At 68.4% G+C, this 56,035-nt stretch carries 51 protein-coding genes and 1 pseudogene (2 of these 52 only partly in view); 24 read left to right on the top strand and 28 right to left on the bottom strand.

All coding sequences use genetic code 11. The annotated features are described in order from the left end of the window. From vgrG1a to tssA, 10 genes are all read right to left on the bottom strand, one after another. Positions 1 to 833 carry the start of a type VI secretion system spike protein VgrG1a gene (vgrG1a, locus tag LT948_RS27045; protein WP_073646568.1) on the bottom strand. It extends 1,099 nt beyond the left edge of the window, so the window shows 833 of its 1,932 coding nt (coding positions 1-833); the start codon lies at positions 831 to 833; the stop codon falls past the left edge of the window. Between the two features lie 46 nt (positions 834 to 879). Continuing rightward, positions 880 to 3,588 (bottom strand): type VI secretion system ATPase TssH, encoded by a 2,709-nt coding sequence (gene tssH / locus LT948_RS27040; protein WP_003136970.1) that lies wholly within the window; start codon positions 3,586 to 3,588, stop codon positions 880 to 882. Further along, positions 3,581 to 4,627 (bottom strand): type VI secretion system baseplate subunit TssG, encoded by a 1,047-nt coding sequence (gene tssG, locus LT948_RS27035; protein WP_023098300.1) that lies wholly within the window; start codon positions 4,625 to 4,627, stop codon positions 3,581 to 3,583. Before tssG ends, tssH begins: the two co-directional genes overlap by 8 nt. After that, entirely contained in the window at positions 4,591 to 6,450 is a 1,860-nt protein-coding gene (gene tssF / locus LT948_RS27030) for a type VI secretion system baseplate subunit TssF (protein ID WP_003083676.1), read from the bottom strand. The genes tssG and tssF overlap by 37 nt, the downstream gene beginning before the upstream one ends. Further along, complete coding sequence (gene tssE / locus LT948_RS27025) at positions 6,447 to 6,956, bottom strand: type VI secretion system baseplate subunit TssE (RefSeq protein ID WP_003111625.1); 510 nt, start codon at positions 6,954 to 6,956, stop codon at positions 6,447 to 6,449. Before tssE ends, tssF begins: the two co-directional genes overlap by 4 nt. Position 6,957: 1 nt before the next feature. After that, entirely contained in the window at positions 6,958 to 7,803 is an 846-nt protein-coding gene (gene tagJ / locus LT948_RS27020; RefSeq protein ID WP_003119488.1) for a type VI secretion system accessory protein TagJ, read from the bottom strand. 167 nt (positions 7,804 to 7,970) lie between these two features. Further along, positions 7,971 to 8,459: a type VI secretion system receptor/chaperone Hcp gene (hcp, locus tag LT948_RS27015; protein WP_003083670.1), complete on the bottom strand. Its 489-nt coding sequence runs from the start codon at positions 8,457 to 8,459 to the stop codon at positions 7,971 to 7,973. A 75-nt stretch (positions 8,460 to 8,534) separates the two neighbouring features. Then, on the bottom strand, positions 8,535 to 10,031 hold the full coding sequence (tssC, locus tag LT948_RS27010; RefSeq protein WP_003111626.1) for a type VI secretion system contractile sheath large subunit: 1,497 nt from the start codon (positions 10,029 to 10,031) through the stop codon (positions 8,535 to 8,537). A gap of 12 nt (positions 10,032 to 10,043) precedes the next feature. Next, positions 10,044 to 10,562 (bottom strand): type VI secretion system contractile sheath small subunit, encoded by a 519-nt coding sequence (gene tssB / locus LT948_RS27005; protein ID WP_003083666.1) that lies wholly within the window; start codon positions 10,560 to 10,562, stop codon positions 10,044 to 10,046. Positions 10,563 to 10,650: 88 nt separating this feature from the next. Beyond that, the gene (gene tssA, locus LT948_RS27000; protein WP_023095024.1) at positions 10,651 to 11,685 is read right to left on the bottom strand and encodes a type VI secretion system protein TssA; all 1,035 of its coding nucleotides are present in this window, start codon (positions 11,683 to 11,685) and stop codon (positions 10,651 to 10,653) included. 367 nt (positions 11,686 to 12,052) lie between these two features. On the opposite strand from tssA, the gene tagH reads away from it, so the two are divergent. From tagH to tagQ, 12 genes are all read left to right on the top strand, one after another. After that, positions 12,053 to 14,326: a type VI secretion system-associated FHA domain protein TagH gene (tagH, locus tag LT948_RS26995; protein ID WP_232197127.1), complete on the top strand. Its 2,274-nt coding sequence runs from the start codon at positions 12,053 to 12,055 to the stop codon at positions 14,324 to 14,326. A 44-nt stretch (positions 14,327 to 14,370) separates the two neighbouring features. Continuing rightward, entirely contained in the window at positions 14,371 to 14,835 is a 465-nt protein-coding gene (gene tssJ, locus LT948_RS26990; protein WP_003128248.1) for a type VI secretion system lipoprotein TssJ, read from the top strand. 15 nt (positions 14,836 to 14,850) lie between these two features. Then, on the top strand, positions 14,851 to 16,185 hold the full coding sequence (gene tssK / locus LT948_RS26985) for a type VI secretion system baseplate subunit TssK (RefSeq protein WP_003115052.1): 1,335 nt from the start codon (positions 14,851 to 14,853) through the stop codon (positions 16,183 to 16,185). Between the two features lie 6 nt (positions 16,186 to 16,191). Then, positions 16,192 to 17,541 (top strand): DotU family type VI secretion system protein, encoded by a 1,350-nt coding sequence (locus tag LT948_RS26980; protein ID WP_218816333.1) that lies wholly within the window; start codon positions 16,192 to 16,194, stop codon positions 17,539 to 17,541. Then, positions 17,538 to 21,071, top strand: a complete 3,534-nt coding sequence (gene tssM / locus LT948_RS26975; protein ID WP_003083648.1) for a type VI secretion system membrane subunit TssM — start codon at positions 17,538 to 17,540, stop codon at positions 21,069 to 21,071. Before LT948_RS26980 ends, tssM begins: the two co-directional genes overlap by 4 nt. Continuing rightward, a complete protein-coding gene (gene tagF, locus LT948_RS26970) occupies positions 21,068 to 21,748 on the top strand; it encodes a type VI secretion system-associated protein TagF (RefSeq protein WP_003083642.1) in 681 nt (226 codons plus the stop codon). Before tssM ends, tagF begins: the two co-directional genes overlap by 4 nt. 9 nt (positions 21,749 to 21,757) lie before the next feature. Beyond that, complete coding sequence (pppA, locus tag LT948_RS26965) at positions 21,758 to 22,486, top strand: serine/threonine phosphatase PppA (RefSeq protein ID WP_003083639.1); 729 nt, start codon at positions 21,758 to 21,760, stop codon at positions 22,484 to 22,486. Between the two features lie 7 nt (positions 22,487 to 22,493). After that, positions 22,494 to 25,592: a serine/threonine protein kinase PpkA gene (gene ppkA, locus LT948_RS26960; RefSeq protein WP_073657490.1), complete on the top strand. Its 3,099-nt coding sequence runs from the start codon at positions 22,494 to 22,496 to the stop codon at positions 25,590 to 25,592. Beyond that, positions 25,589 to 26,308 (top strand): type IV secretion associated ABC transporter ATP-binding protein TagT, encoded by a 720-nt coding sequence (gene tagT / locus LT948_RS26955; RefSeq protein ID WP_023100076.1) that lies wholly within the window; start codon positions 25,589 to 25,591, stop codon positions 26,306 to 26,308. Before ppkA ends, tagT begins: the two co-directional genes overlap by 4 nt. Next, complete coding sequence (gene tagS, locus LT948_RS26950; RefSeq protein WP_015502124.1) at positions 26,308 to 27,507, top strand: type IV secretion associated ABC transporter permease TagS; 1,200 nt, start codon at positions 26,308 to 26,310, stop codon at positions 27,505 to 27,507. Before tagT ends, tagS begins: the two co-directional genes overlap by 1 nt. Beyond that, a complete protein-coding gene (tagR, locus tag LT948_RS26945; RefSeq protein ID WP_073657195.1) occupies positions 27,500 to 29,212 on the top strand; it encodes a type VI secretion system-associated regulator TagR in 1,713 nt (570 codons plus the stop codon). Before tagS ends, tagR begins: the two co-directional genes overlap by 8 nt. A gap of 61 nt (positions 29,213 to 29,273) precedes the next feature. Further along, positions 29,274 to 30,188, top strand: a complete 915-nt coding sequence (tagQ, locus tag LT948_RS26940; protein WP_003083630.1) for a type VI secretion system-associated lipoprotein TagQ — start codon at positions 29,274 to 29,276, stop codon at positions 30,186 to 30,188. A 230-nt stretch (positions 30,189 to 30,418) separates the two neighbouring features. Here the strand turns inward: tagQ and LT948_RS26935 are convergent, their stop codons facing one another. The 3 genes from LT948_RS26935 to prlC form a co-directional block, all read right to left on the bottom strand. Beyond that, positions 30,419 to 31,477: a PA0069 family radical SAM protein gene (locus LT948_RS26935; RefSeq protein WP_003083628.1), complete on the bottom strand. Its 1,059-nt coding sequence runs from the start codon at positions 31,475 to 31,477 to the stop codon at positions 30,419 to 30,421. Between the two features lie 88 nt (positions 31,478 to 31,565). Further along, positions 31,566 to 31,841, bottom strand: coding sequence for a YheV family putative zinc ribbon protein (locus LT948_RS26930; RefSeq protein ID WP_003083624.1), 276 nt, complete (start codon positions 31,839 to 31,841; stop codon positions 31,566 to 31,568). Further along, positions 31,838 to 33,883, bottom strand: a complete 2,046-nt coding sequence (gene prlC, locus LT948_RS26925) for an oligopeptidase A (protein ID WP_003083621.1) — start codon at positions 33,881 to 33,883, stop codon at positions 31,838 to 31,840. Before prlC ends, LT948_RS26930 begins: the two co-directional genes overlap by 4 nt. Before the next feature lie 77 nt (positions 33,884 to 33,960). Between prlC and LT948_RS26920 the strand changes: the two genes are divergently transcribed. From LT948_RS26920 to LT948_RS26910, 3 genes are read left to right on the top strand one after another with little or no spacing between them, the layout of a single operon-like run. Then, entirely contained in the window at positions 33,961 to 34,503 is a 543-nt protein-coding gene (locus LT948_RS26920; RefSeq protein WP_003083618.1) for a gamma carbonic anhydrase family protein, read from the top strand. Next, positions 34,496 to 35,161 carry an HAD family hydrolase gene (locus tag LT948_RS26915; protein WP_015502122.1) on the top strand — a complete coding sequence of 222 codons (666 nt, stop codon included), beginning with the start codon at positions 34,496 to 34,498 and terminating at the stop codon, positions 35,159 to 35,161. Before LT948_RS26920 ends, LT948_RS26915 begins: the two co-directional genes overlap by 8 nt. Positions 35,162 to 35,193: 32 nt before the next feature. Further along, positions 35,194 to 36,177, top strand: coding sequence for a hypothetical protein (locus LT948_RS26910; RefSeq protein ID WP_003114660.1), 984 nt, complete (start codon positions 35,194 to 35,196; stop codon positions 36,175 to 36,177). 7 nt (positions 36,178 to 36,184) lie between these two features. Here the strand turns inward: LT948_RS26910 and LT948_RS26905 are convergent, their stop codons facing one another. Continuing rightward, positions 36,185 to 37,312, bottom strand: coding sequence for an aminopeptidase (locus LT948_RS26905; RefSeq protein WP_020750957.1), 1,128 nt, complete (start codon positions 37,310 to 37,312; stop codon positions 36,185 to 36,187). A 91-nt stretch (positions 37,313 to 37,403) separates the two neighbouring features. Between LT948_RS26905 and LT948_RS26900 the strand changes: the two genes are divergently transcribed. Together LT948_RS26900 and LT948_RS26895 are read left to right on the top strand one after the other, a co-directional pair. Next, a complete protein-coding gene (locus LT948_RS26900) occupies positions 37,404 to 37,820 on the top strand; it encodes a PA0061/PA0062 family lipoprotein (protein WP_003083614.1) in 417 nt (138 codons plus the stop codon). Between the two features lie 56 nt (positions 37,821 to 37,876). Then, the gene (locus LT948_RS26895) at positions 37,877 to 38,314 is read left to right on the top strand and encodes a PA0061/PA0062 family lipoprotein (protein ID WP_003083612.1); all 438 of its coding nucleotides are present in this window, start codon (positions 37,877 to 37,879) and stop codon (positions 38,312 to 38,314) included. Positions 38,315 to 38,325: 11 nt separating this feature from the next. Here LT948_RS26895 and LT948_RS26890 read toward each other — a convergent pair whose 3' ends face one another. The 4 genes from LT948_RS26890 to LT948_RS26875 form a co-directional block, all read right to left on the bottom strand. Further along, positions 38,326 to 38,559, bottom strand: coding sequence for a DUF1161 domain-containing protein (locus LT948_RS26890; protein ID WP_003114662.1), 234 nt, complete (start codon positions 38,557 to 38,559; stop codon positions 38,326 to 38,328). A gap of 110 nt (positions 38,560 to 38,669) precedes the next feature. Then, a complete protein-coding gene (locus LT948_RS26885; RefSeq protein ID WP_003118563.1) occupies positions 38,670 to 39,125 on the bottom strand; it encodes an OsmC family protein in 456 nt (151 codons plus the stop codon). An 83-nt stretch (positions 39,126 to 39,208) separates the two neighbouring features. Next, positions 39,209 to 39,913 (bottom strand): disulfide reductase DsbM, encoded by a 705-nt coding sequence (gene dsbM, locus LT948_RS26880; RefSeq protein WP_003136951.1) that lies wholly within the window; start codon positions 39,911 to 39,913, stop codon positions 39,209 to 39,211. 62 nt (positions 39,914 to 39,975) lie between these two features. Then, a complete protein-coding gene (locus LT948_RS26875) occupies positions 39,976 to 40,863 on the bottom strand; it encodes an MBL fold metallo-hydrolase (RefSeq protein WP_033995663.1) in 888 nt (295 codons plus the stop codon). 107 nt (positions 40,864 to 40,970) lie between these two features. Here LT948_RS26875 and osaR point away from each other — a divergent pair, with 107 nt between their 5' ends. The 4 genes from osaR to LT948_RS26855 all read left to right on the top strand — a co-directional run bounded on the left by osaR (position 40,971) and on the right by LT948_RS26855 (position 43,687). Continuing rightward, positions 40,971 to 41,891, top strand: coding sequence for an oxidative stress response transcriptional regulator OsaR (gene osaR, locus LT948_RS26870; RefSeq protein WP_003083596.1), 921 nt, complete (start codon positions 40,971 to 40,973; stop codon positions 41,889 to 41,891). A gap of 65 nt (positions 41,892 to 41,956) precedes the next feature. Further along, positions 41,957 to 42,463 (top strand): DUF1993 domain-containing protein, encoded by a 507-nt coding sequence (locus LT948_RS26865; RefSeq protein ID WP_003083593.1) that lies wholly within the window; start codon positions 41,957 to 41,959, stop codon positions 42,461 to 42,463. A gap of 38 nt (positions 42,464 to 42,501) precedes the next feature. Next, entirely contained in the window at positions 42,502 to 43,050 is a 549-nt protein-coding gene (locus LT948_RS26860; RefSeq protein WP_023095017.1) for an RNA 2'-phosphotransferase, read from the top strand. A 208-nt stretch (positions 43,051 to 43,258) separates the two neighbouring features. After that, positions 43,259 to 43,687: a cupin domain-containing protein gene (locus tag LT948_RS26855; protein ID WP_003083588.1), complete on the top strand. Its 429-nt coding sequence runs from the start codon at positions 43,259 to 43,261 to the stop codon at positions 43,685 to 43,687. A gap of 52 nt (positions 43,688 to 43,739) precedes the next feature. Here the strand turns inward: LT948_RS26855 and asnB are convergent, their stop codons facing one another. The 3 genes from asnB to LT948_RS26840 all read right to left on the bottom strand — a co-directional run bounded on the left by asnB (position 43,740) and on the right by LT948_RS26840 (position 46,534). Beyond that, a complete protein-coding gene (asnB, locus tag LT948_RS26850; protein WP_023092239.1) occupies positions 43,740 to 45,572 on the bottom strand; it encodes an asparagine synthase (glutamine-hydrolyzing) in 1,833 nt (610 codons plus the stop codon). A gap of 622 nt (positions 45,573 to 46,194) precedes the next feature. Continuing rightward, positions 46,195 to 46,332, bottom strand: a complete 138-nt coding sequence (locus LT948_RS26845) for a PA0050 family protein (protein WP_003083584.1) — start codon at positions 46,330 to 46,332, stop codon at positions 46,195 to 46,197. A gap of 61 nt (positions 46,333 to 46,393) precedes the next feature. Next, positions 46,394 to 46,534 (bottom strand): PA0050 family protein, encoded by a 141-nt coding sequence (locus tag LT948_RS26840; RefSeq protein ID WP_003083582.1) that lies wholly within the window; start codon positions 46,532 to 46,534, stop codon positions 46,394 to 46,396. Between the two features lie 611 nt (positions 46,535 to 47,145). Between LT948_RS26840 and LT948_RS26835 the strand changes: the two genes are divergently transcribed. Both LT948_RS26835 and LT948_RS26830 read left to right on the top strand, forming a co-directional pair. Beyond that, positions 47,146 to 48,807 carry a hypothetical protein gene (locus LT948_RS26835; protein WP_023095016.1) on the top strand — a complete coding sequence of 554 codons (1,662 nt, stop codon included), beginning with the start codon at positions 47,146 to 47,148 and terminating at the stop codon, positions 48,805 to 48,807. 281 nt (positions 48,808 to 49,088) lie between these two features. Then, a complete protein-coding gene (locus tag LT948_RS26830) occupies positions 49,089 to 49,472 on the top strand; it encodes a helix-turn-helix domain-containing protein (protein WP_023098297.1) in 384 nt (127 codons plus the stop codon). A gap of 14 nt (positions 49,473 to 49,486) precedes the next feature. Here LT948_RS26830 and LT948_RS26825 read toward each other — a convergent pair whose 3' ends face one another. The 4 genes from LT948_RS26825 to exoT all read right to left on the bottom strand — a co-directional run bounded on the left by LT948_RS26825 (position 49,487) and on the right by exoT (position 53,089). Beyond that, positions 49,487 to 50,152, bottom strand: a complete 666-nt coding sequence (locus tag LT948_RS26825; protein ID WP_003083573.1) for a DUF799 domain-containing protein — start codon at positions 50,150 to 50,152, stop codon at positions 49,487 to 49,489. Further along, positions 50,149 to 50,502, bottom strand: a complete 354-nt coding sequence (locus LT948_RS26820; protein WP_003083569.1) for a DUF4810 domain-containing protein — start codon at positions 50,500 to 50,502, stop codon at positions 50,149 to 50,151. Before LT948_RS26820 ends, LT948_RS26825 begins: the two co-directional genes overlap by 4 nt. A 30-nt stretch (positions 50,503 to 50,532) precedes the next feature. Beyond that, on the bottom strand, positions 50,533 to 51,219 hold the full coding sequence (locus tag LT948_RS26815; RefSeq protein ID WP_003111706.1) for a CsgG/HfaB family protein: 687 nt from the start codon (positions 51,217 to 51,219) through the stop codon (positions 50,533 to 50,535). Positions 51,220 to 51,715: 496 nt separating this feature from the next. After that, positions 51,716 to 53,089, bottom strand: a complete 1,374-nt coding sequence (gene exoT, locus LT948_RS26810) for a T3SS effector bifunctional cytotoxin exoenzyme T (RefSeq protein WP_003111705.1) — start codon at positions 53,087 to 53,089, stop codon at positions 51,716 to 51,718. 163 nt (positions 53,090 to 53,252) lie between these two features. On the opposite strand from exoT, the gene LT948_RS26805 reads away from it, so the two are divergent. After that, entirely contained in the window at positions 53,253 to 54,662 is a 1,410-nt protein-coding gene (locus LT948_RS26805) for an MgtC/SapB family protein (protein WP_003142338.1), read from the top strand. Between the two features lie 270 nt (positions 54,663 to 54,932). On the opposite strand, the gene LT948_RS26800 is transcribed toward LT948_RS26805, so the two are convergent. The 3 genes and pseudogenes from LT948_RS26800 to LT948_RS26790 all read right to left on the bottom strand — a co-directional run. Continuing rightward, entirely contained in the window at positions 54,933 to 55,328 is a 396-nt protein-coding gene (locus LT948_RS26800; RefSeq protein WP_003083536.1) for a hypothetical protein, read from the bottom strand. A 179-nt stretch (positions 55,329 to 55,507) separates the two neighbouring features. Next, positions 55,508 to 55,704: pseudogene (locus tag LT948_RS26795) on the bottom strand (transposase); the annotation flags it as partial. Between the two features lie 111 nt (positions 55,705 to 55,815). After that, a protein-coding gene (locus LT948_RS26790) for a hypothetical protein (protein WP_103119302.1) crosses the window boundary here: on the bottom strand, positions 55,816 to 56,035 show its 3' portion. The gene runs 374 nt beyond the window's last position; only the last 220 of its 594 coding nucleotides appear in the window; its start codon lies off the right edge, out of view; the stop codon is at positions 55,816 to 55,818.

Raw genomic sequence — 56,035 nt, 5'->3', positions numbered from 1 at the left:
GCCTCGATGCGGTTGCGCGCGTACTGCTCGCCGTCCTGGCTCTGCACGTATTCGCCGGGATAGTCGTACAGCGGGTAGTCGGCCGCCGCGTGCGGCCGGGCGATGTTCGAACGCACCTCCAGGCGCGCGCCGGGGCGCTGGAAGTCGTAGTCGTTGAGGGTCAGCGAACCGGGCTGGACCTCGCGTGCCATCTGCCAGTCGAAGAAGTGGTCGCGCTCGCGATGGCCGAGGGTCGGCGGGTAGTAAGGCACGCTGGCGTAGCCACCCGGGCTGCGATGCGCGCCGTAGGCGTCGGAGAGCACCAGGATGTGGCGCTTCTGCTCATGGCGGAACCAGTAGTAGATGCCCTCCTGTTCCATCAGCCGGCTGATGAAGTCGAAGCTGCTCTCGCGGTACTGCACGCAGTATTCCCACTCGCGGTAGGGGCGCGTGAGGGCATCCTCGAAATCGGAAAAGCCGAGGTCGCGGAACACCTGCTTGATGATCTCCGGCACGCTCTGGTTCTGGAAGATGCGGCAGTCCGAGGTACGCGTCAGCAGCCACGGCCAGGGCCGCAGGGTGGCCTGGTAGCCGGCGAACTGGCCGTGCCCGGCCACCTGGCTGCAACGCGCGACGATGCCGTGGAAGAAGCGCCGGCTGCCGCCGGGCAGCTCCAGGGACAGGCTCATCGGCTTGCCGAGCAGCTGTTCCAGCGGCAGGTTGGGGTTTTCCGAGACCAGGTGCAGCTCGTAGGCGAACAACCGTCCCAGTTCCTCGCGTCCCTCCATGCGCTGCAACAGCAGCACGTCCGGCCCCAGCGGGCAATCCACCTGGACCAGGCGGGTCAGTTGCATCAATCCCATCGACGGTTCCTTCTACTGCTCTGCGTGTCGCCGGTTGTCACTCGGCCTCGGCGAAGTCGTAGTGGAACTGGTTGTCGCGGCTACTGATACGTACCCCGGCCAACGGCTTGCCTTCGAGCATGCGGGTGAGGAACTCGCGGCTCATGTCCGGCAACAGCGTGTTGGTGAGGATCGCGTCGATCATCCGGCCGCCGCTCTCGGTCTCGGTGCAGCGCGAGACGATCAGGTCGACGACGCCCTCGTCGAACTCGAACGGCACCTTGTGGGTCGCCTCCACGCGCTTCTTGATCCGCCCCAGTTGCAGGCGCGAAATGGCCTTGAGCATGTCGTCGCTGAGCGGGTAGTAGGGGATGGTCACCAGGCGGCCGAGCAGCGCCGGCGGGAAGATCTTCAGCAGCGGTTCGCGCAGCGACTTGGCGATGGCTTCCGGCTCGGGCATCAGTTCCGGATCGGCGCAGAGGCTGGCGATCATCTCGGTGCCGGCGTTGGTGGTGAGCAGGATCAGGGTGTTCTTGAAGTCGATCACCCGGCCTTCGCCGTCCTCCATCACGCCCTTGTCGAAGACCTGGAAGAAGATCTCGTGGACATCCGGGTGGGCCTTCTCCACTTCATCCAGCAGCACCACGCTGTAGGGCTTGCGGCGTACCGCCTCGGTCAGCACGCCACCCTCGCCGTAGCCGATGTAGCCGGGCGGGGCGCCCTTGAGGGTGGAGACGGTGTGGGCTTCCTGGAACTCGCTCATGTTGATGGTGATGACATTCTGCTCGCCGCCGTACATGGCCTCGGCCAGCGCCAGCGCGGTCTCGGTCTTGCCCACCCCGGAGGTGCCGGCGAGCATGAACACGCCGATCGGCTTGCTCGGGTTGTCGAGGCCGGCGCGGGAAGTCTGGATGCGCTTGGCGATCATCTCCAGCGCGTGGTCCTGGCCGATGATGCGCTTCTTCAGGTGCCGGTCGAGGTTGAGCACGGTGTCGATCTCGTTGCGCGCCATGCGGCCGACCGGGATGCCGGTCCAGTCGGCGACCACCGAGGCCACCGCCTGGTAGTCCACGGTCGGCAGGATCAGCGGCTCTTCGCCCTGCAACGCGCTCAGTTGCGCCTGCAGTTCGGCCAGCCGCGCATGCAGCGCCTGGCGCTGTTCCTCGTCGAGACGCGCCTCGCCTTCGCCCAGCGGCGCGCCGCCGGCGTCCACCGCTTCGGCGGCGGCGCGCAGACGGGCGCGGGTCTCCAGCAGTTCGTCGACCAGGCGTTTTTCCTCGGCCCAGCGCTGCTCCAGGGCGGCCAGGCGCTCGCGCTCCTCGGCCAGCAGGGTCTCGGCGTTGCGCTGGCGTTCGGCGGTGGCGACGCCGATGGCGCTCTCGCGGCGGATGATCGCCAGCTCGGTTTCCAGCGCCTCGATGCGCCGGCGGCTATCGTCGACCTCGGCCGGCACCGCGTGCAGGCTGATGGCGGTGCGCGCGCAGGCGGTATCCAGCAGGCTCACCGACTTGTCCGGCAGTTGGCGCGCCGGGATGTAGCGGTGCGACAGCCGGACCGCCGCCTCCAGCGCCTCGTCGAGGATCTGCACCTGGTGGTGCTTCTCCATGGTCGACGCGACGCCGCGCATCATCAGGATGGCCTTGTGCTCGGACGGCTCGTCCACCTGCACCACCTGGAAACGCCGGGTCAGCGCCGGGTCCTTCTCGATGTGCTTCTTGTACTCGGCCCAGGTGGTCGCCGCCACGGTGCGCAGGGTGCCGCGCGCCAGGGCCGGCTTGAGCAGGTTGGCGGCGTCGCCGGTGCCGGCCGCGCCGCCGGCGCCGACCAGGGTGTGGGCTTCGTCGATGAACAGGATGATCGGCTTCTCGGAACTCTGCACGTCTTCGATCACCTGGCGCAGGCGCTGCTCGAACTCGCCCTTCATGCTCGCCCCGGCCTGCAGCAGGCCGACGTCGAGGGCGCGCAGTTCGACGTCCTTCAGCGCCGGCGGGACGTCGCCGGCGACGATGCGCAGGGCGAAGCCTTCCACCACCGCGGTCTTGCCGACGCCGGCCTCGCCGGTGAGGATCGGGTTGTTCTGCCGGCGGCGCATGAGGATGTCCACCAACTGGCGGATCTCCTCGTCACGCCCGACGATGGGGTCGAGCTTGCCGCTGCGGGCCTGCTCGGTGAGGTCCACGGTAAAGCGCTTGAGCGCCTCCTGCTTGCCCATCGCGCTCGGCGCCAGGGCGCCGCTGGCCTCGCCCGGGGCGGCGCCGGCGTTGAAGCCGTCGCTGGCCGACAGGCCGTTCTCCGGCGAGGCGCCGACGTACTCGTCGAAGCGCTCGGTGAGCGCCTCGACCTTGAGCTTGGCGAATTCCGCCGACAGCCCGGTGAGGGCATGGCGCAGGCTCGGCGTCTTGAGGATGCCGATCACCAGGTAGCCGGTGCGCACCTGGCTCTCGCCGAACATCAGGCTGCCATAGACCCAGCCGCGCTCCACCGCTTCCTCGACATGGGAGGACAGGTCGGTGATCGAGGTCGAGCCGCGCGGCAGGCGGTCGAGGGCCTCGGTCAGGTCCTTGGCCAGGCGCGCCGGGTCGATCCCGGACTGGCGGACGATCTGGTGCAGGTCCGAGTCCGGCAACTGGAGGATCTGGTGGAACCAGTGCACCAGCTCGACATAGGGATTGCCGCGCAGCTTGCAGAATACCGTGGCGGCCTCGATGGCCTTGTAGGCCAGGCTGTTCAGCTTGCCGAACAGCGCAACGCGACTGATCTCACTCATGTTCCTTCTCCTTGTGCTCGTGCGGCCGCGCAGTGGCGTACTGGCGGGCCAGCAGTAGATCCCTGGCGTCCTGGCCGGGATCGCCCAGCCAGGTGTTGAAACCGAGCCGCCCGCCGCCCTGCAGGCCCAGCGGGGGTACTTCGTGGCGTTGCAGGACCAGGTTGACGTCCCAGTCCAGCTCCTCGCCCAGGTATTCGGCGACCCAGGCGGCCAGCTCGACGAAGTGGTCGCCGTCGGGCAGGAAGCGCTGGTATTGATCGAGGTCCAGCGGCCCCAGGCGCAGGCGGAACTTGTGCTGGCGGTCCCAGACGTGGGTGCCCAGGCAGACGTCCATGCCCAGGCTCGTCGAGTCGACGCCGAGGCGGCTGCGCTCGGGCAGCTCCAGCCATTGGCCGACGTATTCCTCGACCGCCACCGGGACCTCGAAATACTCCGCGAGGATCACCCGCAGGCCGTCCGGGTAGCGGGTCTGCGCGGCGAGGTGGCCGGTGTAGTAGTAGCGTGCGGTGTCCGCCAGCGGCTCGCGCCCCCGCAGGCTCGGCATGCCGCGCCCGGAGAGCGCGGCGAGACGCGCCGACCAGTAGTCGTCGTCGATCCGGTCGTGGCTGATCTCCGGCCGCGCCTCCGCCCAGGCCCGGTAGAACAGGGTCAGCAGGCGGTGGTGGAAGACGTCCATGAAGCGCTTGAAGGTCGCGTCGTTGACGTTGCGCTGGCGTTCCCGGGCGTATTCGGTGAGGTGCAGCGGCAGCGGCCCGTTGGGGCCGGTGAGGCCGAAGAAGAACTGGTCCAGGCGCGGCGTCGCGGCGGTGCCGATGTGGCTCACCGAGGCCAGGGTCGAAGGCGCGAAGGTACAGTCGGGCTTCTGCCCGAGGCGCAGCGGATCGTCCGCCAGCCGCACCGAATGACCGAGGCGCGGCAGTTGCGGCGACTCGCACTCGATGCGCCGCAGCGCCTGGAAGAAGTCGTAGTCCCAGGGCGCCGCCGCCATCCCGGCGAGCAGGTTCAGAGGTTCGGACGGCTGCCCGGCTTCGCCTGCCATCTCATCACCTCGCCCCGTTCGCCGGTGCGCAGCACCGTCTCGGTAAAGCTGTTGATCGACACGTAGCGTGCCAGGAAGCGCTCGAACACGGCGCCGAGGAGGAACACCCCGGTGCCGCGGAACGCGTTCTCGTCGAAGTCCAGGGTGATCTCCAGGCCACGGCCGAAGACGATCGGCCCGGGCATCGGCAGGCGCCGCGTGCAAGGCTTGCTGCTGACCTCGCGCAGGCCCTCGATCTGCAGTTGCAGCGCCGGATCGCCGCTGTCGCCGTAGAGCCGCAGCAGCTCGCGCAGGGCGGCGGCGCCCTGGCCGCGCTCGGCCAGCGACAGGTAGTTCAGCGACAGCTGGCTGATCAGCCGCCAGGCGCTGGCATCGTGGGCACGGCTGGCGCGCGGCCGGCTCGGTCCGGCGAGGCAGCGCACCTGCATGACCGGGGCGCTGTCCTCCAGGGTGAAGTCGCTCTTGTGCGCGCCGATCGGCATGAACAGCGGCAGGTCGCGGTTGGTGCACAGCGCGGCGATGCCGAGCTGGCGCAGGTCGTGGCGATAGGGCGCCTGGTTGGCGTCGACCAGGGCGACGAAGGTCTCGCTGCCGACGTAGGTCGAGCGCGGGCCCTTGCGCCGCTGCTTGCTGGACAGCACGCGCGGTTCGCGGCGCACGCTGAAGTAGGCCTGCTCGCGGCCGTAGCGCGCCGGGTCGCGCACCGCGTAGAACGGTTGGAAGGGTTGCTCCGGACCGCTGCCGTGGCCGCTCACCTGTTGCAGCGAATGCACCTCGAAATCCAGCGGACGGGTGCGGTCGACGATCACGTGATGCTCGTTGACCCGGTCGGACAGGTGGATGCGGTCGCAGCGGCGCGGGAACAGGTTGATCGCCGGGGTGCAGAACGGCACCAGTTGCTCCGCGTCCACCGTGCCCTCCAGGCGCTGGTCGTGCTTGCCGAACAGCACGACCAGTTCCAGCTCCTCGCCGTGGCATCGACGCAGGGCGCGGTTCAGGCCGGAGAACTCGACGAACAGGAAGCGCGCCGGCAGGGCAAAGTATTCCTGCAGCAGGCGGTAACCCTGGAACGCCCGCGGCACCACCGGCAGCAGCGCGTCCTCGTCGTCGAAGCCACGCGCACGCAGGCTGCTCGTCGGCAGGCGTTCGACCCAGGCATTGTCCGGGGCGCGGACGAACACCGCGCAGGCGTTGCCGAGCAATTGTTCGTAGAGGCGGTAGGGTTGTTCGTCGGCGCCGTGCAGGTAGAGCGGCAGGGCGTCCAGCGACAGGCTGTCGAACGGGATACCGGCGCCGCTGCGCAGGCGGATGCGCAGGCCGGCCTTGGCCCGCGGCTCGCTGGCGGCGAGGCGGCCGAGCACCGCGGCGGGATTGCCGAAGTAGTCGGCCTGGGCCACTTCCAACGGCCACAGGGTCACCGGGTGGGCGGTGCGGTATTCGCAGGCGGTCTGGTCATCGGGGCCGAGCTGGCCGCGCAGGGAGGCCCCGCGCTCGACGCTGAAGCCGCTGCTCAGGGCGCCTTCGTTGGGGTCCGGGCGCAGCTGCACCACGGTCATCGACGGAGTCGGCGCCAGGTAGTGCGGGTAGGCGATTTCCAGCAGGTTGTGGGTGAAGGTCGGGTACTCCGCGTCGAGCTTCAGCTGGACCCGCGCGGTGAGATAGGCGAAACCTTCCAGCAGGCGCTCGACGTAGGGGTCGGCGCACTCGAAGCCGGACAGCGACAGGCGCCCGGCGATCTTCGGGAACTCCTCGGCGAACTCCGCGGCGCTTTCGCGGATGTGTTGCAATTCCTGGTTGTAGTACTCGAGCAGGCGCGGGTTCATGTACGCCTCCGCTCGCCCTGGGCGACGCGCACGTGGCCGGTCTCCAGGTCCAGGTTGGTGGTCAGCAGCAGGCGCAGCGGCGCCGGTTCGGCCCAGAGATCACCCTCGATCTCGAAGCTCAGGGCGTTGTGGTCCATCTCGCCGGGCAGCAGTTGCGCGCGCACCCGCAGCGAAGAACGGATGATGCGCGGCTCGAAGGTGGCGATGGTCTCGGTGAGCAGCGCCTCGATGGCATGCACGTCGACGCTCGACGCGGTGTGCCCGGCCAGCGCCGGCAGCCCGTAGTTGAGCACCGAGTTGCCGGCCGGCATCCGTGCGGCGGGGCCGTGGTCGAACAGCGAAGTGGTGTTGAACAGCCACGCCAGGTCGCGCAGCACCGAGGCCTTCAGCTGGCTCAGGGTCAGCACCCGGCGCTCCGCGGCTTCCTTGAGGTTGCCCGGCTCGTCGTCGGTGAGGCGGTCGAGCAGCGACGGCTGCAGGCGCTCCTGGAGGGTCAGTTCGGCCATGTCAGGCGTCCGTCGGCTCGAAGTCCAGCTCACGCAGGTCGAACAGCGCGGTCTCGCCGGCATCGGTGACGAACAGCCGCTGGCCGACCGGCAGGCCGCTATCCAGCCATTCGGTCTTGCGCCCCAGGCGCGCGGCGTCGTCGCCGTGCTCGACGGTTTCCGCGTAGCGCGCCGGCAGCAGCGCGACGGTGGCGCCACCGTTGGCCAGGGTCAGTTCGGCCGGCAGCCAGACCAGGTCGCGCAGGTCGCTCGGCGCCTCGACCTTGAGGCTGCGCAGGTTGCTCATCGGCAACCAGGCATAGCGACCGTTGACGATTACCTCGAGCACCGGACCGAGGCGCGTGTCGGCATCCGCCAGCCAGGCGAACGGCGCTTCGCCGATCCGCCCGGGCACCGCCGGCGCGGCGTCGAAGGCCTGCTCGCGCAGGGCCTGGGCGGCCTCGCCATGGCCCTCGGCGTCCAGGCTCAGGGCCTGCAACAGCGGCGCGATCCATTCCGCCGGCTGGCCGAGGATCACCGGCGTCAGGCGCCCGGCGAACACCTCGCGGCGCAGCGCCTCGCAGTCGATGGCGGTGGAGTAGGTCTGTACCATCGGCAGCGCCGAGGCATCCAGTTCGCCGACCACCTTGAGCTGGTTCTGCGCCCGCGCCCACTGGCCCATCACGGCCAGCAGCTGGAACAGGAAGATCCGCAGGGTGGCGTTCGACGGCTGGCTGCGCACCTGTTCCTGCAAGGCTTTCAAGGCATCGTCCAGGCGCCCGGCGCGCAACAGTTCTTCGGCGATCATCGCGATACTTCCCTGTAGCCGGGAGCCCAGGCGCCCGGATGCGAATGAAGGGTCGGCCATGGCGCCCGGCGGACGCGACGGACGACCCGGTGGAATTCAGTACCTCCGGCAGGAGGTCGGGCGGACGAGGTCCGCGGCGCGCCGCGCGCGCCTTCCGCACCCGGCATGGCGGGCGCTCGCACCGGCCACGGCATGGCCTGGCCACGCCATGACCGGCAGCCGGCTCATCAGGCCTGCACGTTCTGGCGGATGTTCCAGCCGTACTTGACCGGACCGCCGTCCTTCGCACCATCCGCCTTCTGCGGCTGGTAGTCGACCTGGACCTGGGCGAAGTTCAGGGTCACGTTCTCGGTCAGGCGATCCTCGCCACCGCTGCCGCCGGTGCTCACCGAGGACACCAGGACTTCCTTCAGGGTGATGATCAGGTACTCGACCTGGTTCTCGCCGCCGGCCTTGCGGATGGTCAGCTTCGCCTGCGGATAGTGCTTGCCGCTGGAGCAGGCCATCATCAGGTTGGGCGTGGACTTGTCGATGTACTTGGTGAACGACAGGTCCTGCACGTTGACCTTGCCGGCGCCGCCGCCACCGCCCATGTGCATCGACCCGGACTGGGACATGCCCCAGCTCCATGCCAGCACGTCGATTTCCTCGGCGTGAGTCTTGTCCTTGGACTCACCCTTGACGTCGCCGATCTTGATGAACATATCAACAGCCATCTTTCCTCCCGTGTGGCTCGCGCCACTACGCTATGCAAGCGCCCGCCACCATGGCAGGCGCTGTCGTTGAATGCCTCAGGCCTCTTTGGCCGAAGGCAGCTTGGATACCAGGCGTAGCGATACCGTCAGTCCCTCGAGCTGGTAGTGCGGGCGAAGGAAGAACTTCGAGTTGTAGTAACCCGGGTTGCCTTCGACTTCCTCCACCACCACTTCGGCCGCCGCCAGCGGGTGCTGGGCCTTGGTGGTCTCGGTGGAGTGGGCCGGGTCGCCGTCGACATAGTTGAGGATCCAGTCCTGCAGCCAGCGCTGCATCTCGTCCTTCTCCTTGAAGGAACCGATCTTGTCGCGAACGATGCACTTCAGGTAATGGGCGAAGCGGCAGGTGGCGAACAGGTAGGGCAGGCGCGCCGCCAGGTTGGCGTTGGCGGTAGCGTCCGGATCGTCGTACTCGGCGGGTTTCTGCAGCGACTGCGCGCCGATGAAGGCGGCGAAGTCGGTGTTCTTCTTGTGCAGCAGCGGCATGAAGCCGTTCTTCGCCAGCTCCGCCTCGCGGCGGTCGGAAATGGCGATCTCGGTCGGGCACTTCATGTCCACGCCGCCGTCGTCGGTGGGGAAGGTGTGCGCCGGCAGGCCCTGCACCTCGCCGCCGGACTCGACGCCACGGATCCGCGAGCACCAGCCGTAGAGCTTGAAGGAGCGGTTGATGTTGACCGCCATCGCGTAGGCCGAGTTGGCCCAGGCGTACTTGCTGCTGTCGGCGCCGTCGGTTTCTTCCTCGAAGGCGAACTCTTCCACCGGATCGGTCTTCGCCCCGTAGGGCAGGCGCGCCAGGAAGCGCGGCATGGTCAGGCCGATGTAGCGGGAGTCCTCGGACTCGCGCAGCGAACGCCAGCCGGCGTATTCCGGGGTGGTGAAGATCTTGGTCAGGTCGCGCGGGTTGGACAGCTCCTGCCAGGAACCCATGCCCATCACCGTCGGCGAGGCGGCGGAGATGAACGGCGCGTGCATGGCGGCGGAGATCTTCGCCATCTCGCCGAGCAGCTCGACGTCCGGCGGCGACTGGTCGAAGTAGTAGTCGCCGACCAGGCAGCCATAGGGCTCGCCGCCGAACTGGCCGTATTCCTCTTCGTAGAGCTTCTTGAAGATCGGGCTCTGGTCCCAGGTGGTGCCCTTGAATTTCTTCAGGGTCTTGTGCAGCTCCGGCTTGGAGATGTTCAGCACGCGGATCTTCAGTTGCTCGTCGGTCTCGGTGTTGTTGACCAGGTAGTGCAGGCCGCGCCAGGCGCTTTCCAGTTGCTGGAAGTCGGCGTGGTGCATGATCAGGTTGACCTGCGCGGTGAGCTTGGCGTCAAGCGCCGCGATGATCGACTCGATCGACTTGATCGCGTCGTTGGAGATCAGGCTGGTCTGCTCCAGGGCATGCTCGGCGAGGGTCCGCACGGCGGTCTCCACCGCTTCGCGGGCGCGCTCGGTCTTGGGCTTGAACTCCTGCAGCAGCAGGCTGGCGAACTCGCTGGTCTGCTCGGTGGTGGTCTGGCCCTGGGCCAGGTTCTCGGTGCTCAATTCGGCCATGCTGGAATCCTCTTACGCCTGCGGCTCGTCGTCTTTGGGCTTCGGCGCGCTGGCCAGGGCCTGAAGCAGGGCCGGGTCCTTGATCGCCTTCATGATCATTTCCTCGGCGCCGGTCTTGCCGTCCATGTAGGTCAGCAGGTTGGCCAGCTGGGTACGCGCCTCGAGCAGCTTGTTCAGCGAATCGACCTTGCGCGCCACCGCGGCGGGGCTGAAGTCGTCCATGCTCTCGAAGGTGATGTCCAGGCTCAGGTTGCCTTCGCCGGTCAGCACGTTCGGTACGTTGAAGGCCACCCGCGGCTTCATCGCCTTCAGCCGGGCATCGAAGTTGTCCACGTCGATCTCCAGGAACTTGCGGTCGGCGACCGCCGCCTGGGGTTCGGCGGGCTTGCCGGCGAGGTCGGCCATGACGCCCATGACGAAGGGCAGCTGGACCTTCTTCTCGGCACCGTACAGCTCCACGTCGTACTCGATCTGCACGCGTGGCGCCCGGTTCCTGGCGATGAACTTCTGACTGCTGGTAGTGCTTCCCATCTTGTTTCTCCCTCGCGCGACGGCGGTTGTTAGCGCCGTCGGAATCGCCCCGGCGGCTTGCAGCGTTGGCCCGGACGGCCGCTAGGCGTTACTCGCTTTCCGGGCCTCGCAGGGTTTCGAACTGGGAAATCCCATCGGGGATGAGATTCCTCACGATTTCGGCGAAGTCGGCCGTCACCAGTGTCTTGGCGCGCTTGAGCAGCACCGGCACCGGACTCGACGGCTCGTGGCGAACGTAATACTCGAGCAGGCGGTCGAGCTGGCGCAGGACGTCTTCGCGGTTGGCGATCTCGCCGCTGGCACGCGGTGCCGGCGCGGCGACGGCTGCGACAGGCGCGGCGCCCCCCTGCTCGTCGGCGGCCGCTTCGGCGCCCGGCGCCAAGGGCTCGCCGGCGCCCTGCGGGCCGTACAGGTCGAACACCTGGAGGGCCTGGCGCAGCAGTTGACGAAGGGGGCCGAGGTCGAGTCCCTGGGCCGAGCCGACCCGTTCGGCGACGCCGCTCTCGATGGCCAGGGCATGTTCCTGGGCGCCATCCAGGGCGCGCCGGGTGGCGGCCAGCGCATCGGCGTCGGCATCGGCGAAGGCGCCGGCGATCTGCTCGGGACTCAGGGTCTCGCTGGCGAAGCGTTGCAGCCCGGCGGCGTTCAGCGCGGCGCGCAGGTTGACCGGGCCGAACGCCCGCGAGCGCACCAGCGGGATCGCCCAGACCAGTTGCAGCAGCGGTTCGGCGACCAGGCCGGTGAGGGCGTTGATACGGAAGGTGGGGTCGTTGTCGTCATCGGCGTCGAGCAACGGATAGACGCCGTCCCAGTACTGGCCGAGCAGCTCGCGGACCAGCAGCAGGCCTTCGGCGAGCCCGTCCAGGCCGTCGAGGGCGACGTTGCTCTGCAGCAGCAGGTTGGCTACCCGCAGGTCCTTGCTACGGCCGAACAGTTCGCTGGCCAGCGCGCGTACGCGCGGCCACTCCGGCGGCTCGGCGGGCAGCACGGCATCGCCCATCTGGCGCTCGGGTTGGCCCTGGGCGATGCGTTCGAGTTCGAGGAACGCGGCGTCGTACTCCAGATCGTCGCCACAGGGCGAGTCCGGGGATACGGCAGCCAGCAAAACGGGTACATCCAGCACGGTGACGATCTCCCTATCATCGAAGCCGCTGCGCGGCCCTCACCTTCGCTTGTAAGATCCACTCCGTCGGATCTTGTAGGAGCCATTGATGAATATCGGATGACTCGAAAGGTTGGCAAAATTCTTGTGGCATGCCGCAAGGCTTGTCAAGGAAGGCACAACGCCACTAGTTGCATGACACCGCAGATCGGACAAATCTTTAAAAGACGTAGGATTAGTCTTTTATAATCCGGTACCACCCGATGTGTCTTCCCGAGGCGACGAAACGCCGGAAAGCCGTCGGGCCAGCCTGGATGCGAACCGAAATCCCTCGGGCACGGGGGTGAGCGCCTGGAAGAGCCGGGCGCTGGCAATGCAAGGAGTAGCAATGCCGCTGCGATTGACCATCACCAGCTACCACAAGCTGACCCCCGGTCAGTGTTCGGAAAAGGTACTGGACCAGGGACAGCTGACCATCGGTCGGGGCCCGGACAACGACTGGGTCCTGCCGGACCCGGAGCGCCTGGTCTCCAGCCGCCACTGCACCATCCTCAACCGCGACGGGGTGTACTACCTCACCGACACCAGCACCAACGGCGTGCTGCTGGTCAATGCCGGGCACCGCCTGCGCCGCGGCAACAGCGAGCCGCTGCAGGACGGCGAGACCGTCCGCCTCGGCGAATACGACATCCTCGTTCAGCTCGGCCATGACATCGCCCTGCCCGGCAGCGGCAATCCGCAGACCGATCCGTTCACCAGCTTCGACGCCCTGATGAGCCGGCAGGCCGCCGGATCGGCGCCTGCCTTCGCCGAACCGGCGCCCACCCCGCACCCCGCGGTGACGGCGCATTTCCAGGGCGGCTCGCCGCTGGACACCAAGCCCGACCTGTTCGACTTCCTCACCCCGCCGCCGCCCGGCGCGGCGCCGCGTCCGGACCATGTACCGGCCGAACAGCACGACTTCCGCCCGCCGGAACCGGTGATCCCGCCGCCCCCCGCGACCACTCCGGCGCCACCGCCCGCTGGCGGCGCACCGCTGATTCCGGCCGACTGGGACCCGTTCGCCGAACTGCTCGGCAACACGCCCGCGCCAAGCGCCACGCCCGTCGCCCAGCCGCTGCCGACGGTCGAACCGACGCCGCTGGCGATGCCCTTCGCCGACCCTGGGATCACCCCACAGCCACAGCCACAGCCACAGCCACAGCCACAGCCACAGCCACAGCCACAGCCACAGCCACAGCCACAGCCACAGCCACAGCCACAGCCACAGCCACAGCCACAGCCACAGCCACAGCCACAGCCACAGCCACAGCCACAGCCACAGCCACAGCCACAGCCACAGCCACAGCCACAGCCACAGCCACAGCCACAGCCACAGCCACAGCCACAGCCACAGCCACAGCCACAGCCACAGCCACAGCCACAGCCACAGCCACAGCCACAGCCACAGCCACAGCCACAGCCACAGCCACAGCCACAGCCACAGCCACAGCCACAGCCACAGCCACAGCCACAGCCACAGCCACAGCCACAGCCACAGCCACAGCCACAGCCACAGCCACAGCCACAGCCACAGCCACAGCCACAGCCACAGCCACAGCCACAGCCACAGCCACAGCCACAGCCACAGCCACAGCCACAGCCACAGCCACAGCCACAGCCACAGCCACAGCCACAGCCACAGCCACAGCCACAGCCACAGCCACAGCCACAGCCACAGCCACAGCCACAGCCACAGCCACAGCCACAGCCACAGCCACAGCCACAGCCACAGCCACAGCCACAGCCACAGCCACAGCCACAGCCACAGCCACAGCCACAGCCACAGCCACAGCCACAGCCACAGCCACAGCCACAGCCACAGCCACAGCCACAGCCACAGCCACAGCCACAGCCACAGCCACAGCCACAGCCACAGCCACAGCCACAGCCACAGCCACAGCCACAGCCACAGCCACAGCCACAGCCACAGCCACAGCCACAGCCACAGCCACAGCCACAGCCACAGCCACAGCCACAGCCAGCCAGCGTGGCGGCGCCGACGCCACCGGCAAGCGCCGCCGCGACGGCCGGCGGCGACCTGCTGCAGGCGTTCCTGCGCGGCGCCGGCATGACCCAGTTGAAGGTCGACCCGGCCGGCGCCGAAGCGCAGATGGAAGCCATCGGACGCAGCTATCGCGGCCTGGTGGAAGGACTGGTGGACGTGCTGCGCGCGCGGGCCAGCCTGAAGGGCGAGTTCCGCATGGCGCAGACCATGATCCAGCCGGTGCAGAACAACCCGCTGAAGTTCGCGCCGAACGTCGACGAAGCCATGCTGCTCCTGCTGCGCCGCGACAACCAGGCGTTCATGGCGCCGGATCGCGCGGTGGCCGACAGCTTCGAAGACCTCAAGGCGCACCAGCTGGCGGTGATGGCCGGCGTGCAGGCCGCCATCCGCCACCTGCTGGCGCGCTTCGAACCGGCCGCACTGGAAGCCCGCTTCGGCAAGCCGGCCGGGCTTTCCGGCCTGCTGCCGGGGGCCCGCCAGGCACAGAACTGGGACAGTTTCACCGAGCTGTACGCGAAGATCCTGCGCGAGGCGGAGGACGACTTCCAGGAGCTTTTCGGCCGCGAATTCAGCCGCGCCTATGAGGAACACAGCGCTCGACTACGGCGTTCCTGACGCCAACGAACACCAGGAGAAACAACGTCAATGAGGACGACACCATGCAGAAACTGATCATCGCGCTGTTCGGGCTGCTGCTCGCCGCCTGTTCGTCCAGCCCGCCGGAAACCCCGCCGACCCGGGTGGTGATCTGGCTCCACGCCGCACCGAACCTCAACCCGTCCGCCGCCGGCCAGGCGGCGCCGCTGCGCCTGCGGCTGTACGAGCTGAAGAAAGACACCGCGTTCGGCCGCGCCGACTACTTCGCCCTCACCGACAACGCCCAGTCGACCCTCGGCGGCGACCTGGTGGAGCAGGACGAGTTCCTCCTGCGTCCGGGCGAGGAACGGCGCATCGAACGCACGCTCGACGAGCAGACCCGCCAGCTCGGCTTCGTCGCCGCCTACCGCGACCTCGACCGCGCCACCTGGCGCCAGGTCCTCGACGTGCCGGGGCAACGCACCAGCCATCTCGACATCACGCTCGGCGCGCAGGCCATCGGCATCGTCGCGCGTCCCGCACCCTGAACCTTCGGAGTCCCTATGTCCTGGAATAACCGCGTGGTGTGGTCCGAAGGCATGTTCCTGCGGCCACAGCATTTCCAGCAGCACGACCGCTACCTGGAAACCCTGGTGGATGGCCGCTGCCGCTCGCTCCTGGCGGGCGGCTGGGGCTTTTCCGAGCTGAAGCTGGACGATGCCCTGCTGACCCAGGGCAAGCTGGCCATCGTCAGCGCCCGCGGCGTGCTGCCGGATGGTACGCCGTTCAACATCCCCGCCGACGATCCGGCGCCGGCGCCGCTGAATGTCGAGGAAAGCCTGCGCGACGGCATCGTCTACCTCGGCCTGCCGCTGAAGCGGGTCGGCACCCGCGACACGGTGGAGGAGGGCGAGGCCCTCGGCGGCGCCCGCTACGTCAGCCAGGTGCAGGAAGTGCGCGACGACAATGCCGCCTTCGAGAGCCGCGCGCCGGTGGCCCTGGGCAGCCAGGCGTTCCGCCTGCTGACCGAGCGCGACGGCCTCGGCGAATACGCCGCGGTGGGCGTCGCGCGGGTCCGCGAGAAGCGCGCGGACCAGGCCCTGAGCCTGGACGAGGACTACCTGCCGCCGGTACTCGACATTGCCGCCGCGCCGCCCCTGGCGTCCTTCGCCAAGGAGCTGCTGGGCCTGCTCCACCAGCGCGGCGAAGCCCTCGCCGGGCGGGTGGTGGCCTCCAGCGCCGGGGGCGCCTCGGAAATCGCCGACTTCCTGCTGCTGCAACTGGTCAACCGCGCCGAGGCCCTCACCGGTCACCTGTCCCGCGTGCGCCCGCTGCACCCGCAGGAGCTGTACCGCGAACTGGTGGCCCTGGCCGGCGAGTTCTGCACCTTCACCGCCAGCCAGCGGCGTCCCGAGGAGTACCCGGTGTACAACCACGACGACCTGGCCGCCAGCTTCGCCCCGGTGATGCTCGCCCTGCGCCAGGCGCTGGCGACGGTGATCGACGCCAAGGCGATCGCCATCCCGATCGTCGAGAAGGCCTACGGCGTGCACGTCGCGATGCTCAGCGACCGCAGCCTGATCGACAACGCCAGCTTCGTCCTGGTGGTGCGCGCCGACGTCCCCGGCGAGAGCCTGCGCGGGCACTTCCCGCAGCAGGCCAAGGTCGGCTCGGTGGAGCACATCCGCGACCTGGTCAACCTGCAACTGCCGGGTATCGGCCTGCTGCCGATGCCGGTGGCGCCGCGGCAGATCCCCTACCACGCCGGCTCCACCTATTTCGAACTGGACCGCGGCAGCGCGCATTGGAAGCAGCTGACGCACTCCGGCGGCTTCGCCTTCCACATCGCCGGCCAGTTCCCCGGGCTGAACCTGGCCTTCTGGGCCATTCGAGGATAAGCAACGATGCCTCCCATCGACGATCCCTTCGGCACCCCGGCCGGCGGCGGCAACGGAAGCCCGCCCGACGACCGCACCATGATCATGCCGCGTCCCGGCGGCCGCGCCCCGGAACCGGCCGGCGGCCCCCGCGGCGGCGACCCCTACACGCCGCCGCCGATGGCCAGCCTGGCGCCGCTGAGCGGCCGCGGCGACGGCCTCAACCCGCTGGAGCAGGCCGCCGGCCCGCTGCTGGCGATGCTCACCCGCCTGCGCAACACCATCGCCCATCCAGCGCCGGCCAGCCTGCGCGCGCAACTGCTCGGCTACCTGCGCCAGTTCGAAGAGAAGGCACGCCAGGCCGGCGTGGCGCCGGACGAAGTGATGCTGGCGCGCTACGTGCTCTGCACCGCCCTCGACGAAGCGGTGCTCAGCACGCCGTGGGGCAGCACCAGCGACTGGGGCAAGCAGAGCCTGCTGATCACCCTGCACAACGAGGCCTGGGGCGGCGAGAAGGTCTTCCAGTTGCTCGAACACTGCCTGCAGAACCCGCACCAGCGCCTGCACCTGCTGGAGCTGCTGTACCTGTGCACCAGCCTCGGCTTCGAAGGCCGCTACCGGGTCATGCACGACGGCCGCAGCCAACTGGAGGCGCTGCGCGAGCGCACCGCGGCGGTGATCCGCAGCACCCGCGGCGAGTACGAGCACGAACTGTCGCCGCACTGGCGCGGCCTCAGCGTGATGCGCGATCGCCTTTCGCAATACCTGCCGCCGTGGGTCGGTATCGCCATCGGCCTGGCCCTGCTGCTGGCCCTGCTGTTCGGCCTGCGGATGAAGCTGGCCGCCGACGCCGAGCCGGTGTTCAAGCGCATCCACGCCATCGGCGAGATCCCGGTGCAGGCCATCGACCGCCCGGCGGTGCAGCCGCGGGTGATCGAACGGCCACGCCTGGCGCGCTTCCTCGCCGACGACATCAAGGCCCAGCGAGTGGCGGTGGAGGACGCCGTCGACCGCTCGGTGGTGACCATCCGCGGCGACGAGCTGTTCGCCAGCGCCAGCGCCAGCGTGCGCGACGAGTTCCAGCCGCTGCTGCTGCGCATCGCCGACGCCCTGCGCAAGGTCAAGGGCCAGGTGCTGGTCACCGGCCATAGCGACAACCGGCCGATCGCCACGCTGCGCTACCCGTCCAACTGGAAACTGTCCCAGGCCCGCGCCCAGGAGGTCGCCGACCTGCTCGGCGCGACCACCGGCGACGCCGGCCGCTTCACCGCCGAAGGGCGCAGCGACACCGAGCCGGTGGCGAGCAACGCCAGCGCCGAAGGCCGCACACGCAACCGCCGGGTGGAAATCACCGTATTCGCGGAGGGCGCGCAATGAAAGGCTTCCTCAACTTCTTCGCGCGCTGGGTGGTGCCGGTGCTCGGCCTGCTCGCCCTGAGCCTGATCATCTGGTTCCTCGGCCCGCTGCTGCGCCTGGGCAACTACGAACCGCTGGCCTCGGCGACCAGCCGCTGGGTGCTGATCGTCCTGCTGTTCCTGGTCTGGATCGGCTTCCGCGTGCTGCGCATCGTGCAGGCCCGGCGCAATGCGGCGAAGGTCATGCAGAGTCTCGCCGAGGTCAGCGCGCCGGACGCCGCCAGCGTCGCCACCGCCGAAGAGCTGGCGACCCTCAAGCAACGCATGGACGAGGCCCTGGCCCTGCTCAAGCGGGCCAAGCTGGGCGGCAGCGAGCGGCGCAACCTGTACGAGTTGCCCTGGTACGTGATCATCGGCCCGCCCGGTTCGGGCAAGACCACCGCGCTGATGAATTCCGGCCTGGACTTCCCGCTCGCCGCACAGATGGGCGCCGGGGCGATCCGCGGGGTCGGCGGCACGCGCAACTGCGACTGGTGGTTCACCGACGAAGCGGTGCTGCTGGACACCGCCGGCCGCTATACCACCCAGGACAGCCACGCCCAGGTGGACAAGGCCGCCTGGCTGGGCTTCCTCGACCTGCTCAAGACCCAGCGCAAGCGCCGCCCCATCGATGGCGCGTTCATCGCCATCAGCCTTTCCGACCTGCTGCTGGGCAGCGACGCCGAGCGCGCCGCCCATGCCCAGGCGATCCGCGCGCGCATCCAGGAGCTGTACCAGCAGCTCGGGGTGCGCTTCCCGATCTACGTGATGCTGACCAAGTTCGACCTGGTGCCGGGCTTCATGGAGTTCTTCGACAGCCTGAACCGCGAGGAACGCGCGCAGGTCTGGGGGATGACCTTCGCCCTCGACGACGGCAAGAGCGCGGAAGGCCCGCTGGCGGTGTTCGACAGCGAATTCGCCCTGCTCGAACAGCGTCTCACCGCGCGCCTGGTGGAACGCCTGCAGCAGGAGCGCGACCCGGCGCGGCGCGATCTGGTCTACGGCTTCCCGCAGCAATTCGCCGCCCTGCGCGAATGCCTCGGCGAGTTCCTCAACGGCGTGTTCAAGCCCAACCCCTACGAGGAACGCCCGCTGTTGCGCGGCCTGTACTTCACCAGCGGAACCCAGGAAGGCAGTCCGATCGACCGCCTGATCGGCAGCATGGCGCAGTCGATGAACCTCGACCGCCAGCACCTGGCGCGGCAGACCGGAACCGGGCGCAGCTACTTCATCGAGCGGCTGTTCCGCGAAGTGGCGTTCGGCGAACGCGGCCTGGTCGGCACCAACCCGAAGGTCGAGCGCCGCCGCAAATGGCTGACCATCGGCGCGCTGAGCGCCACCGCGCTGGTGGTGCTGGCGGTGACGGCGGTATGGATCGCCAGCTACCGCGCCAACCAGAGCTACATCGCCGCGGTCGACCAGCGCGTCGACCCGCTGGCGCGCGGCATCGAGTCGCTGAGCCCGGCCCAGCGCGACGTCCTGGCCGTACTGCCACAGCTCAACGCGGTGCAGAATCTCGCCGGCGACGCGCCAAGCTGGGCCGAAGGCTACGGGCTGTACCAGGGCGACATGCTCGGCGAGGAGTCCGCCAGCGTCTACCGCAAGCTGCTGATCGCGGTGTTCGCCCCGCGCCTGGTGACCCGCATCGAGGAACAGTTGCGCTCCGGCGGCAGCAGCGATTTCCTCTACGAGGGCCTGAAGGCCTACCTGATGCTCGGCAGCCCGGACCATTACGACGCCGACTTCATCAAGGCCTGGATCAGCCTCGACTGGGAACGCAACCTGCCGCGCGACCTCTCGCCGGAACAGCGCCAGGCGCTGCACGCGCACCTCGACGCGTTGCTCGAACGACGGCCGCCGTCGGCGCGCCTGGACCAGGACCTGGTCGAGGACCTGCGCCGCCAATTGCAGCAACTGCCGGTGGCGCAGCGGGTCTACGACCGGGTCAAGCGGCAGAGGCTGCCCAAGGACGTGCCCGACTTCCGCATCAGCGACGCCGCCGGCCGCGACGCACCGCTGGTGTTCGCGCGCAAGAGCGGCAAGCCGCTCACCGACCCGCTCAGCGGCTTCTTCACCTACCGCGGCTATCGCGAGGTGTTCCTCACCGCCAGCCTCAGCCAGGCCGGCACCATCGCCGAGGAACAGTGGGTGCTCGGGCGCGACCTGAACGATGCCGGCGATGCCGCCAACCTGGCCCTCGACGTGCGTCGCCTGTACTTCCAGGACTACCTGCGGCAATGGGACGACCTGCTCGCCGACCTCACCGTGGTGCCGATCACCAACGTCACCCAGGCCGCCGACGTGCTGCGCATTCTCTCCGGGCCGACCTCGCCGTTCCGCAAGCTGCTCGAGGCGGTGGCCCGCGAGACCGACCTGCAGAAGGGCGACCGGCTGGTCGCCGCGCAAGTGAAGAAGGCCGCCGACGGCACCGTGGACAAGCTCAAGCAGCGCCTCGGCTCGCTGGTCGGCCAGGAGGAGGAGCAAGGCGCCCGCGAACAGCCGCAGCAGGCCGACAGCGACCCGATCAGCGCCCACTTCGCCGAACTCAACAGCCTGGTCAGCAAGGGCGAGGGCGGCAACGAACCGGCGCCGATCGACAGCCTGCTGGAGGACATGAACGCGCTCTACGTACAGGTCAGCGCCATGGCCGGAGCCAGCGGCGACTCGCTGCTCGGCGACGCCAAGAACCAGGTGGCCGCCGCCGCCTCGCGCGTTGCCCTCAGCGCCGAGCGCCAGCCGCCGGTGGTCCAGGGACTGGTGAAGAACGTGGTCAACTCCACCACCAGCAGCATGATGGGCAGCGTGCGCAACCAGCTCAACGCGGCCTGGATCAGCGACGTGGTCAGCGTCTACCGGCAGTCCCTGGCCGGGCGCTACCCGATCGCCGCCGGCAGCTCGCGCGACGCCACCCTGGAAGACTTCGGCCACTTCTTCGGTGCCGGTGGGGTGATGGACAGCTACTTCCGCCAGTACCTGCAACCCTACGTCGACACCTCCGCCAGCACCTGGCGCTGGCAGCCCGGCGCGGCGCAGAAGCTCGGCATCAACCCCGGCGTGCTGCACACCTTCCAGCGCGCGGCGGCGATCCGCGACGCCTTCTTCCGCTCCGGCGGCATGCAGCCGGCGGTGCGCTTCGAACTCAAGCCGGTGACCATGGACGCGGCGATCAGCCAGTTCATCCTCGACCTCGACGGCCAGCAGCTGACCTACGACCACGGCCCCAGCCGCCCGGTGGCGATGCAGTGGCCGAGCGCCAACGGCCTCGGCGTGGTCCGCCTGACGGTGACGCCGCCGCCCAGCAGCGGCCGTTCCGGCCTGACCCTGGAAGGCCCCTGGGCCTGGTTCCGCCTGCTCGACCAGTCGGACCTGGAACGCGGCAACTCGCCGGACCGCTTCACCCTGCGGCTGCGCATCGACGGCTCCAGCATCGCCTGCGAGCTGCGCGCCAGCAGCGCCTTCAACCCCTTCAAGAGCCGGGTCGTGTCCGGCTTCAGCCTCCCGGAGCGCCTTTGAACAGCGTCGGTTTCTACGGCAAGCTGGCCGGCCGCGGCGATTTCGTCAGCCGCGGCCTGCCGAACACCTTCGTCGAACCCTGGGACGCCTGGCTGGCCAGCGGCATGCGCGCCAGCCAGGACGAACTCGGCGCGGCCTGGCTCGACGCCTACCTGACCAGCCCGCTGTGGCGCTTCGCCATCGCCCCCGGCCTGCTCGGCGGCGAAGCGGTGGCCGGGGTGGTGATGCCGAGCATCGACCGGGTCGGTCGCTATTTCCCGCTGACCGTCGCCTGCCTGCTGCCGGCGAACGCCGACCTCGGCGGGCTGGTCGGCGGCGACGACGGCTGGTTCGAGCAGGTCGAGAGCCTGCTGCTCTCCACCCTCGAACCGGAGGCCGAGGTCGAGGCCTTCGAGCAGGCGGTGGCGCAGCTCCCGGCCCCTCCCTGCGGACCGCGCATCGAACAATCGCTGATCAGCGGCAACCTGCTGCGCAGCGAAGCGGTGACCCCGGCGCAGCGCCTCGCCGCGCTGGCCCAGCATGCCTGCGACGGCGCCAGCCACTGGTGGGGACGCGGCTCGGCACGGATCTCCGCCGGCCTGATGCGCTACCAGGGCCTGCCGCCGGCGCCGGCGTTCGGACGATTCCTCACCGGAGAGGGCGAGGTGATCCCGCTCTTTCCCGGCATACCCGGTTAAGGACAACTGATGGTGCCCAACTCAGTCAGCTACTACAGGTCGGCCAGCTACAGCCACGTCGGCATGGTCCGCAAGGTCAACGAAGACGCCAGTCTCGACGCCCCCGAGTCGGGACTCTGGGTGGTCGCCGACGGCATGGGCGGCCACGCCGCCGGCGACTTCGTCAGCAGCCTGATCGTCGATACCCTGCGGCGCATCCCGGCGGCCTCCTCGCTACCGGCCTACGTCGGCGCGTTGCGCACCGGCCTCGCCCAGGTCAACGAGCGGGTTCGCCAGGAGGCCGGCCTGCGTGGCGTCAGCGTGATGGGCAGCACCCTGGTACTGCTCGCCGCGCGCGGCAACCAGGCGAGCTGCCTGTGGGCCGGCGACAGCCGCCTGTACCGCCTGCGCGGCGGCGTGCTGGAAGCCATCTCGCGGGACCACAGCTACGTCCAGGAGCTGCTCGACAACGCATTGATCAGCGAGGAGGAGGCGCGCCACCATCCGCGCGCCAACGTGGTCACCCGCGCGGTCGGCGTGCACGAGCAACTGGAACTGTCGGAAGCCGCGCTGCACGTGCTGCCCGGCGACAGCTTCCTGCTCTGCAGCGACGGCCTCAACAAGACCGCCGACGACAGCGAACTGCGCGACGTGCTCAGCCACAGCGATCCCTATGCGGTGGTCCGCAGCCTGGTCCACCTGGGCCTGACCCGCGGCGCCCCGGACAACATCACGGCCCTGGTGGTCAGGGCCTTCTGAGACGGACATGGACATAGAACTTCCGGGATTCGACATCGAACGCGAGCTGGGCGAAGGCGCCATGGCCACGGTCTACCTGGCCACCCAGCGCTCGCTGCAGCGCAAGGTGGCGCTGAAGGTGATGGCCGCGGCGCTGGCCGCCGACCCGAGCTTCGCCGAACGCTTCCTGCGCGAAGGTCGGACCCTGGCGCGGCTGTCGCACCCGAACACGGTGACCATCCACGACATCGGCAACGTCGGCAGTTGCTACTACATGGCCATGGAATACCTGCCCAACGGCACGCTCAAGGAGCGCATCCAGCAGGGCCTCGATCCCGAGCAGGGCCTGGCCTACGTACGGCAGGTGGCCGCCGCGCTCGGCTACGCGCACTCCCAGGGCCTGGTGCATCGCGACGTGAAGCCGGCCAACATCCTGTTCCGCGCCGACGGCACCGCGGTGCTCTCGGACTTCGGCATCGCCAAGTCGATCGAGGACAATACCCAGTTCACCCAGGTCGGCTTCGCCGTCGGCACCCCCAGCTACATGAGCCCGGAGCAGGCCCGCGGGCAGGAGATCGACGGCCGCGCCGACCTCTACGCGCTGGGCGTGGTGCTCTACGAGATCCTCACCGGCAAGCTGCCCTACAACGGCAAGGACTCGCTCTCCACCGCCCTGGCCCACCTCACCGAGCCGCTGCCGGAACTGCCGATCGAGCAGGGCCGCTACCAGGACATCCTGCGCCAGTTGCTGGCCAAGGACCCGGCCGAGCGCTTCCCCACCGCCGGCGCGTTGATCGCCGCCCTCGACCGCCTGGCGCCGAGCGCCCTGGAAGCCACCCAGATCCGTCCGCTGGCGACGCCGCAGGGCTCGTCGCGAGCGAGCAACCCGCCGCCGGCCGAACCCGCGCCCCTGCCGCCCGCCGACCTCGGCGGCCTGCAACCGGTGTCGATCCAGTTGCCGCCGGTCACGCCCAGCGCCGGCGGCGCCACGCCGCCTCCGCCTCCGCCGTCGCAAGCGGCGAAACCGCCATCGCCCCCGCCGCCTCCGTTGCCGCCGGCGAAGCCACGTGCCGGCGGCAGCCGCACGCCGTTGATCGCCGCCGCCGCGGCCGCCGTGCTCCTGGCGATCGGCGGCGGCGCCTGGTGGCTGCTGGGCTCGGGCGACGCGCCGAGCGCTGCCGATCCAGCGCCGCTGGGACAGACGCCGGCGGACAAGCCGCAGCAGCAGACCCCGGTGGCCGATGCCGAACAGGACGGCGGCGAGCGTCCGCTGCTGATGCCAGGCAAGAAGACGCTGTTCCAGCGCGTCCTGACCAAACCCGGCGCGGCCATCTCCGCCGAGGCTGGCGGCCCGCCCCGGGCCGGCGCGGTGCCGGCCTTCTCGGTGCTCTACGTGTACGCCCGCAAGCAGGTCGGCGGCAGCCCCTGGCTGCGCGTCGGCGCCTCCAGCAACGGCGAGGGCGACGGCTGGCTGCCGGCCAGCGCGGTGAGCGACTGGAAGCAGAGCCTGGTGCTGAAGTTCACCGAACGCTCCGGCCGCGCGCCGGTGATGTTCCTCAACAGCGCCGAGCAGGTCGAACGCCTGCTCGGCGATACCCGCGCGGCGCGCGCCACCCTGACCCAGGCGGTGGACCACAAGGGCGATCCGCAGGTGGTCGCGGTCGAGCCCAACGACCGGGCGATCCCCCAGGACCAGTTCTACCTGCTGCCGATCTTCGACTCGAAGGAGAGCTTCGACGCCGACGGCCAGCCGGCGCAGTTGCTGGAGGTCGCTTCGATCGACCCCGGCGGCAGCGCCACGGCACCCCAGGCGCCGGGCCAGGCCGGGCGGGGCGGCGCCAGCGGCGCGGCGAGCGACACCTTCCGCACCGGCATCGTCCTGGTGGTGGACACCTCGGTGTCGATGCAGCCCTACATCGACCGCGTGCGCGAGGTGATCGACGGCCTGCAGCGGCAGATCGGCGAGCGCGGCGACCTGGACAAGGTCAGCTTCGGCCTGGTCGGCTTCCGCAACAACACCGACAAGACCCCCGGCCTGGAATACGTCAGCAAGACCCTGGTGCCGCTGCAACCGGGCAACGACGCGCAGCGCTTCGCCGAGTTGAGCAGCCAGGTGCGCGCCACCGACGTCTCCAGCCACTCGTTCAACGAAGACGCCTTCGCCGGGATCATGCAGGCGGTCGACGAAATGGACTGGTCGCCCTACGCCGGGCGCGTGGTGCTGCTGGTCACCGACGCCGGCGCGCTGCGCAAGAACGACCCGCTCGGGCGCACCCAGATGAACGAGGCCGAGGTCCGCCAGGCGGCGCTGCGCAAGGGCGTGAAGATCTATGCGCTGCACCTGCGCACCCCGGCCGGGAAGAACAACCACGGCTACGCCGAGCAGCAGTACCGCAGCCTCACCGCCGACGCCAACCCGAAGATCGCCGACCTCTACATCCCGGTGGCCGGCGGCGAGGTGAACGCCTTCGGCAACACGGTGAAGGAGATCGGCACGGTGTTCGCCGACCTGGTCCACGACGCCGGCAACCGCAAGCCGCAGGCGCCGCGCTTCGACGCCGCGCCAAGCGTGGCGAGCAAGTCGGCGGCCATCGGCTACGCCATGCAGATGGAATTCCTCGGTCGCCGCGACCCGGTGCGCGCGCCGCAGGTCGTCACCGCCTGGACCGCCGACCGCGACCTGACCAACCCGGCGCTGCCGGCGTTCCAGGTCTGCGTGCTGCTGAGCAAGCTGCAACTCAACGAACTGCAACAGTCGCTGAAACTGATCGTCGACGCGGCCAAGCGCACCCAGACCTCGCCCAAGGACTTCTTCCAGGAAATCGCCAGCGCCAGCGCCTACATGAGCCGCGACCCGGCGCAACTGGTGAAGGGCAGCAACCTGGCGCAGAGCGGCGTGCTCGGCGAATACCTGGAAGGCCTGCCGTACCGCAGCAAGTCGCTGAACATGACCCAGGACCTCTGGCTGTCGCTGAGCGTCGCCGAACAGCAGGACTTCATCGACGAACTGGAGTCGAAGATCCGCCTCTACGAAACCTTCCACAACGACGTCGCCAACTGGGTCCGGTTCGGCGACGCCGACGCCGGCGACGCGCTGTATCGCGTGCCGCTGTCGACGCTGCCATGATCCTGCGCCTGCACGAGGTCGCCCGCAGCCACGGCGCCGGCCGCCAGCGCTACCGCCTGCGGGTGCCGGCGCTGGAATTGCGCGCGGGTCGCCAGCTGGCCATCGTCGGCCCCAGCGGCTGCGGCAAGAGCACCCTGCTCGACCTGCTGGCGCTGGCCCTGGCGCCGGACCCGGGCGGGCGCTTCGAATTCCTCGCCGGGGAACGCCCGCAGGACATCGCCGCGCTCTGGCGCGACGGCCGCCAGGACCGCTTGGCGGCGCTGCGCCGGCAGCACTGCGGCTACGTGCTGCAAAGCGGCGGGTTGCTCGAGTTCCTCGATGTGCGGCGCAACATCGGACTGCCCTGCGCATTGCTCGGCACCCCGTCCGCCGAGCGCGTGCAGGCGCTGGCCGAGCGGCTGGAAATCGGCGACCAGCTGGACAAGAAACCGGCGGCGCTGTCGGTCGGCCAGCGCCAGCGGGTCGCCATCGCCCGCGCCCTGGCGCATGCGCCGCGCCTGTTGCTGGCCGACGAGCCGACCGCGGCGCTCGACCCGCTGAACGCCGAACGGGTGATGCGCCTGCTGGTGGAACAGGCCCGCGAGCGCGGCGCCTGCACCGTGGTCGCCACCCACGACGAGCGCCTGGCCCGCGCCGCCGGCCTGGAAGTCCTGGCCATCCGCTGGCAACGCGAGGCCGACGACAGCGTCGGCGCCTGCCTCGAGGACGTCGGCTGATGCGCGCCGGCCTGCTGCTCTCGCTGGCCTGGGCCGACTATCGCGGCGAGGCGCGCCTGTCGCTCTGCGCGATCTTCGCCCTGGCGGCGGTGATCACCCCGCTGCTGGTGCTGTTCGGCCTCAAGTACGGCCTGGTCAGCACCCTCACCGAGCGGCTGGAGCGCGCGCCTTCGGTGCGCGAGATCATTCCGGTCGGCGGCGCCCGCTACCGCGCCGAGGACATCGCCGCCCTGGCCGCACGCGTGGACGTCGCCTTCGCCGTGCCGCGCACCCGGCAGATCGCCGCCACCGCCGACCTCAGCGGCGGCGGCGAGACCGCCCTGAGCGTCGAGATGATTCCCAGCGCCGCCGGCGACCCGCTGCTGGCCGGCCTGCCGCAACCCGACCGGCCGACCCGCGTGGTGCTCAGCCACGGCGCCGCGGAAAAACTCGGCGCCCAGCCTGGCGAGCGCATCGTCGCGCGCATCGGCCGGCGCATGGATGGCCAGGCACAGAGCCAGCGCCTGGAGCTGGAAGTGCTCGCGGTGCTGCCGCAGGAGCGTTTCGCCCGCGACGCGCTGTTCGCCCCGCTGGCCCTGCTGGAAGCCGCCGAGGACTATCGCGACGGTCGCGCGGTGGCCGCCTACGGCTGGCCGGGGAAGGCCGGCGAGACCCCGCGCGCACGCATCTACCCGGGCTTCCGCCTGTACGCCCGCGACCTCGACGCGGTGGAAGGGCTGCGCCGGCACTTCGTCGCGAGCGGCGTGGAGGTCGCCACCCAGGCCGAGGCCATCGCCCAGGTGCGCAGCCTCAGCCGCAACCTCGGCCTGGTGTTCTGGATCGTCGCCGCGCTGGCCATCGGCGGTGCCTTCGCCGCCATCGCCGCCAGCAGCCTGGCCGCCGTCGAACGCAAGCGCCGCGCCCTGGCGGTGCTGCGTCTGCTGGGCTTCCCGACCGCCGCGCTGGTCGGCTTCGTCATGCTCCTGGCGCTGTTCAGCGCCGTCTTCGGCCTGTTCCTCGCCGGGCTGCTGTACGCCGCCACGGCCGGCGCGCTGAACCACCTGTTCGACAACCAGAGCGGCGAGTTCGTCTGCCGCCTGCTGCCCAGCCACTACCTGACGGCGCTGCTCGCCACGCTGCTGTGCAGCGTCCTGGCCGCCGCCAGCGGCGGCTGGCGCGCGGCGCGGATCGAAGCCGCAGAGGGATTACGCGATGTTTGAGAAAGCCATTCTTCCGCTCGCCCTCGGCGCCTGCCTGGCATTTGCCGCGCCGGCCTGGGCCGAAGGCGACTCGCCGGACAATCCCAAGCCGCTGGCCGACGACGTCGCCCTGCCGCTGCCGTGTGGCGGCGAGATGGTCTTCCGGCATGTCTACGTACTCGCCGAAGGCGCCCTCGACGATCGCGAGGTCAACCTCGGCTACGCCTTCAACGAAGGCGAGGCGGGCTACCAGCAGTCGTTCATCTCCGGCTACCGGCGCGACTACGTGAACGGCCAGTTCAGCCTCGCCGACCTGGCACCGGCCTGGCAGCAGAAGCTCTCCGCCAGCCTGCCGAAGCCTGCCGCCGGCACCCCGCTGAAGCCGATGCTGTACTTCATCGGCAAGTACGAGGTGACCGCCCGCCAGTACGCCGCGGTGATGAGCCAGGCGGCCGCGCTCTCCGGCCAGGGCGAGGCGCCGGCCTGCGACGTGCCGGACGGAATGGCCGCGCGGCTGCCCAAGGTCAGCCTCTCGCGCTTCGACGCCGAACGCTTCGGCGCGGTGTACAGCGCCTGGCTGCTGAAGAATCACCCGGAACTGCTGCCGGTCAGCGGCCGCGGCAAGAATCCCGAGGACGGCGGCATCGGCTTCGTCCGCCTGCCCACCGAGGTCGAGTGGGAGTTCGCCGCGCGCGGCGGCCAGGCGGTCAGCCGCCAGGAACTGGAAGGCCGGCTGTTCCCGCGCAAGGTCGAGGGCAGCGACCAGGAAGGCCCGCTGGGCGACTGGGCGGTGTACAACCAGGTCGCCGGCGGCACCGGCCAGGCCGCGCGACTGTTGCCGGTAGGGATGAAGCGGCCGAACCCGCTGGGCCTGTTCGACGTGATCGGCAATGCCGCGGAGATGGTCCAGGAGTCCTTCCAATTGGTCCACGCCGGTCGCCGGCAGGGCACATATGGCGGTTTCGTGGTGAAGGGCGGGAACTATCTCGAAGGCGAGATGACTCTATTCACCGGGATGCGCCGCGAATACCCGCTGTTCGCCGCCGACGGCAGCGAACAGCGCAACGAGACCACCGGTTTCCGTGTCGCCATCGGCGCGCTGTCCGCGCCGCGCTCGCGCTATCCCGAGCTGTTCGCCCAATGGCAGAAGGAAGGCCGACTAGCGGCATTGACCGATGCCATCGATGACGCTCAAGATCCCACCAAGCAATTGGACGGAATCATTGCCGCCACCCGCGACCCGCAGATGCAGGCGCAGTTGGCCCAGATAAACGAGGAACTCAAGCGTAACGTTTCGTTGATCGCCCGGCAGCGCGAAGAGGCCGCCGGAAACCTGATACAGTCGGCGGCACTGGTCGCCGAGACGATCAACAACTACAACATACGCCTGACCAACCTCAAGAAGGACAGGGAGAAAGCCGTGGCAGCCAGGGATCAGGCGACCGCCCAGCTCTATGCCGGCGCCATCGCCAACGGGCGCAGCGCCCTCGATGGCGCATTGGCCATCTACATCGACAACCTCGCCACCGGCACCCGTTACACCGACGCGGTGATCCAGGCGCAGTTCCAGCGCATCCAGGAAGAACTCAATCGCAACCCGGTTCTGGGCAAGAGCCTGGTCAAGCGCGCGACCCTGTTCGTCAAACACGTCGGAGATTATCGCCAGCAGCACCGGGCCGAGCCGGAGGCGGTATTGAAGGAATTGCTCGCGTCCAGCGGGCGTTGAAGGAGTTCCGTCCGGCACCTCTCGGCAGCCGGGCGGTTCATCAAACCAGGAGTGAGATGCAATGAGCCAACCCAGCGAAAACCGTTTGATCACCTCGGCGCGCTACGCGCTCTGCCTGTTGACCGCCAGCGGCGTGCTGCTCAGCGGCTGCGCCAGCAGCGGCGTCGGCTCGGTCGCCCAGACCACCCGCGCGGAATACTACCCGTCCTGCTACGAGCCGGTGTCGCACCTGCGCAGCACCGATAACGCGGTGCGCAACTCGGCCATCACCGGCGCCATCACCGGCGGCCTGCTGGGCGGCCTGGCCGGCGGCCTGGCCAGCGACGAGAACCGCGGCCGCAATGCCGCCCTCGCTGCCGCAGGCGGCGCCCTGGCCGGCGGCGCGGCGGGCTACTACATGGAGAAGCAGAAGCAGATCAGCGACGACCGCGCGCGCATCGGCTCCTACGCTACCGACGTCGACCGCAGCACCGTCGAGATCAACCGTAGCGTGGCCTACGCCAAGTCGGCGCAAAGCTGCTACCAGAGCCAGTTCAAGGCCCTGCTCGACGGCCGCAAGAACAAGTCGATCAACGAAGCCGAAGGGCGCAAGCGCCTGGCCGAGATCGTCAGCGGCCTGCAGGAGACCAACGCCCTGCTGGTCGCCGCCAACGGCCGTGCCGGCGAGAACATCAACAACTACACCCAGGCCTACGAGAAAGACCTGCAGCAGGTCGGCGTACCGCGCACCGAAGTGACCAAGGTCGCCGAGGCCGAGAACCGCGCCAGCACTACGAAAGGCGGCAGCAAGCCCAAGACCGGCAGCAATCCCAAGGTGCCGAAGGAAGCGGTCGCCACCGAGCAGACCATCCGCAAGGCCCAGGACGCGCAAAGCGAAGGCAACAAGGTGGCCTCCCGGGGCCAGGGCATGATCCAGGAAGTCTGCAACAGCCCGGACATGGGCGACTGGGCACCGCCGAGCTGCGCCAAGGCCTGATCGGCCTCGTTACCGGCACGAACGCGACGGCGACCTTCGGGTCGCCGTTTCGTTGAGGGGCCTGGCGCGCTGACCCGGCCGGCCTGAAGGGCGAGCGTTCGCCGGGACGGCTGCTTCCGACGTTTCCGGCTTCCCCGGCGGCAGCGGTTCTTCCCGCAGGGCGGATACCGCCACCGGCACGCTCCGCCGCTACTCCGCCCTATACGAAATGCTGCGCCGCGGGGAAAACGCTAGAACAACGCCATCTGCGCCCCCGGCACGGCGAACCGGCTGCAATCCAGCCCGAAGCCCTCGCGGCGGTCCAGCCCGAGGCGCTTCATCGCCACCGCGAAACGCTGCGCCAGCAGGTCGGCGAACGGTCCCTGGCCGCGAAAGCGGTGGCCGAAGCGGCTGTCGTAGACCTCGCCGCCACGGCATTGGCGGACCAGGCTCATCACATGCTCGGCGCGTTGCGGGTAGTGCGCCGCCAGCCATTCCTCGAACAGCGGACCGACTTCGCGCGGCAGGCGCAGGAGCATGTACGCGGCGCTGCGCGCGCCGGCGTCCCGCGCCGCCTGGAGCAGGCGCTCCAGCTCCATGTCGTTGACCATCGGGATCATCGGCGAGCAGAGCACGCCCACCGGGATGCCGTTGCCGCTGAGCGTGCGGATCGCCCGCAGTCGCGCCGAGGGCGCCGCCGCGCGCGGTTCGAGAATGCGCTTCAGCTCGTCGTCGAGGGTGGTCAGGCTGATCATCACCGCCACCAGGTTCTGCTCCGCCAGTTCGCGCAGCAGGTCGAGGTCGCGAAGGATCAGCGAGCCCTTGGTGACGATGGTCAGCGGGTGACGGAAGCGCAGCAGCACCTCCAGCACCTGGCGGGTCAGGCGGCGTTCGCGTTCCAGCGGCTGGTAGGGGTCGGTATTGGCACCCAGGTTGATCGGCGCGCAGCGATAGCCGGGCTTGCTCAGTTCCTGCTCCAGCGCGCTGGCGACGTTGCTCTTGGCGATCAACCGGGTCTCGAAATCGATCCCCGGCGAGAGGTCCCAATAGGCATGGCTGGGCCGCGCATAGCAGTAGATGCAGCCATGCTCGCAACCACGGTAGGGATTGATCGAGCGATCGAAAGGGAGGTCCGGCGACTGGTTGCGGGAGATCACCGTGCGGGCGATCTCCTCGCGCACCTCGGTGAGCTGGATCGGCGGCACGTCCTGCTCCCAGCCATCGTCGAAGGCCTCGCTGTGGGTCGGGGCGAAGCGGTTGAGGGGGTTGCTGGCGGTACCGCGACCGCGCGGGGGCAGGGGAGCGCTCATGAGGGGAACCCGGCGAAATACTGTATATGGATACAGTATCGCACCGGGCCCCGACCCACAGCCATCGCCGCCGGTCGGCGGCGAGCGGTCAGGCGTCGGGCTTCTTCTTCAGCTTGGGATTGGGGAAGAACTGCACCGACTGCACCTTCGGGTTGGCCGGCTTCGGCGCGTTCTGGTTGACCCGCGTACCCAGCTCCTTCGGGATCGACTGACCCTGGGCGTTGAGCGTGTCGGCGTAGCCGCAGGCCACGCATTCGCGGTGCGGCACGCCGTCCTCTTCCCACATCTGGATCTTGTCCTGTTCGCTGCACGCCGGGCAGACCGCCCCGGCGATGAAGCGCTTCCTGGTGATCGCCGGGCTCATGCGGCCTCCCCGACCAGCCCGGAGTGACGCAGCAGGGCGTCGATGGACGGCTCGCGACCGCGGAAGTCGACGAACAACAGCATCGGCTCGCGGGAGCCGCCGCGGGCCAGGATCGCCTCGCGGAAGGCGCGCCCGGTATCGGGGTTGAACACGCCTTCTTCCTCGAAACGCGAGAAGGCATCGGCGGACAGCACCTCGGCCCACTTGTAGCTGTAGTAACCGGCCGCGTAGCCGCCGGCGAAGATGTGCGCGAAGCTGTTGGCGAAGCGGTTGTACGCCGGCGGACGCATCACCGCCACTTCGTCGCGGATGCCCTCGAGCACCTGCAGCACGCTGCGGCCGTCGCCGTGGGTGGCGTGCAGCTCGAAGTCGAAGAGGGAGAACTCCAGCTGGCGGACCATCATCATCCCGGACTGGAAGTTCTTCGCCGCCAGCATCTTCTCCAGCAGGTCCTGCGGCAGCGCCTCGCCGGTCTCGTAGTGGGCGGAGATCAGCGCCAGGCCTTCCGGCTCCCAGCACCAGTTCTCCATGAACTGGCTGGGCAGCTCGACGGCGTCCCAGGCCACCCCGTTGATCCCGGAGGCGGCGGCATGCTCGACGCGGGTCAGCAGGTGGTGCAGGCCATGGCCGAACTCGTGGAACAGGGTAGTGACCTCGTCGTGGGTCAGCAGCGCCGGCTTGCCGTTCACCGCCGGGGTGAAGTTGCACACCAGGTAGGCCACCGGGTCGATCAGCCGGCCCTGGGCGTCGCGCCGGCGGTCGCGGGCGCCGTCCATCCAGGCACCGCCGCGCTTGTTGGCGCGGGCATAGAGGTCGAAGTAGAAGCGGCCGACGTGCTCGCCGTTCTCGAGGATCTCGAACAGGCGTACGTCGGCGTGCCAGCGCTCGAAATCGTGCAGTTCGCGGATCTGGATGCCGTAGAGGCGCTCGACAATGGCGAACAGGCCGGAAAGCACCTTGTCCACCGGGAAGTAGGCACGCAGCGCCTCCTGGGACACGCTGTAGCGCGCCTCGCGGAGTTTCTCGGCGTAGTAGCCGGCGTCCCAGCTCTGCAATTCGGTGCAGCCCTGCTCGGCGGCGTAGGCGCGCAGCTGCTCCAGGTCGCGGGCGGCGAACGGCTTGCTGCGCACCGCCAGGTCGCGGAGGAAGCTGAGCACCTGGTCGCTGGACTCGGCCATCTTGGTCGCCAGCGACAGCTCGGCGTAGTTGGCGAAGCCGAGCAGGCCGGCCAGCTCCTGGCGCAGGTCGAGGATCTCTTCCATCACCGGACCGTTGTCGTTCTGCCCGGCGTTCGGGCCCTGGTCGGAGGCGCGGGTGCAGTAGGCGGCGTATACCTCTTCGCGCAGGGCGCGGTCATCGGCATAGGTCATCACCGCGTAGTAGCTGGGGAACTCCAGGCTGATCAGCCAGCCGTCCAGGCCCTTGGCCTCGGCGGCCTGCTTCATCTGGGCCTTGGCCGAATCGGTCAGGCCGGCCAGCGCGGCTTCGTCGGTGACATGCTTGGTCCAGGCCTGGGTGGCGTCGAGCAGCTGGTTGGAGAAACGGCTACCCAGCTCGGACAGGCGCGACTGCACCTCGGCATAGCGCTTCTGCTTGTCCGCCGGCAAGTCGATGCCGGACAGGCGGAAGTCGCGCAGGGCGTGTTCGAGGATGGTTTTCTGGGCCACGTCGAAGCCGGCCGCCTCGGGGCTCTTCGCCAGCGCCTCGTAGGCCTCGAACAGGGCGCGGTTCTGCCCCAGCTCGGTGGAGTAGGCCGACAGCTCCGGCAGACAGGCCTCATAGGCCTCGCGCAGCTCGGCGCTGTTGCACACCGCGTTGAGGTGGCTGACCGGACTCCAGGCGGCGCCCAGACGGTCGTTGAGTTCGTCCATCGCCAGCACCAGGCCCTTCCAGGTCGGCTGCTCGCGCTGGGTTTCCAGCAGGCGGGCGATGGCGGCGCGGTTATCGGCGAGGATCCGCTCGATGGCCGGCTTCACGTGTTCCGGGCGAATGGAGGAGAAAGGCGGCAGGTCGTAGGCCTGCAGAAGGGGATTCGCGCTCACGTTGGCAACCTTGGCTAAGGAAATACCCGACCATCTTAAATACAATCGGCGGCATCCGCAGCCTGAGGAAAACTATCGTGACCATTCGTTCCTACCAGGGCAAAACGCCACTGCTCGGCGAGCGGGTCTTCGTCGATCCCTCGGCCGTGCTCGTCGGCGACATCGAGATCGGCGCCGACAGCTCGGTCTGGCCGCTGGTGGTGATCCGCGGCGACATGCACCGCATCCGCATCGGCCAGCGCAGCAGCATCCAGGACGGCAGCGTGCTGCACATCACCCACGCCGGCCCCTTCAACCCGGACGGTTTTCCGCTGAGCATCGGCGACGAAGTGACCGTCGGGCACAAGGTCCTGCTGCACGGTTGCAGCATCGGCAACCGGGTTCTGGTGGGGATGGGCTCGATCGTCATGGACGGCGCGGTGATCGAGGACGAAGTGATCCTCGGCGCCGGCAGCCTGGTGCCGCCGGGCAAGGTGCTGGAGAGCGGCTTCCTCTACGTCGGCAGCCCGGCGAAGAAGGCCCGTCCGCTGAGCGACAAGGAGCGCGGCTTCTTCGCCTACACCGCCGGCAACTACGTGAAGCTCAAGGACCTGCACATCGCCGAGGACTACCATGCGTGACGCCGCGCTGCGCTACCCGAACATCCTCTTCGATCTCGACGGCACCCTCACCGACCCACGCGAGGGCATCACCCGCTCGGTGCAGTTCGCCCTCGCCCGCCTGGGCATCGACGAGCCGGACCTGGCGCGCCTGGAGCACTTCATCGGCCCCCCGCTGTTGCAGTGCTTCATGCAGACCTACGGCTTCGACGAAGCGCGCGCCTGGGAGGCGGTGAACCACTACCGCGAGCGCTTCAGGGTCACCGGTCTCTACGAGAACCGCGTGTTCGACGGCATTCCCGAGCTGCTCGAAGCCCTGGTCGGACGCGGCCACACGCTCTACGTCGCGACCAGCAAGCCCGGCGAGTTCGCCCGCGAGATCGCCCGCCACTTCGCCTTCGACCGTCACTTCAAGGCGATCTACGGCAGTGAGCTGGACGGCACCCGCACGCACAAGGACGAACTGATCCGCCATCTGCTCGACAGCGAAGGCCTGGCAGCGGAGCATTGCCTGATGATCGGCGACCGCATGCACGACCTGCTCGGCGCCAGCCGCAACGGTGTCGCCTGCATCGGCGTCGGCTACGGCTTCGGCAGCGAAGACGAACTGCGCGCGCACCAGCCGACCCATTACTGCGCCGACCTCGCCGCCCTGCGGCAGGTATTGGAATCCCACTGACCCATGCTCCGTTTCAGACAAGGACGCCTGACATGACCGACAACCCCTTCGCCACCCCCACCGCCCCGGTGCAGCCGCCGGCCAGAGAGGTGCCCGCCACCACCCAGCCCTATGCGTTCATCGCGGTGCTGGCGCTGGTCACCTGCCTGTCCTTCGCCGTGAGCCTGGGCATCCAGTGGTACAACGACATCGGCGAGATCCGCCAGCGTTTCTCCGAGCACCTGCAACTGATGGCGCCGCACTGGTTCACCGGCCTGGTGTTCTACGCGGCGGCCAACCTGCTGGTGCTGCATGCCTACCGCGAGAAGCGGCAGCTCGTCGAGTTCCGCCCGCTGGCGCTGCTGCTGATCGGCTACGGTCTGCTCAACCTGGTCTGCGGCATGCTCGCCGGGATCGGCCTGGCACCGCTGACGCTGCCGTTCTACCAGTGGGTGACGGCGCAATCCAGCTACGGCGTCTGGCTGATGGCGTTCAACGAAGCGATGAGCTGGGTCTACCTGCTCCTGGGCAGCCTGCTGCCGCTGGGGCTGGTGCTGCTCGGCAGCCGGGTGAACTCGCCGCGCCTGGCCGAAGGGGAAGAAGCCCGCGTCGCTGCCTGGCAGGTCGCCCTGGGCGCCGCGCTGTGTTTCGCCACGCTGTGTTTCAAGCTGATGCAGTTCCTTCCCTACGCCCTGCTGCGCTACGACGAGCCTTGGCTATACGGCCTGTACCTGAGCGGCGTGGCGCTGCCCGCGGCGCTGCTCTTCGGCGCCGTCTGCACGCGCCTGCCGGCGCGCCTGCAACGCTTCGCCGCCGGCCGCGCGCTGCTGCTCGCGGTGGTCGCCATGCTGCTCTGGAGCGTCGCGCTGCTGGCGGTCGGCGGGGGGCTGGCGCTGCTGATGATCCTCGGCCTGGCGCCCGCTGGCATCGGCTATACGCTGCTGGTGGCGCTGCTCGGCGTCGGCCTGTTGGCGCTGCTCTGGCCGATCGGCCGGCTGGCCACGCGCTGGTGCTACGCCGACCAGCTCGCCGCCTGAGCAGGCGTCAGGGCGCTGCGGCGGCCAGCCGCTGCAACGCCGCCTGGCGCTCTGCCAGGGGGAGCTGGCCAAGGGCACGGACCCGCGCATAGAACGCCGGCCAGTTGCCACCGACCTGGCGGAACAGCGCGGCGAACGCCGCCACCCATTGGTCGTAGAGGCCGAAGGGAAGCAGCTTGGCATTGTTGAACGGCGCGTCGATCCAGGCCTTGAACGGCGACTCGCCGCCCCATTCGCGCTGGCTCAGCGCCGCGTACTCGCGGCGCAGGCGCTGGAATTCGGCAGCCTTGCCGGCACGCTTGGCGGCATCGTCCAACGGCCCGGCATAGAGTGCTTCGAGGCGCGCACGACTGGCCAGGACCAGCGCGGTGAACTGCTCGCGGCGCTTCTCCTCGCGGCCGTCCGCCGGCGGCAGTCCACGATACTCGCGCCACTGGCGGGTACCTTCCTGTTCGACGAAGGTGGCGAAGGATTCGTTGAAGGCGGTGTCGTCGCGCAGGTAGAACTTCTGGTGCGCCAGTTCGTGGAAGATCAAGGTCGCCAGCCGTTCGTCGTCCCAGCGCAGCATGCTGCTGAGGATCGGATCGTCGAACCAGCCGAGGGTCGAGTAGGCCTGCACCCCGCCGACGTAGACGTCGTCGCCGAGCGCCCGCTGGCGCGCCGCCTCGGCGCGCGCGGCGGCCTCGCTGTAGTAGCCGCGGTAGGCCACGCAGCCGGCGATGGGGAAGCAATGGGTGACCGGCTGCAGCGACAGCTCCGGGGTGGCGAACACGTTCCATACCACGTAGGGCCGGCCGATATCGGCGTACAGGCGATAGCTGCGGTTGTCCGGCAGGCCGAGGCGTTCGCTGGCGAATTGCCGGGCCTTTTCCGCCTTCGCCAGGCGTTCGCGCAAGCGCGCGTCGCGCTGCGGGTCGGCGATCACCGCGGCGGCCGGCTCGCGGGCGCGCAGCAGGGCGAACTGGCCGCTGGCCAGTTGCCCGTAGTAGGAGACGGTCGAGCAACCGCTCAGCGCCAACAGCGCCAGGCAGGGAACCCAACGGGGCAGTCGAAGGTCAGCAAGCGGATGGCGAAGGCGGCGTGGCATGGGCGGAACATAGCACAGCACGCGGACCGCCCGCCGCCCTACCAGCACCGGTCCGCGATCCGGCGAGGCGGAGGAACGCAAGGCGTTTTTCCAAGGCGCGACGGATGGCGGCCGGGTTAAAGGAGCTTCGGAGTCTTCTATGCGTACGCTGCTGCTTGCCGGTGGCCTGCTCGTCCTGAGCGGCTGCTCACTGCTGATGCCCACCCCCGACCCGAACCGCGCCTGGGTCGACCTCGATACCCAGCCCGACGCCGATCTCGCCGCCGTGGAAGTCGACGACAAGAGCTGGGACCGCACGCGCTACTTCGAGGTCGATCCCGGCACCCGCGAACTCACGGTGCGCTACCAGTTCACCGTCGACCCGACCAACATCGGCCCCGTGGACAGCCCGCTCTGGCGCGATTGCCAGCTCAACCTCAAGTTCAAGGACTTCAGCGCCGGCCAGCGCTACCGCCTGGAGGCCGGGCACATCGGCTTCCGTCCCTGGGCGAAGCTCTACGACCAGGACAACAGGGAACTGGCGCGCGGCCGCGAGGGGCGCTGCGCGAAGGTCTGAACGGCGCAAGGCGAGGGCGCTATGCTAGGAGCTGAACGCCCTCCGGAGCCCGCCCCATGCGTCCACTCACCCGTCTCGTCCCGCTCGCGCTGCTGCTCCTCGCCGGCTGCGCCGGACCGCTGCCGCAGCCGGACCCGCAGATGGCCTGGGTCGAGCTGCGCAGCGCGCCGGCCAACACCCTGCTGGCCGAGCGCCTGGACGGCGAGCGGTTGAGCGACGGGCGCTACTTCCAGGTCACTCCGGGACGCCATGTGCTGGAGGTGCGCTTCCAGTACGAACTCTATGGCGGTTCCGGCGGCGGGGGCGGCGGCTTCGGCGAGCCGGTGCAAATCAACTGCTACCAGCAGGTGGTCTATGACGGCTTCGAGGCGGGCCGGCGCTATCGCCTGGAGGTGCGCCCGCAATTGCGCAGGGCGCTGGCGCTACTGAGCGACGAGCGTGGCGAGGTGGTCGCCCGTTCGAACTTCCAGACCAGCCGCTGCCCGCCGTACTGAAACGCAGCGGCTCAGTCGTCGTTCTTCTGGTAGATGATCTTCTTGGTGCCGTTCTCGCAACTGCCGACCACCATGTTCGGGTCGCTGACTTCGTCGTTGCGCACGATCTCCAGGGTGTAGGAGGTCACCCCGGCCGACTGGATCTTGGTCTCGATCTCCGCCTTGAGTTCCTCGCACGGCTTCGGCGCGGCCAGCGCCGTGGCGCTGAACAGCAAGGTGGCAATCCCCAGCCCGATGGTTTTCATGACCCGTCACTCCTCGTCGATGCCTGGCAGCCGAGTGCTGCGCAGCGCATCCTGCCGCATTCGACTGCGGCAGGCCAGGGCCAGTTCGCCGGGCTGGGGAAGCGTTCCGCTCAGCCGTCGAGGCTGGCGTCCAGGCTGATCTTCGCGTTGAGCACCTTGGATACCGGGCAACCGGCCTTGGCCTTGTTGGCGATCTGCTCGAAGGTTTGCGCGTCCGCCCCCGGCACGCGCGCCCTGAGCACCAGGTGCACGGCAGTGATGGCGAAACCGTCGGACTGCTTGTCGAGGGTGACCTCGGCGCGGGTCTCGATACGTTCGGCGGTCAGGCCGGCCTCGCCGAGCATCATCGACAGAGCCATGCTGAAGCAGCCGGCGTGGGCCGCGCCGATCAGCTCTTCCGGGTTGGTTCCCGGTGCGCCCTCGAAGCGGGTATTGAAGCCATAGGGGTTGTCCTTGAGCGCGCCGCTTTCGGTGGAAAGGGTGCCCTTGCCGTCTTTCAGGCCGCCTTGCCAGACCGCCGATGCCGTCTTCTTCATGTCGACTCCTCCGGAGCTGTGGATGGACATCCGCTCGCGTCGGCGAGCGGGCATGTCTACATGGGAGGACGACGCAGCCGGACAAGTTCAGTCCGCTTGCGCGGCGGCGGGATTCAGGCGCAACCGTCGATGCGGCAGAGCGGCGCCGCGGCCCCGCCCAAGGCACCGCTGCCGCCGGCAAGGCGCAGCTGCGTTTCGAGGAAAGCCCGCCAGTCGTCCGGCTGGCCGAGGTAGCGCCCGGTGTCGAGCACCTGCAGGCGGCCGTCGCGCTCCAGGGCGAAGGTCGGGAAGCCAGCGGCGCCGAGACGGTTCATCAGCCGCCGACTGTCGGCGAAGTGCGCGCGCAGCGGCTCGCCGGAGCAGGCGTCGAACGCCTCGGCGAAGCCCTCGCCAAGCCCCAGTTCGGCACCCAGCTCGAGCAGCACCGGACGCTCGGCGATACGCCGGCCCTCGACGTAGTGGGCACGCTGGATCCGCGCCAGCATCGCCGCGCCGAGGCCGTCGAGCGCTTCGGCGGCAAGCACGGCGGCGGTCGGCGGGGCCGAGTCGAATACCGCGCTGGTGTCGCGCAGCAGGCCGTCGAAGTAGTCCTTGCCGAACGGCTGGCCGGTCAGCTGGGCGATCCGCAGGTCATGGGGCATCACGTAGTGGCGCAGACCGGCGCCGACCGGCTGGCGGTTGGCATCGGTCATCATGCCGCCGCCATGCAGGCGTACGTCCAGACCCGTCACCTCGCGGGCGGCGGCGAGCAGCGGTGAGGCGCCGTAGCACCAGCCGCAGAGCGGATCGTAGAGGTAATGCAGGGTGAGGTCGTTCATCTCGGTCTCCACGAGACGCCCCGCAGGGGACGCCTCGATCAGCGGCTATCGGCGGGCGCGGCTCAGGGCCACTGCATCTCGCCCTTGAGCACCTTGGCGCTCAGCTCCAGGCCTTCCTCGCCCGGCAGGTTCGGGTAGCGACGCTTCATCGCCTCGACCAGCGCGGCGGAATCCCTGGCCTTGGGCAGTTCGGCTTCCAGGGCCATCAGGTAGTCACGGGTGAAGCGCACGCCGTCCAGGCCCTTCGGCTCCTCGCCGGTGAAATGGCCGGGCACCACGCGCCGCGGTTGCAGCGCCTCGATCCGGTCGAGCATCGCCACCCAGGCCTGGCGCGAGGCCTGGGTCTGGGTATCGGCGGTCCAGACGTGCGAACCGGATTCCACCAGCACGCCACCAACCACCGTCTTCAGCGACGGAATCCACAGCACCGTGCGGTCCGGGCTCGGCCCCTTCAGGTCGACCACCTTCAGGGCATGGCCTTCCAGCTTCAACTGGTCGCCCTTCAGCGGCTCCGGCACCACCAGCGACGTCGGCGCGTTGTCCTTGAGGATCGGCCCCCAGTAGGCCAGCTTGGCGTCCTTGGTCGCCTGGATGTGTGCGACGGTCTGCGCCGTCGCGAGGATCTTCGCCTCGGGGAAGGCGGCCTTCAGCACGTCGAGGCCGAAGTAGAAGTCCGGGTCGCCGTGGCTGATGTAGATAGTGCTGAGGGTCTTGCCGCTGGCCTGGATACGCTTGACCAGTTGCTCGGCGTCGGCGCGGGAGAACTGCGCGTCGATCAGCATCGCCTCGCGCTGGCCCACCAGCAGTTCCGAGGACACGGCGAAGATCGCCTTCTCGCCGGGGTTGTAGACCTCCAGCCGCAGCGGTTCGGCGCTGGCGGCGAAGACGCCGGCGGCACCCAGCAGGGCGGCGGCGGCGAACAGGGAACGAAGCAATCCATGGCGCGACATGAGCGGTTCTCCAGGCAGTGGGATCAGAGGCTTGCCATGTTAGTTGCTTGAAAGCGCGCAAAAAGCCCCGCAATAATCACAGCTTTGTTGCATGGATCGAGCGAATCATGGACCGCCTGACCGCCACTCGCGTCTTCGTCGAGGTCATCGACAGCGGCAGCCAGACCGCCGCCGCCGAGCGTCTGGACATGTCCCGGGCGATGGTCTCGCGCTACCTCGCCGAGTTGGAGGAGTGGGTCGGCGCACGCCTGCTGCACCGCAGCACCCGCCGCCTGAGCCTGACCGACGCCGGCGCGGAGCTGTTGCCGCAGTGCCGCGAGATGCTCGCCGTGGCCGACGCCATGCAGGCCACCGGCCAGACCCGCCGCGACAGCCCGCGCGGCACCCTGCGCATCACCAGCAGCCTGTCCTTCGCCCAGGCCTGGCTGACCCGTGCCGCCGCCGCCTTCGTCGAGCGCTACCCGGGCACCGCCATCGACCTGCAGGTCAACAGCCAGGTGGTCAACCTGGTGGAGGAGCGCATCGACCTGGCCCTGCGCATCGCCAACCAGCTCGACCCCAACCTGATCGCCCGCCGCCTCGGCGAATGCCGCTCGGTGATCTGCGCCGCGCCGGACTACCTGCGCCGCCACGGCACTCCGCGACGCCCGGAGGACCTGGCGCTGCACAACTGCCTGACCTACTCCTACTTCGGCCGCAGTCTCTGGCAGTTCGAGCGCGACGGCGAGCCGACCAGCGTGCCGGTGGGAGGCAGTCTCAGCGCCAACGAATCCACCGTGCTGCTGGAGGCCGCCGCCGCCGGTGCCGGGATCAGCCAGCAGCCGCTGTACTCGGCAGCCCCGCTGATCCGTAGCGGACGCCTGGTGGCGCTGCTGCCGGAGTGGTCGCCGCAGGTGCTCGGCATCCACGCGGTGTACGCCTCGCGCCGGCAGATGCCGCCGGCGCTGCGGGCGCTGCTGGACTTCCTGGTCGAACGGATGGCGGCCGATCCGCACTGGGACGAGGCGGGCCCCCTGGCGCTGGCGTGAAAGCCGGGTAGACTGCTGGACGCGCCGCCTTCGACGCACCTTTATCCCCTGTCTGGAGCACGTCCATGTCCCTGTCGATCTACCAGGCTTCGATCCCGACCTTCCTGCGCACCCTCGGCAACCTCTCGGCGATCCTGAAGAAAGCCGCCGCCCACGCCGAAGCGAAGAACATCGATCCGCGCATCTTCATCGACGCCCGGCTGGCGCCGGACATGTTCCCCCTGGCGCGCCAGGTACAGATCGCCAGCGACGCCGCCAAGGGCGCCGGCGCGCGGCTGGCCGGGCTGGAAGTGCCGAGCTACGCGGATACGGAAACCACCTTCGACGAACTCCAGGCACGCATCGCCCGCACCGTCGAGTTCCTCGAGGGCATCCGCGAGGAACAACTGGACGGCGCCGAAGAGCGCAACGTGACCCTCAAGGTGCGCGGCCAGGAGATCAGCTTCAACGGCCGCGACTTCCTCTTCGGCTTCGCCCTGCCCAACTTCTTCTTCCACGTCACCACCGCCTACGCCATCCTCCGCCACAACGGCGTCGAACTGGGCAAGATGGACTTCCTCGGCGGCGCCTGAGGTTCCCGCGCCGGGATGGCACGCACAAGGACCATGGAATGGATCGGAAAACCCTCGACGACACCAGCAAGTTCCTCAGCTATGTCCTTCGCCACCAGCCCGAGGCCATCGGCCTGACGCTGGACGGCCAAGGCTGGGCCGACATCGACGCCCTGATCGCCGGCGCGGCGCGGGACGGCCGCGCCCTCGACCGCGTGCTGCTCGGCGCGGTGGTCGAGAACAACGACAAAAAGCGCTTCGCCCTCTCCGCCGATGGCCAGCGCATCCGCGCCGTGCAAGGCCACTCGCATGCCGCGGTGGCCATCGCCTACGCCCCCGCGGTCCCGCCCGCAGTGCTCTACCACGGCACCGCCAGCCGCTTCCTCGACTCCATCCGCGAGCGCGGCCTGGTCCCCGGCAGCCGCCACCACGTCCATCTCTCCGCCCGCCGCGCCACCGCCCTGGAAGTCGGCCGCCGCTACGGCAACCCGGTTCTGCTGGAAATCGACGCGCGCGACATGCACCTGGCCGGGCACCTATTCCACCAGGCGGAGAACGGCGTCTGGCTGACCGAGCGGGTACCCGTGCGGTTCATCCGCGAGGCTTGAGAAGGCATCGCCTCTCATCGGGAAGTCGTAGGGCGCATAACGCGCAGCGTTATCCGCCGATGCGCCGAGGCTAAAAGGAGAAAGCCGCCGCCTGCGATGAACCAACCGCCTCCTTGATGGCCCGCTGCCGCCTAGCAGAAGCGGCAGTGGAGCAGGCGGTGAAAGCCGGCTTGACTGAGGAAAGATACCGACAAGCGCAGGACGCCCGATGGATCTTCGCCCCAGCCACGTGCATGTGTTCCCACCCAGCCGCGACCTCCCGGCCGCAACCAGTCCGCACCGCGAAACCCTGCTGCGCAGCGGCTGCGCCTGGAACGGCTCGCTCTACCTCGGCTATCCCCTCGGCCAGCCGCAGCTCACCGTGCAGCGCCTGAGCCTGGCCGCCCACGAACGCCTGGACTGGCAGGTCCATCCGATGCCCAGCGCGCTCTACGTGCTCAAGGGCGAACTGCGCCTGGAGACCCGCGACGGTGCCCAGAGCACGCGGGTGCTGGAAGGCGAGGCGGCGGGTTGCCTGATGAACATCATCCATCGCCTGATAGCCGGGGCCGAACCGGTGGAAGCCCTGCTGTTCCATGCCGGCGTGGAAGGCATGCCGGTGGGGCTCGGCGAACGCGGCGAAATGCCCGACGCCTGAAGACGCCGGCGGGCCGGACAGCAGCCCGGGCCCGCCACGCCCCGCATCACGCTCAGGCGGAGAGCCCGTACAACCTGAGCCAGCCTTCCAGCGCCAGCGCGGTCTCCAGGTTGTGGCGGCTCACCTGGGTGTTGAAGTACCCCTCCGGATGCTCCAGTTCGGCGGCCAGGAACTCCCGCGAAACGATGCCGAACACCGGGTTCGCCGCGTCCTCCAGCAAGCGCCGCACGCTCCCGCGCAGGAAACGCTCGTAGCCGAGGTTGGCAGAAGTCGGATAAGGGCTCTTGCGGCGCTTGAGCACGGCTTCCGGGACATAGTCGGCGCAGGCCCGCTTGAGCAGCCACTTCTCCTCGCCGTCCCGGCTCTTGATCGACCAGGGCACGTTGTAGACGTACTCCACCAGTTCATGGTCGGTGTAGGGCACCCGCACCTCCAGGCCGTTGCACATGCTCAGGCGATCCTTGCGTTCGAGCAGCAGCACCATCCAGCGCTTCAGGTGCAGGTGGCTGAACTCGCGCATCCGCCGCTCCTCCGGGCTGTCGCCGGCCAGGTGTTCGACCTGGCGCAGCCCATCGTCGTAGCTGGCCTGCTGGTACTGGAGGAGATCGCAGCGGCGGTTGAAACCGGCGTCGATGAAGCCGGCCGGCAAATGCACCCTGGAGGCCCAGGGGAAGCGCGCCGCAGCCACCGCCTGCGGATCGCGGAACCAGCCGTAGCCACCGAACAGCTCGTCGGCGCCTTCGCCGGAGATGGCCACCGTGGAATGCCGGCGGATCTCGCCGAACATCAGGTGCAGCGAGGTATCCATGTCGCCGAAGGTGAAAGGTACGTCCTTGGCCCGGAATACCTCTTCGCGCGCTCGTTCGCAGACCAGTTCGGCATTGTCGATGAGCACGGTGCGATGACGGCTGCCGATGTACTGCGCGGCCAGCAGGGCGAACGGCTGGTCCTGGTCGGGACGCAGGTCGTCGCTGCGGAACTGCTCGGCCTGACCGACGAAGTCCACCGAGAATGAATTGATGTCGCCGCCGTGCTCCGCCTTCGCGATGCGCTGGGCGATGCCGGTCAGGGCGGTCGAATCGAGCCCACCCGATAGCAGCGAACACACCGGAACGTCGGCGTGCAATTGCGACCCCAGGGCGCGGGTGACCAGTTCGCGGGTGCGCTGCACGGTGCTCTGCAGGTCGTCGGCATGCTCCTGGCGGCGCACCTCCCAGTAGCGGCGCAACTTCGCCTGGGAATTGGGACGCCAGGACAGCAGGTGGCCGGGCAGCAGTTCCTGGACCTCGCGGAACGGCGTCTGCGAAGTGCCCCGGGACAGCGTCAGGAGGTCGGCCAGGCCGACCGCGTCGAGCCTGGCGGCGAATTCCGGATGCGCCAGGATGGACTTGATCTCCGAGCCGAACAGCAGTCCCTCGCGGTGCCGCGCGTAATACAGCGGCTTGATGCCCAAGCGGTCGCGCACCAGCAGCAGGTGGCCGTCGCGGCCATCGAAGACGGCGAAGGCGAACATCCCGGTCAGGTACTCGCAACAACGCTCGCCCCATTGCAGATAGGCGTGCAGGACCACCTCGGTATCGCTGCGGGTGCGGAACTCGTGTCCGGCCCGGCGCAACCGCTCGCGCAGGGCATCGTGGTTGTACACCTCGCCGGTGTAGACGAGGGTGACCTCCTGGCCGGTGGGAAAGCGATAGGACATCGGCTGCACGCCGCCGCTGAGGTCGATGACCGCCAGCCGCCGGTGACCCAGCAGGGCGTTGCGGTGCTTCCAGATGCCCTCGGCATCCGGCCCGCGCAAGGCGAGCGTATCGGTCATGGCGAAGATCGCCGGAAATTCGTCGTCGAGCTTGCGCGTGTAATCCACCCAACCCGCGAGACCGCACATAGGGAAACTCCTCTAATTGATGTTTTATCGGGAAATTCATCCAGAGAACATGCTGAAAACATCCGTGCGGCCGGCCAGATTGCCGGCGTACGAATGCTTCGCCCAAGGCGGTCGATGTATGAACTTTTCGAGGACCTGAAGATAAGCAGTTTCGGCAGGCCTGCGCCCAAGGAAGGCCAATGATAGAACAGGAAAAAACGTGGCCGAGTTAATTAATATCTATCTAAATCTGGTAGCTGTTTTTAAAAAAACAAAGGAAAAACAATAGTCTACAAAATTAATGAAACATCCTGAAACATCATTACGCGGCTCTACAACCAGATATTACAGGGTCGTTCACGGCTCTTTCCAAAGACTTAGAAAGCTAATCCAATTAAACTTATAATTGCTTTACGGCAATCATATGGATAGCCAACTAAGCAAATGACTACAACAAACTCAGATCGTACAACTATTGAATATAAGAGTTGTCCACCGACGCTGATTTCGTGGCAACGTTCGACGCGACGATGGACGAGCGGGAAAAGTAGGGCGGCGCGGGGAATGGAGAATTAAAGCAGGCAACTTCGAGCGATCCATCCGGAAGCGGGCCCGCTGCACCGGGCCCGCCAGACGACCTACCTCAAGGGCATTCGCAGGTCGACGGACCGAACACCGGCCCGCTGCACGGGTCCTCGGACGGGCCGAAAACCGGGCACGCGGCCTGGGCGGTAAGAGAGAAGCCACAGAGCAGGAACACAGCCAACAGTACTTTCTTCATTTGCAACCTCCTGGTTGGTAATCGAACGCTCCCTGTCCCTGGTCGAGGGTACAGTCGGTCATCACGGGCACTCGCAGACGGTCGGTCCCAGCACCGGGCCCGCGCAGGGATCTTCCCCCGGCCCGAGCACCGCGCAGTCCGCCTGCGCCGTCAGCGAGAACATCCACAGCAGCAGCGAAGCCGCCAGCATCTTCCTTTTCATCTGACCTCCTTGGTCGAAACAGCGATCAACGATCCGTGTCCTTCTCCGAAAACAAGGGCATTTGCCTGCAGAAGGACCGAACGCCCGTCCGCTCGCGGCGCACCGCAAGACTCGCCGGCGAGCCGCCGGACCCCGGAGAGCAAAGACCAGCCCGAGCGAACGCGCCAGTGCGGTGGATTGCCGCAGCGCCAGCGAAAGTACCGGGGCAGGGGGCTTCGGCACCGGTTCTCCATCAACTTTTCCTATCCCCGGCGGCCACATAAATTCGTTGGACGCCCCGCGCCGGCGCCTCCAAGAATGCCGCACGGGTGCGAAGTCCGGCCGTGCACCCACCGACGCCCCACAACAGCAAGAACAACGATCGGTGCATCCATGGCAAAGGACCTGACTTTCCCAGACGCCTCCGCGTCGTCCCGCAACCCTCCCTCCGCGCGCCTCCGTCTACCGGCGACACACGCCCCCTAGCACCGCCCTCCCGTCCGCCACCGCAGCAACCCGCGACGCACCTTGCGTCGGCCCCGGCCCCCGCGCCGCCGGCGGGCGCCGCTCGCCCGCGCTCCGCCCGCCGCACCGATCGACCCATGAACCGAACAAGAACAGGAGTCCACCCGATGCGCTACGCCCCTCACGCAAGCCGATACTCCCTCTTCGCCCTGGCCGTCTCGGCGGCCCTGCTGCCCGGCGCCGGCTGGGCCGCCAACGGCGACCTCGCCGGCGCCCGCACGCCGCCCAGCGTCGCCTGTTCCTGGGACCGCGAGGCAGCGTTGTCCTACGAGGAGCGCCGGCTCGACACGCCGCTGCCGTTCAGCGGCGCCAACGTCGTCACCCACGACCAGACGCCGCTGGCCGAGCGCATCGTCAAGGGCGCCGGCTTCGACGGCTTCGAACCGGCCTTCGCCAAGCGCCTGTGCGCCGCCGACGGCCGCACCCCGGTCACCAGCTACGCCAAGGCACTGAAGCTGGTCACCGAAGAGGGCCGCGCGCTGTGGCGCGCCGCCGTCGACCGGGCCCAGGGGCGCCGTGCCATTCCCGCCGGCGCGCTGCCGGCCAGCGATGACCGCATGCTCTACTGGACGCGCCTCTACATGACCCGCACCCTGCGCCAATGGGCGCCATCCTTCCGCCTCGGCAAGGCCCAGGCCCAGGCGCTGCAATGGCGCTTCGAACGCGCCTCGCGCGGACAGTTGGACATCGACCTGCCGCGCCGCTACGCCGCCGACGGCTCGCGCTACCGGCGGATGATCATCAGCGGCTTCGACGTCTTCACCCTGGGCACTCCCGGGACAGCGAACACCGGCCTGCGCAACGGCAACCCCTCGGGCGCCACCGCCCTTGCGCTGGACGGCCGCGAGTTCAGGCTGGCCGACGGCAGCCTGCTGCGTATCGAGGCCTACCTGTTGCCGGTCAGCTACGACCCGTTCAACCGCGGCATGCAGGAAGACACCCTGGGCCCCTGGTTCCGCCCCGGTCCGCGCCGGGTCGACGCCTCCATCACCATCAGCCAGGGCGGCGCCAACCAGTTCTGGCTGGAGGCCTGGAACGGCCGCTTCCACGGCTCCTCCGCCGGCAACGACGGCATCGTCTACTGCCCCGCCGACAGCGCTTTGCCCAACTACGTGCTTCCCCTGGGCAGCGTGACCAATCCCGGCACCGCACCGATTTCCCTGCGGGGCTCCGGCTGCAATATCAACCCGCCGCGCCGCTGGCTCGGCTACGACAGCGCCAGCCGCTGGCGGCAGAACCTGCCGGCGCAGTTCTCCAAGGCCTCGCTGCCGGTCCGCCAGTTGCTCGCCGCCGATACCTGGCGCGGCATCGAGCGGCCGCCGGGCGCTACCAGCCAGGCCGCGGAAGGCTTCGACGTCACCTGGCACACCAACTACGACTTCTTCCCCGATTGCGCCAACCCGCGCACCGAAAACGTGCCGACCAACGGGGTGATGAACGCCATGCCCGATCCCTCCCTGGTGCTCCCGCCGAACCGACGGATCTGCGCGCGCAACGGCGGTGGCGGCGACTACCTGTCCAACGAGAGCGCCTACCGCAACACGGTGCTGCGCGACGCGTTCCGCCTGGAGATTCCCGCCGGGCACATCCATGTCCCGGTGATGAACAACTACTACACCGGCGTACCGGCGAGCGGCGGCGGCGCGCGCAACGACAACGCCATCAGCGACGCCCGCTACGAGGCCTACCGCAGCGCCATCGTGGCGCAGACCCGGGCGCTGCTGGTGGGCGTCGGCAACGCCCTGGCGCAGGGGGCGCAAGCGGACTAGTCCTCGCCAGGCGCAAGGCCCTCGCGTCCTATCGCTTCGCCGCGGAGCCAAACTGCCGCCGACGTAGGCCAACGGGACGGTAGCCCGTCGCTTCAGCCTCTACTGAATCGAAAAAGGCGGCACGCGGGGAAACCTCGGACTCACGACCCGGAGCTTTCCCAGGCCCGCGCCGGAACGGTAGGGCAGAGTCGAAGAGTGCGAACGCCGATGATGGAGACAACCGCCATCGCCCGCATCACCGGGGCGGTGGCAAGGATTTCCCCTGACTTGGAGAGTTTTCCATGAGCTTCGCGCAGAATCTCCTACGCCTACGCCAGCAGAACGCCCTGACCCAACGGCAGATGGCCGAGCGATTGGGCGTCACCGTGAGCCAGTTGCGGCACTTCGAAACCAAGGGCGGGCAGCCGTCGCTGGCGGTGCTGCAAACCATCGCCGGACGTTTCGCGGTGCCCCTCGACTGGCTGGTCTGCGAGCGCAGCGAGCGGCAGGCGCTACCGGAAGACCTGCGCCTGCAGTTCGAGGCCATCGGCCGCCTGCGGCTGGACGAGCGGCGCGCCATCCGGGCGTTGCTCGACGACCTGATCCGCCAGTACATGGCCAAGCGCAACGCAGCGGCCAAGCCCCTCCCGGCGGCTTGCGCCGAGGCCACGGAAACGTCCCCGTAGCCCCGGCGCACGGCTCAGTCGCTGCCGTACCTCGGCGAGCGCGGGCCGTACAACAGTCCGCCCGGCTGGCCGGCCGAGAGCAGGCGCGCACTGGTCATCCCGGCGATCGGATAACCGGCGTCCTCCACCGAACTGTTGATGATCTGCTTGACCGCCGCGGTGATCAGCATGCCCACCAGGCCGCCGTTGTTGCCACCGTTGCCTTCCTCGCTGGAGGCGGTCGCCGAGCCGGTCCACAGGGTGGTGCCGGATCGCAGGTCGACCAGCTTGGCGCTGGCGGTGACGATGGTCGCGCTGCTGATCACCATGTAGCGCGTGCCGTAGTCGCTCACCGTGACGTACAGCGCCGCGTCGGCGCCATAGATCTCGCGCAGCTTGGCCGGGGACACCTGATGCACGTCGCCGGCGCTGGTCAGGCCGTTCTGGCGGAAGGTCTCGTCGGCCAGCGCCACCGGCACCACGTAGTAGCCGGCCTCGGCCAGCGGGAAGGTGACCTGCGAGAGCATGCTGTAGGTCGCCTTCACGTCGGGCGACTCGTTCAGCGGCGGCAGGACCAGGATCGAGCGCGGCTTGGCCTGCTTGAACGCCGAGTAGTCGACGCTCTTGGTCGGCGCGCAGCCGCCGAGCAGGGCCAGCAGGGTGAAACCGGCCACCAGGCCGGACAGTCGGGCGAGTTTCAACGGGCACCTCCACGGGCGTTGTTCAGGAGGAAGTCCATGTAGGTCGCCGACTCGGGAAACAGCGCCTTCTCGGTCTCGAACTCGCGGACCATCTGGTCGTCCTTGCCAATGCTGGAATAGAGCAGCCCCAGCTGGGCGTGGTAGCCCGGCGGCACCGCGCCGTTCTTCGCCCGGATCTTCTCGAGGTCGGCTTCCAGCGCCTGCGCCTGGGCCTCCTTGGATTCACCCTTGAAGTATTCGTGGACCTGGGCCTGGTAGCCCTCCCACTGGTACAGCGTCTTCGGTCCGCTGCACCCGGCCAGCGCCATGCTCCCCAGCAGCGCCGCCGTCCATGTGATCGTCTTGCTCATGTGTGCCGTGATTCCCTGGTTTCTGGTGGATTATTGGTTCTGTGGCTTCCAGGCCCCGCTATCGACCGCGTTGACCAACTTGTTCACCGCCTCGCGCATGGCCAGGTCGAGAACCTTGCCGTTGAGGGTCGAGTCGTAGCTGGCGGTGCCGCCGAAGCCGATCACCTCGCGGTTGGACAGGGCGTACTCGCCAGCGCCCTGGGTCGAATAGACGACCTCCGAGGTAGAGATGTTGACGATGTTCAGCGCCACCTTGGCGTAGGCGATCTGCGACTTGCCGCGGCCGAGGATGCCGAACAGCTGGCGGTCGCCGACTTCCTTGCGGCCGAACTCGGTGACGTCGCCGGTCACCACGTAGTCGGCACCCTTCAGGCGCTGGGCCTGGCCCTTGATCGCCGCTTCCTGCTGGATCTCGCTCATGTTGTCGCGGTCCAGCACGTTGAAGCGATTGGTCTGCTGCAGGTGGGTGATGAGAATGGTCTTGGCCTGGCCGCCGAGGCGGTCGACGCCATCGGAAAAGATCCCGCGCATGTAGCTGGAGCGGTTGTCGAACTTGCCTACCGCAATCGGCGAACGCACGCCGCTGTAGGGTCGGTTGACGCTCTCGACCTGCTGTACCGGCAACGCGGTGGAGGTCTCGGTGGCGCAGCCCGCCAGGCCGGCCAGGGTGGCGACGGCGAGGAGCGGCAGTAGTGCTTTCTTGGCGCTGTGACTCATGGGGTTCTCCTGGAAAAAAACGCTATCGACGCGGAGCGGCTTCTAGCCGACCCGTGTGCGGAAAAGAGGGCGTAGTGAAAATCGAGGAAGGCCAGGCGGCACGGCGGCGCGCCAAGGCGAGGGGCGAAATGGGATGGCCACGTTTTCTTTCCTTGAAATACGAATGCGTCGATCAACCGGCGCTCCCGGCCGGCCTTTGGAAATCCGAAACAATCGTGCGGGAAGCGATGCACGAACCGTATGAGCCATCAATAGGCCATCTCGGTGGGCGGCAAAGTTACCACAGTTATTCCGATCGTTTCGTTATGCAGGAAGCATACTCGGAGAATTCTGACTGCGTCTCGTTCGCAGGATCGAGGTGGGACGCCGGGCACCGGTGTCCGCCACCAACCGGTGGCAGCCAGGCAGGCATCCTTGCCGCCCATTGCGCCCGACGCTGTACGGCGCAAACGAAAACGGACACCCCTTGGGAGTGTCCGTCTCTGCCGTCGACCGGTCAGGCCAGGTCGAGGCCGCGCATTCTCAGGCGCAGGTCCTGTTCCTGGGGCTTGCCTGAACGATCCGTCCCGGTTGCCAGGTCCAGGGCATCGAGCAGTCCCTCGCCGTGGCCGCTCCGTTCCCCCAGCGTGGCCTCTTCGAGCACCCGACGGGTCACACCCTGCCCATCCTTGGCGCTGAGAAGCACGCGCATGTCGGTCCCCTTGTCGTAGAGGATCTCCTGCTCATCGCCCTCGATCGATATCTCGCTGACATCGATCCCGGATCTGCCGAACAGGGTGGTTATCGTGCCCTGGCCCGCGAAGCTCCTGGCAACGCCGGGGTCCCGGGAGGTGGAGAGATAGCCGGCGTCGTGGCCGACCTGGCCCTCTTTCACCGCCTCGAAGGCATCCCTGCCCTGGGTGCCGCGGAAGGTCTTCACGACCTGTTCAGCCGGTCCGCTCTTTTCGAACGCGGCAGACATGCCCCGGTCGATCAACGCCTGGCCCGCATCCAGCTCCCGTCCCTGACGCAGGGACCGATTCAGGTGCTGGTACTCGCCGTTGGTATAGAGACCGAGCGCCATCACCTCGGCATCGCTGTACGGCCCGTCCGGGTGTTCGCCGAGGTACTGCTCCGCCTCCAGCCCGAAGTGCTCCACCAGGCCATCCGCCAGCGCCTTGTCGACAGGCTCGCCCTTTACCTCGCTCTCTACCGCGTGGCGCAACAGGGCGACCTTGTCCATTACCGCATGCAGTTGGACGGCGATTTCGCGCAGTTGCTCCGGGCTTGCGCTGAGTACATGCTGGCTGGCGGCACCGCCCGCGGTCCCCCACTGTTGCAGCGCGATCCCCCCAACGCTCTGTTCGAGCAGGCGGGCAGCCTGGGTACGGGAAGCTTCGATCAGGCTGCCATCGCGAATCCCGACCAGGGCGGTGGCCAGCGAGCGCAGAGCGCCGTCGCCGCTGGCCAGGCGCGTGTGATCCTTCGCCAGTCTCTCCGCTGTCAAAGTCGCCAGCTCGCTCGCCTTGCCAAGTCCGCCCAAGGTCAGGGGCAGTGCCTTTTGCAGCATCATCTGCTTGATCTCGGCGGCAGAGAGACTGGCGGCAGGCGGCGCGTCCTGACGGGAGAGCGGCGCCTGGGTGGCGGCGTGGGCACGGCTCCCCAGCAGTTTGCCCAGCCACTCGATGATCGCCACGAAGGGACGCGCGAGGGCAGCCCCCAGGCGGGAGAGCAGGCCCTCGCCCTTCGGTGCTTCCTGGCGCTGGGCCAGTTGTTGCGCCTCCCGGGGAGTGGCCACCTGGCGGGCCTCGACCTGTCCCAGGCGCCCGGCCACGGCCTGGCTCAACTCAGCCACGAAAGACGGGTTCTGCTGAGATGATTGAATATGCATGATGATTGACGTCTCCTGATGTTTCCCCGCCAGTCTAGGAACGAGGCGCCCCTCCGCCTATCAGGATTGGCCGTGGTTTTTTTACTGTTGGCGGCCGTCGGAGCACGCGGAAAGAGAACCGTCAGCGGCCGAAAAACAGCGGACTTTCCCTACGCCAGCTCCCGTGCGCCTACACCGGGGCGGAGAACCCGATGGATACCGGCGGCAGCGCCGGCCTCATGGCGGACGGCGTACCGCCGTGCAGGCACCTCGGGGTCGTCTGCTGCTATGGTGCGCACAGGCACGTCGCCATCCTCTCTCCCGGCGAATGGAATCGAGCATGACGCTTTCCCTGGATCTGTTGTTGAGCCTGTGCACGGCCCTGGCCATCGGCCTTCTGATCGGCGCCGAGCGCGGCTGGCAGGAGCGCGACCACGAAGATGCGCGGCAGATCGCCGGAATCCGCACCTTCAGCCTGGCCGGCCTGCTCGGCGGCTTCGCCACCCTGCTCGCGGGCGAACTGGGCAGCGCGGTCTGGGTAGCCTTGCTGCTGGCCCTCGCGGCGCTGGCCGTGGCCGGCTACGTGAGCGATGTCAGGCGTGGCGGCGACCAGGGCATGACCACCGAGATCGCCCTGCTGATGACCTTCCTCCTCGGCAGCCTCGCCCTCACCGAACAGCGCCTGCTGGCTGCCGCCGGCGGCATCGTGCTGACCCTGCTGCTGAGCCTCAAGGACAAGCTCCACGCCCTGCTGAAGCGCCTGACCGCCGAGGAACTGTCGGGCACCCTCAAGCTGCTGTTCATCTCCGTGGTCCTGCTGCCGGTGCTGCCCAACCAGGGCTATGGTCCCTGGGCGTTCTTCAATCCCTACCTGACCTGGTGGATGGTGGTGCTGATCGCCGCCCTCGGTTTCTCCGCCTACCTGGCCATCCGCCTGATCGGCTCGCGCAAGGGCCTGTTGCTGACCGCGGTGCTCGGCGGCCTGGTGTCCTCCACGGTGATGACCCTGACCCTGGCGCGCCTGCGCGAGCGCATGCCCGACGCCCTGTTGGCGTGCGCCCTGCTGGCGACCTCGGCGCTGATGTTCCCGCGCATCCTCGTCGAGATCGGCGCGATCCACCCGGCCTTGCTGAAGGAGCTGGCCCTGCCATTCGCCGCCACCACCCTCGTCTACCTTGGCGGCACGCTGTTCCACGCCCTGCGCGGCGGCCGCGCCAGCCAGGAGGCGCCCGACGAGCCAGGCCTGCGCAACCCCTTCGAACTGCTCCCGGCCCTGCGCTTCGCCGCCCTGCTGAGCGCGATCCTGCTGTTGGTGGAGGTCGGCCGGCGGCTGTTCGGCGATGCCGGCATCTACGCGGTCGCGCTGCTCTCCGGCCTCGCCGACGTCGACGCGATCACCCTGTCCCTGGCCCGCGCGGCGCAGGGCGAACTCGATCCAGGCGTGGCCAGCCGCGGCATCGCCCTTGCCGCCCTGAGCAACAGCCTGGTCAAGGCCGGCCTGGTCGTGCTGGTGGGCGGCAAGCGGCTGGCCCTGCAAACGCTACCCTTCAGCCTGGCGGGGCTGCTGGTAGGAGCGCTGCTGATCCTGCTGTGAGGCGCCGGGGAAACCCCGGAGCGCCGCTGGACGAACGCGACGACAACCGCCTGGCGCCCCGCATCAACCTGCGCGGCTACTGGCTGCAACGGCCGGGTTTCAAGGCCAAGGACCGGACCAGGACCCGGGTGAGGCAGGGCGGCCTGGCGATCACGGCGGAGCGAGGGGAGGGGACGCCTCCGCGTTGGACTGAGGCGTCTCTGCGACGTCGGAGACAAGGCGGTGGCTGGCTGAGCCAATCGCCCTTTGCGGCGTGAAGGGCGCCCGGAACTAGCGGCACTCACCCCGCGCGGTCGCATCGACCACCCTGCCCGAGGCGTCGGCAAAGAACTCGTAGATGCAGGTGTAATAGCCGCTCTGGTTGGCCGTGCCGGTCTTCTGGTTCAGGACCGAGCTGTTGGGCGTATTGCCATGGCCCTGCTCGTAGTAGGTGTAGTCGTAGTCGTGGCTATAGTTCTCGTACTCCTTCCACACGTACTTCTGCCTGGCGGCATCCCCCGTCACGCGTTCCGGCTCGCCGAAGCGCTTGATCACGTCCTGGATCGGCAAGCCGATCCAGGATTGCGCATCGCTACGCGCGCGACTGCCATAGGCCTCCATGACGCACCCCGACACGCTGATCGCAAGGGCCGCCAGGGCGGTGAGTCTCAGAGCCAGTACCGGCATATGTGCTTCTCCTTCCATGGCGGCCTGCCTACGCGGCATCCCGCTCCCTTTGCGCGGGTCGGTGTGCTGCGAATGGTAGGGGGCCGGGGCCCGCCCGTTCAACGGGAGACGGCGGTTTCCGGTGTACTAGTACATTGGGGCGCTGTGCGACGGGGCAGTAGAAAGGAGGGTCGGCAAGCCGCCAGGAGCAGATGGATATGGGTGGCCATTCGGCAAAATGCATGGAGCTTGTTATCGAAGGCATCCTCGAGGTCTTGAGGATCGGAGAGGTAGCGTTGGTAGTCCTCGTCCTCGGCGAATACCACTTGGCGACTGTGTCCCCGCTGGACCATGTGAAGCGGATAATTCGGTAAACCACTCGCCCTTGCCTAGGCATCGCGGAGCCTCCTTACGGCGTCTGCGCTGGAGCCTCCTTGCTTAGAAAATTAGAGCAGGGAAAATAGATCTGTCCCCTTTGTTCTCTATCCCGGGCGAGAACCGGGGGGCTTCAAACGTCTGGAATCTCAATGTGAAATGACTTCGCATAAATATACCAAAGCATCCAGCCCGGCCCCGGCTGAACTTCGAGAACCCCCTCTAACAAATACTCTCTGGAAAGAGCATCAATACAAGAACGGGAACCAAACTCTTGAATCACTTTATTTCCAGCAGACTCTTCTCGACCATCTGTATATTCATTAGTTATCCTTTTTGAAAAGTGAGCGCCT

This window comes from Pseudomonas sp. CP-1 (assembly GCF_021213715.1).
Taxonomy (GTDB): Bacteria; Pseudomonadota; Gammaproteobacteria; order Pseudomonadales; family Pseudomonadaceae; genus Pseudomonas; species Pseudomonas aeruginosa.
The sequence above is the reverse complement of the archived record's forward strand: the minus strand, read 5'-3'. Positions and strand labels throughout refer to the sequence as shown.

Excerpts from the sequence above, each read along its gene's own strand:
- tssH (WP_003136970.1), bottom strand. The coding sequence starts at position 3,588 with ATGAGTGAGATCAGTCGCGTTGCGCTGTTCGGCAAGCTGAACAGCCTG.
- tssG (WP_023098300.1), bottom strand. The coding sequence starts at position 4,627 with ATGGCAGGCGAAGCCGGGCAGCCGTCCGAACCTCTGAACCTGCTCGCC.
- tssF (WP_003083676.1), bottom strand. The coding sequence starts at position 6,450 with ATGAACCCGCGCCTGCTCGAGTACTACAACCAGGAATTGCAACACATC.
- tssE (WP_003111625.1), bottom strand. The coding sequence starts at position 6,956 with ATGGCCGAACTGACCCTCCAGGAGCGCCTGCAGCCGTCGCTGCTCGAC.
- tagJ (WP_003119488.1), bottom strand. The coding sequence starts at position 7,803 with ATGGCCGACCCTTCATTCGCATCCGGGCGCCTGGGCTCCCGGCTACAG.
- hcp (WP_003083670.1), bottom strand. The coding sequence starts at position 8,459 with ATGGCTGTTGATATGTTCATCAAGATCGGCGACGTCAAGGGTGAGTCC.
- tssC (WP_003111626.1), bottom strand. The coding sequence starts at position 10,031 with ATGGCCGAATTGAGCACCGAGAACCTGGCCCAGGGCCAGACCACCACC.
- tssB (WP_003083666.1), bottom strand. The coding sequence starts at position 10,562 with ATGGGAAGCACTACCAGCAGTCAGAAGTTCATCGCCAGGAACCGGGCG.
- tagH (WP_232197127.1), top strand. The coding sequence starts at position 12,053 with ATGCCGCTGCGATTGACCATCACCAGCTACCACAAGCTGACCCCCGGT.
- tssJ (WP_003128248.1), top strand. The coding sequence starts at position 14,371 with ATGCAGAAACTGATCATCGCGCTGTTCGGGCTGCTGCTCGCCGCCTGT.
- tssK (WP_003115052.1), top strand. The coding sequence starts at position 14,851 with ATGTCCTGGAATAACCGCGTGGTGTGGTCCGAAGGCATGTTCCTGCGG.
- LT948_RS26980 (WP_218816333.1), top strand. The coding sequence starts at position 16,192 with ATGCCTCCCATCGACGATCCCTTCGGCACCCCGGCCGGCGGCGGCAAC.
- tssM (WP_003083648.1), top strand. The coding sequence starts at position 17,538 with ATGAAAGGCTTCCTCAACTTCTTCGCGCGCTGGGTGGTGCCGGTGCTC.
- pppA (WP_003083639.1), top strand. The coding sequence starts at position 21,758 with ATGGTGCCCAACTCAGTCAGCTACTACAGGTCGGCCAGCTACAGCCAC.
- ppkA (WP_073657490.1), top strand. The coding sequence starts at position 22,494 with ATGGACATAGAACTTCCGGGATTCGACATCGAACGCGAGCTGGGCGAA.
- tagT (WP_023100076.1), top strand. The coding sequence starts at position 25,589 with ATGATCCTGCGCCTGCACGAGGTCGCCCGCAGCCACGGCGCCGGCCGC.
- tagS (WP_015502124.1), top strand. The coding sequence starts at position 26,308 with ATGCGCGCCGGCCTGCTGCTCTCGCTGGCCTGGGCCGACTATCGCGGC.
- tagR (WP_073657195.1), top strand. The coding sequence starts at position 27,500 with ATGTTTGAGAAAGCCATTCTTCCGCTCGCCCTCGGCGCCTGCCTGGCA.
- tagQ (WP_003083630.1), top strand. The coding sequence starts at position 29,274 with ATGAGCCAACCCAGCGAAAACCGTTTGATCACCTCGGCGCGCTACGCG.
- LT948_RS26935 (WP_003083628.1), bottom strand. The coding sequence starts at position 31,477 with ATGAGCGCTCCCCTGCCCCCGCGCGGTCGCGGTACCGCCAGCAACCCC.
- LT948_RS26930 (WP_003083624.1), bottom strand. The coding sequence starts at position 31,841 with ATGAGCCCGGCGATCACCAGGAAGCGCTTCATCGCCGGGGCGGTCTGC.
- LT948_RS26915 (WP_015502122.1), top strand. The coding sequence starts at position 34,496 with ATGCGTGACGCCGCGCTGCGCTACCCGAACATCCTCTTCGATCTCGAC.
- LT948_RS26910 (WP_003114660.1), top strand. The coding sequence starts at position 35,194 with ATGACCGACAACCCCTTCGCCACCCCCACCGCCCCGGTGCAGCCGCCG.
- LT948_RS26900 (WP_003083614.1), top strand. The coding sequence starts at position 37,404 with ATGCGTACGCTGCTGCTTGCCGGTGGCCTGCTCGTCCTGAGCGGCTGC.
- LT948_RS26895 (WP_003083612.1), top strand. The coding sequence starts at position 37,877 with ATGCGTCCACTCACCCGTCTCGTCCCGCTCGCGCTGCTGCTCCTCGCC.
- LT948_RS26890 (WP_003114662.1), bottom strand. The coding sequence starts at position 38,559 with ATGAAAACCATCGGGCTGGGGATTGCCACCTTGCTGTTCAGCGCCACG.
- LT948_RS26885 (WP_003118563.1), bottom strand. The coding sequence starts at position 39,125 with ATGTCCATCCACAGCTCCGGAGGAGTCGACATGAAGAAGACGGCATCG.
- dsbM (WP_003136951.1), bottom strand. The coding sequence starts at position 39,913 with ATGAACGACCTCACCCTGCATTACCTCTACGATCCGCTCTGCGGCTGG.
- LT948_RS26875 (WP_033995663.1), bottom strand. The coding sequence starts at position 40,863 with ATGTCGCGCCATGGATTGCTTCGTTCCCTGTTCGCCGCCGCCGCCCTG.
- osaR (WP_003083596.1), top strand. The coding sequence starts at position 40,971 with ATGGACCGCCTGACCGCCACTCGCGTCTTCGTCGAGGTCATCGACAGC.
- LT948_RS26865 (WP_003083593.1), top strand. The coding sequence starts at position 41,957 with ATGTCCCTGTCGATCTACCAGGCTTCGATCCCGACCTTCCTGCGCACC.
- LT948_RS26860 (WP_023095017.1), top strand. The coding sequence starts at position 42,502 with ATGGATCGGAAAACCCTCGACGACACCAGCAAGTTCCTCAGCTATGTC.
- LT948_RS26855 (WP_003083588.1), top strand. The coding sequence starts at position 43,259 with ATGGATCTTCGCCCCAGCCACGTGCATGTGTTCCCACCCAGCCGCGAC.
- asnB (WP_023092239.1), bottom strand. The coding sequence starts at position 45,572 with ATGTGCGGTCTCGCGGGTTGGGTGGATTACACGCGCAAGCTCGACGAC.
- LT948_RS26845 (WP_003083584.1), bottom strand. The coding sequence starts at position 46,332 with ATGAAGAAAGTACTGTTGGCTGTGTTCCTGCTCTGTGGCTTCTCTCTT.
- LT948_RS26840 (WP_003083582.1), bottom strand. The coding sequence starts at position 46,534 with ATGAAAAGGAAGATGCTGGCGGCTTCGCTGCTGCTGTGGATGTTCTCG.
- LT948_RS26835 (WP_023095016.1), top strand. The coding sequence starts at position 47,146 with ATGCGCTACGCCCCTCACGCAAGCCGATACTCCCTCTTCGCCCTGGCC.
- LT948_RS26830 (WP_023098297.1), top strand. The coding sequence starts at position 49,089 with ATGAGCTTCGCGCAGAATCTCCTACGCCTACGCCAGCAGAACGCCCTG.
- LT948_RS26820 (WP_003083569.1), bottom strand. The coding sequence starts at position 50,502 with ATGAGCAAGACGATCACATGGACGGCGGCGCTGCTGGGGAGCATGGCG.
- LT948_RS26815 (WP_003111706.1), bottom strand. The coding sequence starts at position 51,219 with ATGAGTCACAGCGCCAAGAAAGCACTACTGCCGCTCCTCGCCGTCGCC.
- exoT (WP_003111705.1), bottom strand. The coding sequence starts at position 53,089 with ATGCATATTCAATCATCTCAGCAGAACCCGTCTTTCGTGGCTGAGTTG.
- LT948_RS26800 (WP_003083536.1), bottom strand. The coding sequence starts at position 55,328 with ATGCCGGTACTGGCTCTGAGACTCACCGCCCTGGCGGCCCTTGCGATC.